Annotated in this window: 51 protein-coding genes, 1 tRNA gene and 1 pseudogene (1 of these 53 only partly in view); 37 read left to right on the forward strand and 16 right to left on the reverse strand. The window is 71.1% G+C overall.

Annotation, left to right across the window (positions count from 1 at the left end; all coding sequences use genetic code 11):
* Positions 1–692 precede the first annotated feature (692 nt).
* Together AB0C17_RS23850 and AB0C17_RS23855 are read left to right on the forward strand one after the other, a co-directional pair.
* Positions 693–1703, forward strand: coding sequence for a Replicase polyprotein 1ab (locus tag AB0C17_RS23850; RefSeq protein ID WP_357480590.1), 1011 nt, complete (start codon positions 693–695; stop codon positions 1701–1703).
* Entirely contained in the window at positions 1700–2770 is a 1071-nt protein-coding gene (locus AB0C17_RS23855) for an HAD-IIA family hydrolase (protein WP_357388288.1), read from the forward strand. Before AB0C17_RS23850 ends, AB0C17_RS23855 begins: the two co-directional genes overlap by 4 nt.
* Positions 2771–2782: 12 nt before the next feature.
* Here AB0C17_RS23855 and AB0C17_RS23860 read toward each other — a convergent pair whose 3' ends face one another.
* Positions 2783–3118 (reverse strand): SCP2 sterol-binding domain-containing protein, encoded by a 336-nt coding sequence (locus tag AB0C17_RS23860; RefSeq protein WP_357388290.1) that lies wholly within the window; start codon positions 3116–3118, stop codon positions 2783–2785.
* Between the two features lie 111 nt (positions 3119–3229).
* Here AB0C17_RS23860 and AB0C17_RS23865 point away from each other — a divergent pair, with 111 nt between their 5' ends.
* The 22 genes and pseudogenes from AB0C17_RS23865 to AB0C17_RS23970 all read left to right on the forward strand — a co-directional run bounded on the left by AB0C17_RS23865 (position 3230) and on the right by AB0C17_RS23970 (position 28130).
* Complete coding sequence (locus AB0C17_RS23865) at positions 3230–3889, forward strand: hypothetical protein (protein ID WP_357480567.1); 660 nt, start codon at positions 3230–3232, stop codon at positions 3887–3889.
* Positions 3886–4113, forward strand: a complete 228-nt coding sequence (locus AB0C17_RS23870) for a hypothetical protein (RefSeq protein ID WP_357388294.1) — start codon at positions 3886–3888, stop codon at positions 4111–4113. The genes AB0C17_RS23865 and AB0C17_RS23870 overlap by 4 nt, the downstream gene beginning before the upstream one ends.
* A 21-nt stretch (positions 4114–4134) precedes the next feature.
* On the forward strand, positions 4135–4983 hold the full coding sequence (locus tag AB0C17_RS23875; RefSeq protein WP_357388296.1) for a TlyA family RNA methyltransferase: 849 nt from the start codon (positions 4135–4137) through the stop codon (positions 4981–4983).
* Positions 4980–5864 (forward strand): NAD kinase, encoded by an 885-nt coding sequence (locus AB0C17_RS23880; RefSeq protein WP_013285580.1) that lies wholly within the window; start codon positions 4980–4982, stop codon positions 5862–5864. Before AB0C17_RS23875 ends, AB0C17_RS23880 begins: the two co-directional genes overlap by 4 nt.
* 531 nt (positions 5865–6395) lie before the next feature.
* Positions 6396–8153: a DNA repair protein RecN gene (gene recN / locus AB0C17_RS23885; RefSeq protein ID WP_357388298.1), complete on the forward strand. Its 1758-nt coding sequence runs from the start codon at positions 6396–6398 to the stop codon at positions 8151–8153.
* Positions 8154–8271: 118 nt separating this feature from the next.
* A complete protein-coding gene (steA, locus tag AB0C17_RS23890) occupies positions 8272–9450 on the forward strand; it encodes a putative cytokinetic ring protein SteA (protein WP_357388300.1) in 1179 nt (392 codons plus the stop codon).
* 28 nt (positions 9451–9478) lie between these two features.
* Entirely contained in the window at positions 9479–10420 is a 942-nt protein-coding gene (locus AB0C17_RS23895) for a copper transporter (RefSeq protein ID WP_357388302.1), read from the forward strand.
* A 60-nt stretch (positions 10421–10480) separates the two neighbouring features.
* On the forward strand, positions 10481–11344 hold the full coding sequence (locus AB0C17_RS23900) for a hypothetical protein (protein ID WP_357388304.1): 864 nt from the start codon (positions 10481–10483) through the stop codon (positions 11342–11344).
* A 1-nt stretch (position 11345) separates the two neighbouring features.
* Complete coding sequence (locus AB0C17_RS23905; RefSeq protein WP_357388306.1) at positions 11346–13043, forward strand: lipid II flippase MurJ; 1698 nt, start codon at positions 11346–11348, stop codon at positions 13041–13043.
* A complete protein-coding gene (locus AB0C17_RS23910; protein WP_357480570.1) occupies positions 13040–14173 on the forward strand; it encodes a glycosyltransferase family 4 protein in 1134 nt (377 codons plus the stop codon). Before AB0C17_RS23905 ends, AB0C17_RS23910 begins: the two co-directional genes overlap by 4 nt.
* Positions 14173–16530 carry a hypothetical protein gene (locus AB0C17_RS23915; protein WP_357388310.1) on the forward strand — a complete coding sequence of 786 codons (2358 nt, stop codon included), beginning with the start codon at positions 14173–14175 and terminating at the stop codon, positions 16528–16530. The genes AB0C17_RS23910 and AB0C17_RS23915 overlap by 1 nt, the downstream gene beginning before the upstream one ends.
* Before the next feature lie 223 nt (positions 16531–16753).
* The gene (locus AB0C17_RS23920) at positions 16754–18484 is read left to right on the forward strand and encodes a CTP synthase (protein WP_357472871.1); all 1731 of its coding nucleotides are present in this window, start codon (positions 16754–16756) and stop codon (positions 18482–18484) included.
* Positions 18481–19086, forward strand: coding sequence for an NUDIX hydrolase (locus AB0C17_RS23925; RefSeq protein WP_357388314.1), 606 nt, complete (start codon positions 18481–18483; stop codon positions 19084–19086). Before AB0C17_RS23920 ends, AB0C17_RS23925 begins: the two co-directional genes overlap by 4 nt.
* Positions 19087–19412: 326 nt before the next feature.
* Positions 19413–20528: an alanine dehydrogenase gene (gene ald, locus AB0C17_RS23930; protein WP_174537683.1), complete on the forward strand. Its 1116-nt coding sequence runs from the start codon at positions 19413–19415 to the stop codon at positions 20526–20528.
* Positions 20529–20539: 11 nt separating this feature from the next.
* Entirely contained in the window at positions 20540–21511 is a 972-nt protein-coding gene (locus AB0C17_RS23935; protein ID WP_357472875.1) for a tyrosine recombinase, read from the forward strand.
* A gap of 194 nt (positions 21512–21705) precedes the next feature.
* Positions 21706–22629, forward strand: a complete 924-nt coding sequence (locus tag AB0C17_RS23940) for an AAA family ATPase (protein WP_013285595.1) — start codon at positions 21706–21708, stop codon at positions 22627–22629.
* A gap of 41 nt (positions 22630–22670) precedes the next feature.
* A complete protein-coding gene (locus AB0C17_RS23945) occupies positions 22671–23756 on the forward strand; it encodes a ScpA family protein (protein ID WP_357388318.1) in 1086 nt (361 codons plus the stop codon).
* A gap of 538 nt (positions 23757–24294) precedes the next feature.
* Positions 24295–24894: pseudogene (gene scpB, locus AB0C17_RS23950) on the forward strand (SMC-Scp complex subunit ScpB); the annotation flags it as partial.
* On the forward strand, positions 24881–25651 hold the full coding sequence (locus tag AB0C17_RS23955; RefSeq protein WP_357388320.1) for a pseudouridine synthase: 771 nt from the start codon (positions 24881–24883) through the stop codon (positions 25649–25651). The pseudogene scpB and the gene AB0C17_RS23955, both read left to right, overlap by 14 nt.
* Before the next feature lie 169 nt (positions 25652–25820).
* A complete protein-coding gene (cmk, locus tag AB0C17_RS23960) occupies positions 25821–26501 on the forward strand; it encodes a (d)CMP kinase (RefSeq protein WP_357388322.1) in 681 nt (226 codons plus the stop codon).
* A 23-nt stretch (positions 26502–26524) separates the two neighbouring features.
* A complete protein-coding gene (gene der, locus AB0C17_RS23965) occupies positions 26525–27907 on the forward strand; it encodes a ribosome biogenesis GTPase Der (protein ID WP_357473010.1) in 1383 nt (460 codons plus the stop codon).
* A 149-nt stretch (positions 27908–28056) separates the two neighbouring features.
* Positions 28057–28130, forward strand: a tRNA-Pro gene (locus tag AB0C17_RS23970).
* A 114-nt stretch (positions 28131–28244) separates the two neighbouring features.
* On the opposite strand, the gene AB0C17_RS23975 is transcribed toward AB0C17_RS23970, so the two are convergent.
* Positions 28245–29426, reverse strand: coding sequence for a tyrosine-type recombinase/integrase (locus tag AB0C17_RS23975; RefSeq protein ID WP_357388324.1), 1182 nt, complete (start codon positions 29424–29426; stop codon positions 28245–28247).
* A 205-nt stretch (positions 29427–29631) separates the two neighbouring features.
* Here AB0C17_RS23975 and AB0C17_RS23980 point away from each other — a divergent pair, with 205 nt between their 5' ends.
* The gene (locus tag AB0C17_RS23980; protein ID WP_357388326.1) at positions 29632–29871 is read left to right on the forward strand and encodes a hypothetical protein; all 240 of its coding nucleotides are present in this window, start codon (positions 29632–29634) and stop codon (positions 29869–29871) included.
* A 2-nt stretch (positions 29872–29873) separates the two neighbouring features.
* Here the strand turns inward: AB0C17_RS23980 and AB0C17_RS23985 are convergent, their stop codons facing one another.
* The gene (locus AB0C17_RS23985) at positions 29874–30125 is read right to left on the reverse strand and encodes a helix-turn-helix domain-containing protein (RefSeq protein ID WP_209961227.1); all 252 of its coding nucleotides are present in this window, start codon (positions 30123–30125) and stop codon (positions 29874–29876) included.
* Positions 30126–30954: 829 nt separating this feature from the next.
* Between AB0C17_RS23985 and AB0C17_RS23990 the strand changes: the two genes are divergently transcribed.
* The 5 genes from AB0C17_RS23990 to AB0C17_RS24010 all read left to right on the forward strand — a co-directional run bounded on the left by AB0C17_RS23990 (position 30955) and on the right by AB0C17_RS24010 (position 37258).
* On the forward strand, positions 30955–33072 hold the full coding sequence (locus AB0C17_RS23990; protein ID WP_357388330.1) for a restriction endonuclease: 2118 nt from the start codon (positions 30955–30957) through the stop codon (positions 33070–33072).
* Between the two features lie 680 nt (positions 33073–33752).
* Positions 33753–34169 (forward strand): hypothetical protein, encoded by a 417-nt coding sequence (locus AB0C17_RS23995; protein WP_357388332.1) that lies wholly within the window; start codon positions 33753–33755, stop codon positions 34167–34169.
* The gene (locus AB0C17_RS24000) at positions 34166–35605 is read left to right on the forward strand and encodes a relaxase (RefSeq protein ID WP_357388334.1); all 1440 of its coding nucleotides are present in this window, start codon (positions 34166–34168) and stop codon (positions 35603–35605) included. The genes AB0C17_RS23995 and AB0C17_RS24000 overlap by 4 nt, the downstream gene beginning before the upstream one ends.
* Positions 35606–35624: 19 nt before the next feature.
* Positions 35625–36767 carry a hypothetical protein gene (locus tag AB0C17_RS24005; RefSeq protein WP_357388336.1) on the forward strand — a complete coding sequence of 381 codons (1143 nt, stop codon included), beginning with the start codon at positions 35625–35627 and terminating at the stop codon, positions 36765–36767.
* Complete coding sequence (locus AB0C17_RS24010; protein ID WP_357388337.1) at positions 36767–37258, forward strand: DUF4913 domain-containing protein; 492 nt, start codon at positions 36767–36769, stop codon at positions 37256–37258. The genes AB0C17_RS24005 and AB0C17_RS24010 overlap by 1 nt, the downstream gene beginning before the upstream one ends.
* A 224-nt stretch (positions 37259–37482) precedes the next feature.
* On the opposite strand, the gene AB0C17_RS24015 is transcribed toward AB0C17_RS24010, so the two are convergent.
* Entirely contained in the window at positions 37483–38019 is a 537-nt protein-coding gene (locus AB0C17_RS24015) for a hypothetical protein (protein WP_357388339.1), read from the reverse strand.
* A gap of 442 nt (positions 38020–38461) precedes the next feature.
* On the opposite strand from AB0C17_RS24015, the gene AB0C17_RS24020 reads away from it, so the two are divergent.
* The gene (locus AB0C17_RS24020) at positions 38462–39781 is read left to right on the forward strand and encodes a hypothetical protein (protein WP_357388341.1); all 1320 of its coding nucleotides are present in this window, start codon (positions 38462–38464) and stop codon (positions 39779–39781) included.
* Positions 39782–40111: 330 nt separating this feature from the next.
* Here AB0C17_RS24020 and AB0C17_RS24025 read toward each other — a convergent pair whose 3' ends face one another.
* The 7 genes from AB0C17_RS24025 to AB0C17_RS24055 form a co-directional block, all read right to left on the reverse strand.
* Positions 40112–41254: a toprim domain-containing protein gene (locus tag AB0C17_RS24025; RefSeq protein ID WP_357388343.1), complete on the reverse strand. Its 1143-nt coding sequence runs from the start codon at positions 41252–41254 to the stop codon at positions 40112–40114.
* Positions 41255–41275: 21 nt separating this feature from the next.
* Positions 41276–43117, reverse strand: a complete 1842-nt coding sequence (locus AB0C17_RS24030) for a TraM recognition domain-containing protein (RefSeq protein WP_357388345.1) — start codon at positions 43115–43117, stop codon at positions 41276–41278.
* Positions 43114–44541: a hypothetical protein gene (locus AB0C17_RS24035; RefSeq protein ID WP_357388347.1), complete on the reverse strand. Its 1428-nt coding sequence runs from the start codon at positions 44539–44541 to the stop codon at positions 43114–43116. Before AB0C17_RS24035 ends, AB0C17_RS24030 begins: the two co-directional genes overlap by 4 nt.
* Positions 44542–44563: 22 nt before the next feature.
* Complete coding sequence (locus tag AB0C17_RS24040; protein WP_357388349.1) at positions 44564–46054, reverse strand: SCO6880 family protein; 1491 nt, start codon at positions 46052–46054, stop codon at positions 44564–44566.
* Positions 46051–47385 carry a hypothetical protein gene (locus tag AB0C17_RS24045; protein ID WP_357388351.1) on the reverse strand — a complete coding sequence of 445 codons (1335 nt, stop codon included), beginning with the start codon at positions 47383–47385 and terminating at the stop codon, positions 46051–46053. The genes AB0C17_RS24040 and AB0C17_RS24045 overlap by 4 nt, the downstream gene beginning before the upstream one ends.
* A 91-nt stretch (positions 47386–47476) precedes the next feature.
* Complete coding sequence (locus AB0C17_RS24050) at positions 47477–48223, reverse strand: hypothetical protein (protein ID WP_357388353.1); 747 nt, start codon at positions 48221–48223, stop codon at positions 47477–47479.
* A gap of 3 nt (positions 48224–48226) precedes the next feature.
* Positions 48227–48427, reverse strand: coding sequence for a hypothetical protein (locus AB0C17_RS24055; RefSeq protein WP_227457385.1), 201 nt, complete (start codon positions 48425–48427; stop codon positions 48227–48229).
* 259 nt (positions 48428–48686) lie between these two features.
* Between AB0C17_RS24055 and AB0C17_RS24060 the strand changes: the two genes are divergently transcribed.
* Both AB0C17_RS24060 and AB0C17_RS24065 read left to right on the forward strand, forming a co-directional pair.
* Positions 48687–49268 carry a hypothetical protein gene (locus tag AB0C17_RS24060; RefSeq protein WP_357388355.1) on the forward strand — a complete coding sequence of 194 codons (582 nt, stop codon included), beginning with the start codon at positions 48687–48689 and terminating at the stop codon, positions 49266–49268.
* Positions 49269–49321: 53 nt separating this feature from the next.
* The gene (locus tag AB0C17_RS24065) at positions 49322–50323 is read left to right on the forward strand and encodes a C40 family peptidase (RefSeq protein ID WP_357388357.1); all 1002 of its coding nucleotides are present in this window, start codon (positions 49322–49324) and stop codon (positions 50321–50323) included.
* Between the two features lie 152 nt (positions 50324–50475).
* Here AB0C17_RS24065 and AB0C17_RS24070 read toward each other — a convergent pair whose 3' ends face one another.
* The 5 genes from AB0C17_RS24070 to AB0C17_RS24090 all read right to left on the reverse strand — a co-directional run bounded on the left by AB0C17_RS24070 (position 50476) and on the right by AB0C17_RS24090 (position 54747).
* Positions 50476–51297, reverse strand: a complete 822-nt coding sequence (locus AB0C17_RS24070) for a hypothetical protein (RefSeq protein ID WP_357480575.1) — start codon at positions 51295–51297, stop codon at positions 50476–50478.
* 225 nt (positions 51298–51522) lie between these two features.
* Entirely contained in the window at positions 51523–52410 is an 888-nt protein-coding gene (locus tag AB0C17_RS24075; protein WP_357388361.1) for an oxygenase MpaB family protein, read from the reverse strand.
* Positions 52407–53645, reverse strand: coding sequence for an MAB_1171c family putative transporter (locus tag AB0C17_RS24080; RefSeq protein ID WP_357388362.1), 1239 nt, complete (start codon positions 53643–53645; stop codon positions 52407–52409). Before AB0C17_RS24080 ends, AB0C17_RS24075 begins: the two co-directional genes overlap by 4 nt.
* Before the next feature lie 5 nt (positions 53646–53650).
* Positions 53651–54127, reverse strand: a complete 477-nt coding sequence (locus tag AB0C17_RS24085; RefSeq protein WP_315985954.1) for an ImmA/IrrE family metallo-endopeptidase — start codon at positions 54125–54127, stop codon at positions 53651–53653.
* A gap of 98 nt (positions 54128–54225) precedes the next feature.
* Positions 54226–54747: a hypothetical protein gene (locus tag AB0C17_RS24090; protein WP_357388366.1), complete on the reverse strand. Its 522-nt coding sequence runs from the start codon at positions 54745–54747 to the stop codon at positions 54226–54228.
* 402 nt (positions 54748–55149) lie between these two features.
* Between AB0C17_RS24090 and AB0C17_RS24095 the strand changes: the two genes are divergently transcribed.
* The 4 genes in view from AB0C17_RS24095 to AB0C17_RS24110 are tightly spaced (at most 56 nt apart) and all read left to right on the forward strand, a layout consistent with a single transcriptional unit that may run on beyond the window.
* Complete coding sequence (locus AB0C17_RS24095) at positions 55150–55734, forward strand: hypothetical protein (RefSeq protein ID WP_357480579.1); 585 nt, start codon at positions 55150–55152, stop codon at positions 55732–55734.
* The gene (locus AB0C17_RS24100; protein WP_357388370.1) at positions 55728–56597 is read left to right on the forward strand and encodes a hypothetical protein; all 870 of its coding nucleotides are present in this window, start codon (positions 55728–55730) and stop codon (positions 56595–56597) included. The genes AB0C17_RS24095 and AB0C17_RS24100 overlap by 7 nt, the downstream gene beginning before the upstream one ends.
* 56 nt (positions 56598–56653) lie before the next feature.
* Positions 56654–57274 (forward strand): SAF domain-containing protein, encoded by a 621-nt coding sequence (locus AB0C17_RS24105; protein ID WP_357388372.1) that lies wholly within the window; start codon positions 56654–56656, stop codon positions 57272–57274.
* A 1-nt stretch (position 57275) separates the two neighbouring features.
* Positions 57276–57671, forward strand: the start of a protein-coding gene (locus AB0C17_RS24110; protein ID WP_357388374.1) for a ParA family protein. 411 nt of this gene lie beyond the right edge of the window; the window shows 396 of its 807 coding nt (coding positions 1–396); it begins with the start codon at positions 57276–57278; its stop codon lies beyond the right edge, outside the window.

Raw genomic sequence — 57671 nt, forward strand, 5'->3', positions numbered from 1 at the left:
CGGACCGCCGTGAGGGTGGTGCCCGTGAGGGCGGCTTCCGGGGCGGTGACCGTCGCGAGAGCGGCGCCCGTGACGGTGGTTTCCGGGGCGGTGACCGCCGTGAGGGTGGTGCCCGTGAGGGCGGCTTCCGGGGCGGTGACCGTCGCGAGAGCGGCGCCCGTGACGGTGGTTTCCGGGGCGGTGACCGTCGCGAGGGTGGTGCCCGTGAGGGCGGCTTCCGGGGCGGCGACCGTCGCGAAGGCGGTTACCAGGGAGGCGACAACCGCCGGGAGAGCTACGCCGGCGGCGACCGTCGCGAGGGCGGTTACCAGGGAGGCGATCGCCGTGAGGGCGGCTTCCGTGGTGGCGACCGTGACGGTGGCTTCCGGCGCGACGATCGTCGCGACGACCGGCGGCCGGGCGGCTTCCGGGGCGAACGCGACGGTGAGCGCCGTGGCTACGGCGACCGGCCGGGTGGCGACGACCGCCGTGGCAACTACGGCCCGCAGCGGGAGCGCCGGGACGAGCGGGGCGAGGGGCGTACCGGCGAGGCGCCGGAGCTGCCGGACGACGTCGTCGCGAGCGACCTCGACTCGGCCGTGCGGGCGGAGCTGCTCTCCCTCGCCAAGCCGGTGGCGGAGACCGTCGCCCGGCACCTGGTCGCGACCGGTCTGCTGATCGACGAGGACCCGCAGCTGGCGCTGGCGCACGCCATGGCGGCCCGCCGGCTCGCCTCGCGGATCGCCGCCGTGCGGGAGGCCGTCGGACTGGCCGCGTACCACGCCGGTGAATGGCAGACCGCCATCGCCGAGCTGCGGACGTACCACCGGATGAGCGGGCTGCAGAGCCACCTGGCGGTGCTGGCCGACTGCGAGCGGGCGCTGGGCCGGCCGGAGCGGGCCATCGACCTGTTCCGCGGCGCCGACCGCGACAAGCTCGACCAGGCCGTCGCGATCGAGCTGCTGATCGTGGCTGCCGGGGCGCGTGGCGACCTCGGGCAGAAGGACGCCGCGGTGGCGATGCTCCAGGTCCGCGAGCTGACCGGCGACTCGACCGAGCCGTGGGCGGCGCGGCTGCGCTACGCGTACGCGGACGCCCTGCTGGCGGTGGGCCGGCGCGAGGAGGCGCGGGAGTGGTTCTCCCGGGCCGCCGACGTCGACTCCGAGGGTGAGACCGACGCCGCCGAGCGGCTGCTGGAGCTGGACGGCGTGGTCATCGAGGGCGACGACGAGCCGGAGGACGACGCGGACGCGTCCGAGCCGTCGGCCGGGGCCGCCCGCGACAATGACGACGACGAGGATGACCTCGACGACGACGACGACGATGACCTCGACGACGACGACGACGACGACGATGATGACGATGATGACGATGACGACGACCTCGACGACGACGAGGATGACGACGACCGGGATGACGACGCGCGGCTGAGCGAGGACGACTCCGCCTCGGGTGCGGGCGGGGACGCGGCGCGGGCCGGCTACCGGGACCGGGACGCCGGCGATCTGGACGACGACGAGCTGACCGACGCCGAGGCCGGCTCGCTCGCGGCCGGCACCACGGCGGCCACCGCCGAGGCACCGACCACGCCGGCCACGACCACGCCGGACACCGGCGTGACCGGCGACGGCCCGGCGGCCGACGTCGCCCCGGCGGACGAGGCCGGCCGGCCCGCGCCGAGTGACGCCACGGGCGGCGAGGGCGAGGCGGCGGAGCGCCGATGACCGGGTACGCCGGTGACACCGCCTCCGGCGCGGATCGGGGAGAACCCGACCGCGCCGGGGCGGGCGGTCGGCTGGTTGACGCGTACTCGCTCGTGGTCTTCGACCTCGACGGCGTGATCTACCTGATCGACCGGCCCATCCCCGGCGCGGTCGAGGCGGTCGGCCGGCTGCACGCCGAGGGGCGCGCGGTCGCGTACGCGACGAACAACGCCTCCCGCCGCTCCAGCGAGGTGGCCGACCTGCTCACCGGCATGGGCGTTCCGGCCGAGCCGGCGGAGGTGCTCACCTCCGCGGCCGCCACCGCCGAACTGCTCCGCGACCGGCTGCCCGAAGGTGCGCCAGTGCTCGTGGTCGGCGCGGAGGCGCTGCGCGCCGAGCTGCGCGCGGTGGGCCTGCGGCCGGTGTCCACTGCCGACGAGGAGCCCGCCGCGGTGGCACAGGGCTACGGCCCGCAGGTCGGCTGGTCCGACCTGGCCGAGGCGTCCCTCGCGGTACGCGCGGGCGCGCCCTGGTACGCCACGAACACCGACCGCACGCTGCCCAGCCCGCGCGGCCCGCTGCCGGGCAACGGCTCGCTCGTCGCGGTGCTGCGTACCGCGCTGGGCCGCGACCCCGACGTGGTGGTGGGCAAGCCGGAGCCGGCGCTGTTCACCACCGCCGCGCGGCGGGCCGGGGCCGGGCGCACCCTCGTGGTGGGCGACCGGCTGGACACCGACATCGAGGGCGCCCGCCGGGCCGGGCTGGACAGCCTGCTGGTGCTCACCGGTGTCAGCGACGCCGCCGAGTTGCTGGCCACGCCGCAGGAGCGTCGCCCCGCGTACGTCTCGTTCGACCTGGCGGGTCTGTTCGACCCGGCCGCTGTGGTGGCCGTGCCGGGCCCGGAGAACGCGGGCGGCTGGGCGGTGACGGAGTCCGGCGGGGATCTCGTGCTCGACGGCGCGGGACCGCCGCTGGCGGCCCTCGCCGCGCTGTGCGGGGTGGCCTGGTCGACGGCGGCCGGGCCGTGCGTGCGGGCGCAGTCCCCGGCGGCGGCCGAGGCGCTCGCCGCGTTCGGCCTCGACGGCTGAGGCGCCGGCCGCTCAGAGCAGCTTGCGGAGCTTCATCAGGTCGAACGGGTTCGCCTTGATCGAGACCCGGCGGGAGGCCACCGCCGACATCACGTCGAGCCGGCCGTGCACCAGCGCGACGAGGTCGTCGCTGCCGGTGGTCAGCGCGATCTTCGCCTTCGGGTCGTCGCCGTCGGCGAGGTCGACCAGCCGGCCACCCTCCAGCCGCCCGTGGAACGCGGTGCCGAGGTCGGTGATCCGGCAGGCCAGGGTGCGGTCCAGGTCGATGCGCCCCTGCGCCTCGGCGTTGCGGTCCAGCCGCGCGGCCAGGTCCTGCAACGCCTGCCGGCACTCGTCCACGCTGGCCACATCGTCTCCTCACCACGAACCACGCCGTTCCCGGCACCGTACCGCAATGGGACGTCCGGGGTCCCCGGTAGCGTGGCACCTGCACACCTCGCCCCGCGGAAGGACTCAGGCATGCAGGACGCGTGGCGCGCCTACCTCGAGCTGGCCATGGGCCTGACGGAGGCGCCCCGGAAGAAGGCACAGGACGCGGTCATGCGCGTCGTCGGCCAGGGCGGCGCGACCGCCGCCCAGATCCAGACGCTCGCCGAGGAACTGGTGGCGACCGGCCTGGCGAACCGGGAGTCGCTGACCAAGCTGGTCCGCTTCGAGGTGGACCGGGCACTGGGCGCGGTCGGGCTGGCCACCGCCGACGAGGTCGCCGAGCTGACCCGCCGGGTGCACGACCTGGAGCGGCAGTTGCGTGAGGCGCGCGGCCACCTCGGGCCGGGCGAGACGGCGCCCGCCACCCCGTCCGCCCCCGCCACCGCGCCGTCGGGGGCGGCTGCCTCTCCGCAGACCGGGCCCGCGCACGCTGAGTCGTCCGAGGCAGCACCGGCCGGGACCGAGCCGCCGGCGAAGACGGGCTCGCCCGCCGCGTCCTCCCCGGCGACGACGCCGACGAAGGCCCCCGCGACGACTCCGACGAAGGCGGTGGCGAAGAAGACGGTGGCCAAGAAGGCGATCGCGAAGAAGCCGCCGGCCACCGTGGCCCGTACCCCCGCCGACGATTCGCCCGCCGCGCCCGCCCGGCCGGCGAAGAAGGCCACCGGGCGCCGGGCGGCCGGGTCGTGACCGCGCCCCGGCCCGGCCCGCAGCCGGGCCCGCGGCCCGGGCCACCCCCGGGGGTACGGCCCGCGCCGGTCGAGGAGGTCGGCGAGGCCCGGCACCCGGCGGTCGACGCCGCGGTGCTCGGCATGGCCAACGCCGAGGCGCTCGCCCCGGCCGACCAGATCGCCCAGTACGAGGCGGCGTACGAGACGCTGCGCGAGACCCTCGCCACCATCGACCAGGCCTGAGCAGAGGCGGAGACACACCTGATGGCTCGTCGTACCCGGCTGGACGCCGAACTGGTCCGGCGCGGGCTGGCCCGCTCCCGGGAACAGGCCGCCGCGCTCGTGGAGGCCGGTCGCGTGCAGCTGCGCGGAGTGCAGGCGCGCAAGGCCGCCGCGATGGTCGACCCGGCCGATCCACTGCTGGTCACCGGCGAGGACCCGGCCGACGCATACGTCTCCCGGGGCGGCCACAAGCTGGCCGGCGCACTCGCCGCGTTCGCCCCCGGCGGGCTGACCGTCACCGGCCGGCGCTGCCTGGACGCCGGCGCGTCGACGGGCGGTTTCACCGACGTGCTGCTGCGCGGCGGCGCCGCCGAGGTGGTCGCCGTGGACGTCGGCTACGGGCAGCTCGCCTGGTCGCTGCGGACCGACGAGCGGGTCCGGGTGTTCGAGCGCACCAACGTGCGTACCCTCACGCCGGAGGCGATCGGCGGCCCGGTCGACCTGACGGTGGCCGACCTGTCGTTCATCTCACTGCGGCTGGTGCTGCCCGCGCTGGCCGCGTGCACCGGCCCCGGCGGTGATCTGGCGCTGATGGTCAAGCCGCAGTTCGAGGTCGGCAAGGAGCGCGTCGGCGCTGGCGGCGTGGTCCGTGATCCGGCGCTGCGGGCCGAGGCGGTGCTCGACGTGGCCGCGACGGCCGCCGGCCTCGGCCTCGGCCTGGCCGGCGTGGCGGCCAGCCCGCTGCCCGGCCCGAGCGGCAACGTCGAGTTCTTCGTATGGTTGCGCGGGGACGCGCCCGCCGCGGACCCGGAGCGGGTCCGCGCGGTGGTGGCCGCCGGCCCGCAGGGCGCCGCCGCGACGGCGGCCACGACCGAGGAGGTGTCCGGGTGAGCCGTACCGCGCTGCTGGTCACGCACACCGGCCGTCGACGCAGCACCGAGCACGCCCGCGCGGTGGCCGCCGACCTGATCGCCGCCGGTTTCGAGGTGCGGGTGGTGGCCGAGGAGGCCGACGACCTGGACCTGCCGGGCGTGGTGCCGGTGACCGGCCCGGAGGCCGCCGAGGGCGCCGAGATCGTGTTCGCGCTCGGCGGGGACGGCACGTTCCTGCGCGCCGCCGAGCTGGCCCGACCGGCCAAGGTGCCGCTGCTCGGCATCAACCTGGGCAAGGTCGGCTTCCTCGCCGAGGCGGAGATCGACGACCTGGACACCGCCGTACGCGACGTGGTCGACCGCAACTACACGGTGGACGAGCGGCTCACCCTCGACGTCACCGCCGAGTTCGAGGGCGGGCCGACAATCGAGTCGTGGGCGCTCAACGAGATCAGTGTGGAGAAGGGCGAGCGCGCCCAGATGCTGGAGCTGCTCGTGGACGTGGACGGCCGGCCGCTGTCCCGGTACGGCTGCGACGGCGTGATCTGCGCGACCCCGACCGGCTCGACCGCGTACGCGTTCTCCGGCGGCGGGCCGGTGGTCTGGCCCGAGGTGGAGGCGCTGCTGCTGGTGCCGATCAGCGCGCACGCGTTGTTCAGCCGCCCGCTGGTGACCGCGCCGACGTCGACGTTCGTCATCACCGTCGACCCGTTCACCACCCTGGCGGTGCTCTGCTGTGACGGCCGGCGCGTCTACGACCTGCCGCCCGGCGCCCGGGTCACGGTGCGCCGGGGCACGCTGCCGGTGCGCATCGTGCGGCTGCGGGCCCGCCCGTTCACCGACCGGCTGGTGGCCAAGTTCGACCTGCCCGTGCAGGGCTGGCGGGGCAACCGCCGCTGACCAGCGGCTCAGCGGAAATTCTCCGTTCGGCCCACCGGCCCCGGCGCTCGCGCGCGTTACGGTGGGCGTACGGGCCGCGAAGAGGTGAGTCCGGGCGCGGCGGTGAGGCCCGTCGTTTCCCGGATGCGGCCCGTCTGTCGCGGGCTCGGCCAGGGGGTGGTCGGGACCGCGACGGTCGGGACGCCGGAGCGTCGCAGCCGGCCCGCGGCGGGCGGACCGGCACGCCGAGTCCGGTCGGGTGTCGACCCCGGCCGGGCCGACAGGTCGCAGGGCCGCCGCCGGAGGAAGCGGCGGCACGCGAACTGGGCGACGCGGTCTCCGGCGTCCCGGCCCCACTCCGTCGTGCCCGTGTCGACCTGGCGCCGATGCGGCGTCCCGGTGACCCGGCGCCGGGCCGACAAGGACGACCTGGGCGCACTGTGGACGTCGCCGCGGGAGGCGCCGCATCGGCACGGGCTGAACCGTACGGGTGCCCGCGCCCCGCCCGGGCGGCTGGTCAACTGTCACACGGCGGGGCTACTGTCGGGTGCTGTGCTGGAAGAGCTGCGCATCACCGGACTGGGCGTCATCGAGGACACCACGCTGCCGCTGGCCGCGGGGATGAACGTCATCACCGGCGAGACCGGCGCCGGCAAGACCATGGTGGTGACCGGCCTCGGCCTGCTCTTCGGCGGCCGCGCCGACGCCGGCCGGGTGCGCGCCCAGCCGGGCCGCGCGGTCGTGGAGGGCCGGCTGCGGCTGGGCGGCCGGGTGGCCGAGTCGGTGCACGCCCGGATCCTCGACGCCGGTGGCGAGCCCGACGAGGACGGCGCGCTGCTGCTCAGCCGCACCGTCACCATCGAGGGCCGCTCGCGCGCGCACCTGGGCGGTCGCGCCATGCCGGTGGCCACGCTCGGCGAGGTCGGCGAGCAGGTGCTGGCCGTGCACGGCCAGTCCGACCAGCTGCGCCTGCTGCGCCCGGCCGAGCAGCGCGCCTCGCTCGACCGGTTCGCCGGGCCGGAGCACGAGAAGCTGCTCGACGCGCTGCGCGAGACGTACGCCAGGTGGCGCACAGTCGTCGATGACCTGGCCGACCGGCGGCGCAACGCCCGGGAGCGCAACCAGGAGGCCGACCTGCTGCGCCTGGGCCTGGACGAGATCACCCGGGTCGACCCGCAGCCGGGGGAGGACGAGGAGCTGAAGGCCGAGGCGCAGCGGCTGGAGCACGCCGAGGGGCTGCGCACCGCCGCGCAGGTGGCGCAGCAGTGCGTGGCCGGTGGCGTGGAGCCGGCCGACGAGACGCCGGACGCGAGCGCGCTGCTCGGCACCGCGCGGCGCACCCTCGAGGCGCAGGCCGGCACCGACCCGGCGCTGGGTGAGCTGGCGGCCCGGCTGGAGGAGGCGGCCACGCTCGTCACCGACGTGTCAGCGGAGCTGTCGGCCTATCTGGCCGCGCTGGACGCCGACCCGGCCCGCCTGCAGACCGTCTACGAGCGGCGGGCCGCGCTGCGCGGGCTGACCCGCAAGTACGCCGACGACGTCGACGGCGTGGTGGCGTGGGCCGAGCGGGCCCGGACCCGGCTGTCCGATCTGGACACCTCCGACGAGTTGCTGGACGAGCTGGACCGCGAGGCGACCCGGCTCGCCGGTGAGGTGGCCGACCTCGCCGGCCGGCTGTCGGCGTCCCGGCGGGAGGCAGCGGTCCGCTTCGCCGAGGAGGTGACCGTCGAGCTGGCCGGGCTGGCCATGCCGCACGCCCGCATCGAGGTGGCGGTGCTGCCGCGCCCGGCGGGCCGGTCCGAGCCGAGCCTGCCGGTCAACGGCGTCGAGACCGGCGTCGGCGCGGACGGCGCCGACGAGGTGGAGCTGCGGTTGCTGGCGCACCCGGGCGCACCGGCGCTGCCGTTGCAGAAGGGCGCCTCCGGCGGCGAGCTGTCCCGGGTGATGCTCGCCATCGAGGTGGTCTTCGCCGGTTCCGGTGGCCCGCCCACGCTGGTGTTCGACGAGGTCGACGCGGGGGTCGGCGGCCAGGCCGCGGTGGAGATCGGTCGCCGGCTGGCCCGGCTGGCCCGCAGCCACCAGGTGCTCGTGGTCACGCACCTGCCGCAGGTGGCCGCGTTCGCGGACCGGCACCTGGTGGTGGCCAAGGACACCGGGGGAGCGGTCACCACCAGCGGGGTGCGTGTGGTGGAGGACACCGAGCGCGCCCGCGAACTGGCCCGGATGCTCGCCGGTTTGCCGGACTCGGATCTGGGTATCGCCCACGCCGAGGAACTCCTGGCAGTGGCGGCCAAGGAAAGGCGTCCGTGATACCCCGATTGTGAGCGCAAGCACACCGGCGCGGGTCCCGGTGTGCTTCCCTGGGTAGGCGGCCCTGCTCAGGCATGTCGCGACAGCAAAACCTGCCTCACATGCCAGGATGGTCACGATGCGTCTACCCACACTGCGCCGGAGCCGGAACCCGGAGCCGGGCTCCATCGTCGGCACCGCGCGCCTGGACCGCCGGACGAAACGGCTGGTCGGGCGGCTGCGGCCCGGCGACATCGCGGTCATCGACCATGTCGACCTGGACCGGGTGGCGGCCGACTCGCTCGTCGCGGTGGGTGTGGCGGCGGTGCTGAACGCGAAGCCGTCGGTCTCCGGCCGCTATCCGAACCTCGGGCCCGAGGTGTTGGTCTCGGCCGGCATCCCGCTGCTGGACGATCTCGGCGAGGGCGTCTTCGAGCAGGTCCGCGAGGGCGACCGAATCCGCATCGAGGGCAACACCGTCTTCGCCGGCGAGGAGCCGGTCGCGCACGGCTCACTGCAGGACGCCGAGACCGTGGCCAAGTCGATGGCCGACGCCCGGGAGGGCCTGTCGGTGCAGTTGGAGGCGTTCGCCGCCAACACGATGGACTACCTGCGGCAGGAACGCGACCTGCTGCTCGACGGCGTCGGCGTGCCGGAGATCCAGACCCAGATCCAGGGCCGGCACTGCCTGATCGTGGTGCGCGGCTACGACTACAAGGCCGACCTGGACGTGCTGCGCCCGTACATCAGGGAGTTCAAGCCGGTGCTGATCGGCGTGGACGGCGGGGCCGACGCGCTGGTCGAGGCGGGCTACACGCCTGACATGATCATTGGGGACATGGACTCGGTCACCGACGACGTGCTGCGCTGCGGCGCCGAGGTGATCGTGCACGCCTACCCGGACGGGCGGGCGCCCGGTCTGGCCCGGGTCAACGGGCTCGGCGTGCCGGCGATCACCTTCCCGGCGGCGGCCACCAGCGAGGACCTGGCCATGCTGCTGGCCGATGAGAAGGGCGCCTCGCTCCTGGTGGCGGTGGGCACCCACGCCACCCTCGTCGAGTTCCTGGACAAGGGACGCGGCGGCATGGCGTCGACGTTCCTGACCCGGCTCAAGGTGGGCGGCAAGCTGGTCGACGCCAAGGGCGTCAGCCGGCTCTACCGGCAGAGCATCTCCGGGTCGTCGCTGCTGCTGCTGGTCCTGTCGGCGCTGGCCGCCATGGCCTCCGCCGTGGCGGTCTCCACCGTCGGGAAGGCGTATCTGGGCGTGGTCTCCGAATGGTGGGACAATTTCGTGTTCCAACTCGGCCAGCTCTTCTAGCCCTCCCGACGATCAAGAGGCTGCAAGCGTGATCAACTTTCGTTACCACGTGGTGTCCCTGACCGCGGTGTTCCTGGCACTGGCGATCGGCCTGGTGGTCGGCACGGCCGCCCTCAACGGGCCGGTCGCCGACTCGCTCCGGGAGCAGGTGAACGGCCTGCGTAAGGACAACTCGCTGATGCGCCAGTCGGTGAACAGCATGCAGAAGCAGTTGGAGACCGAGGAGGACTTCGCCGGCGAGATGGCCCAGCTCGTCCTGCCCGGCAAGCTGACCAGCCGCCGGGTGCTGGTGCTCACCCTGCCGACCGGCCGCGACCAGGCCGACGGCGTGGTGAAGATGCTCCAGACCGCCGGCGCCGACATCACCGGACGGATCAACGTCCAGGACAAGTTCGTCAACCCGGACAGCAACAACAACCTGCTGGAGCTGGCGGTCACCGCGGCCCGGCCGAACAGCGCGCCGACCGGCAACCTGCCCGGCAACGGGCACGGCGTGGAGACCTCCAGCGCGCTGCTGGCCAACGTGCTCGTCGACCGTCCGGCCGGAAGCCCGCCGGTCAGCGAGGCCGACCGGCGTGCCGTGCTGGAGCAGTACGCCACCGCCGGGTACCTCACCCCGGCGGACCGGATCTCCACCGCCGCCGAGGCGGTGGTGATGGTCACCGGCCAGCCGTACGTGGACAAGGACTCGGCGAAGAAGGACGAGTCGGTGGTGAAGATCGCCGAGCAGTTCGACCGGGCCGGCGCGCTGGTGGTGGCCGGCATGGGCTCGACCGGCGGGAACCTCGTCTCCGTGGTCCGCGGTGACCCGGTGCTGTCGCAGACCATCTCCACCGTCGACAACGCCAACACCGTGCAGGGTCAGCTCGCCACCAGCCTCGCCCTGGCGGAGCAGCTCACCGACAAGAAGACCGGCCAGTACGGCGTGGGCGACAACGCCGCCACCCGGGTGCCTACACTGCCCCGGTGACCGCTCCGGGCCGCCCGGTCCGTGCCGCGTCGCGTTCGAAGTCCGGATCGAGGAGGTCCCGTGAGACTGGGTCGGCTGCTGGCCGTGGGCGCGGGCGCACTGGCCGCCCGCTACGTGCTGCGCCAGACGCGCACGTCGCCGGGCGGGCCGGCGCTGGAACGCACCAACTACCGGGGCCGCACGGTGACCCTGGCCGCCGGTCCGGCCCTGGCCGTCGGCGCGGCCACCGGGGCCGCGCTGGGCGCCGGTAGCGCACCGGCCGGCGCCGCCGCGCTCGTCGCCGGGCTCGGCGCGGGCGCTGTCGGCCTCTACGACGACGTGGTCGGCGCCCGTCCCGAGCAGAAGGCCGCCAAGGGCTTCGCCGGGCACCTCGCCGCGCTGCGGGAGGGGCAGATCACCGCCGGGATGGTGAAGGTCGCCGGGGTGGGCGTGGCCGGGCTGGGCGCCGCGGCGCTGCTGGCCGCCGACCGCCGGGTCGCCGCGCACCCGCGCCGCCGCAGCGCCGGGGCGTTCGGCCGCGGGGTCGACGTGCTGCTCGGCGCCGGCGTGGTGGCCGGCACCGCCAACCTGGTCAACCTGCTCGACCTGCGGCCCGGCCGGGCGCTGAAGTCCGGCATGCTGCTCGGCGTGCCGCTGACCACCGGCCCGTACGGCGGCGTCGCGGCGGGCGCTGTCGGCGCCTCGGCGGCACTGGTCGGCGACGACCTCGGCGAGCGCGTCATGGTGGGCGACAGCGGCGCCAACGCCCTGGGCGCGCTGCTCGGGGTGAGCCTCGCCGCGCGTACCGGGCCACTGGGCCGGGCCGGGGTGCTGGCCGTGCTCGCCGCGCTCACCGCCGCCAGCGAGAAGGTCAGCTTCACCCAGGTGATCGCGTCCACGCCCGGGCTGCGGCATCTCGACGAGCTGGGCCGGCTCTCGGACTGACGTGACGAAACCGGCTCCTCTCGCCGCCGCCGGCCGGGTCGCCGGGGCGGCCGCCCTCATCGCCGTCCTCACCGTGTTCAGCCGGCTCGCCGGCTTCGGCCGGACCGCCGTGTTCACCTGGACGCTGTCCACCAGCGACCTCGGCGGCGCCTACGTGGTGGCGAACTACGTCCCGAACTTCATTTTCGAGATCGTCGCCGGTGGCGCGCTCGCCAGTCTCGTCGTACCGCTGCTGGCCGGCGCGGTCGAGGCGGGTGACCGGCGGGCGGTGGCCGCCACGACGGGCGCGCTGCTGACCTGGACCTTGACCCTGCTGGTTCCGCTGGCCGTGCTGGTGGCGGTGTTCGCCGATCCGCTGCCGGGCCTGATCGGCAACGGTCTCAGCACGGCCCAGCAGGAGTCCGGGGCGCGGATGCTGCGCGTGTTCGCGCCGCAGCTGCCGCTGTACGGCGTGGGCATCGTGCTGACCGGCGTGCTCCAGGCGCACCGCCGCTTCGCCTGGCCGGTGATCGCGCCGCTGCTGTCCAGCGTCACTGTCATCGCCGTCTACCTCGGCTTCACCGCCACCGAGGGGCGGCTGGCCACGATCGGCGAGGCCGGGCGCGGCGGCGAGTTCCTGCTGTCCGCCGGCACCACGCTCGGCGTGGTGGTGCTCTCGCTGTCGCTGCTGATCCCGCTGCGCCGGCTGCGGCTGCGGATCCGGCCGGGCTACCGGTTCCCGGCCGACGCACGGGCCCGGGTCGGCGGTCTGGCGGTCGCCGGGGTGGTCACCGTGACCGCGCAGCAGATCGCGCTGGTGGTCGCGCTCAACCAGGTCACCTACGGCCGGACCGCCGACGTCGGCGTCTACAACCTGGCCCAGACCGTCTACTTCCTGCCCTGGGCGGTGCTGGCGGTGCCGCTGGCGGTGGCCGCGTACCCGACGCTCGTGGCGGCCCGGGCCACCGGCGACGAGCGTGCCTACCGGGAGACGCTGGCCCCGGCGGTACGCGGCGTCGTGCTGCTCAGCCTGCTCGGCGCCGCCGCGCTGGTCGGCACCGCCATTCCGGTCGGGCACTTCTTCTTCGCCGACCCGCTCGACGCGCGTACCGCGGCGGCCGCGATCGCCGGGTTCGCGCCCGGCCTCGTCGGCTACGGCCTGTTCGCGGTCCTCACCCGCGCCCTGTACGCGCGCGGCGAGACGCGCCGGGCCACGGTCGCCACCGCGCTCGGCTGGCTCAGCGTGCCCGCGCTCGCCGTCCTCGCCGCCCAGGCGCTCCCGCTCGCCGACCGGGTGCTCGCGGTGACGCTGGCGAGCTCCGCCGGGATGCTGCTGCTCGGCGTGCTGCTGCTCGTCGCGGTCCGGCGGGCCGCCGGTGGCGGGGCGCTCGCCGGTGCGGGCCGGGCCGGCGCCGCCGGGCTGCTCGCCGCCGTCGTCGCGGCGGCCGGCGGGACGGCCGTCGCGGCGGGACTCGCCGGGCTCGGCGACGGCACCCCGACGACACCGCGGGCGCTCGCGCAGGGCATGCTGTCCGGGGTCGTGGTCGGTGTCCTGTTCCTGGCCGTCGCCTGGCTGACCGACGCCCGCGACCTGCGGCCGCTGCTCGCGGCCGTGACCCGCCGGCTACGCCGGCGACGCCCGGCCGGCGGGGACGACGGCCCGCCGGCGCAGCAGCACCCCGGCGAGCGGGGTGACGGAAGGGAGACCGTTTCCTCATGACGGACGCCTCGCCGGCACCGCGCTGGCCCGGGTCGGTGGCCCTGGTGCTCGCCTCCAGCACCGGCGGGGTCGGGCAGCACGTGCGCTCGGTCAGCCGGGGGCTGACCGAGGCCGGCGCGTCCGTGCTGGTCTGCGGCCCGGCCGCCACCGAGGAACAGTTCGACTTCACCGCCGCCGGGGCCCGGTTCGCGCCGGTGGAGATCCCGGCCAGCCCCACGCCGGGCGACGCGCGCGCGGTCACCGCGCTGCGCCGGGCGCTCGCGGACACACCTGTCGACGTGGTGCACGCGCACGGGCTGCGCGCCGGCCTGGTCGCCGCGCTCGCCCGCCCCGCCGCGCCGCTGGTCGTCACCTGGCACAACGCGGTCCTCGCCGGTGGCCTGCGCGGCGCGGTGTCCCGGCTGGTCGAGCGGGTCGTCGCCCGGTCCGTGCGGGTCGCCCTGGGCGCCTCCGCCGACCTGGTCGACCGCGCCGCCGCGCTCGGCGCCGCCGACGCCCGCCTGGCCCCGGTCGCCGCGCCGGTGCTGCCCGCGCCGCGTCGCCGCCGCACCGCGGTACGCGCCGAGTTCGGCGTCGCCGCCGACCGTGAGCTGATCCTGTCAGTGGGTCGACTGCACCCGCAGAAGCGGTACGACGTGCTGATCGACGCCGCCGCCCGCTGGCGCACCCGCACCCCCGCCCCGCTCGTGGTGATCGCCGGCAGCGGTCCGGCGTACCTGCCGCTGGCCGCCCGGATCTCGGCCGCCCGCGCGCCGGTGACGCTGCTCGGGCACCGCACCGACGTGGCGGACCTGCTGGCCGGCGCCGACCTCGCCGTGGTGACCAGCGACTGGGAGGCCCGACAGTTGTTCGCGCAGGAGGCGCTGCGGGCGGGCGTGCCGCTCGTCGCGACCGCCGTCGGCGGGCTGCCGGACCTGGTCGGCGACGCCGCCGTGCTGGTGCCGCCCGGTGACGTGGACGCCGTCGACGCGGCGGTGCGCGACCTGCTCGACGACCCCGTACGCCGGGCCGAACTGGGTCGCCGTGGGGTGGTGCGGGCCGCTACCTGGCCCACCGAGGCGGACACCGTGGCCGCGCTCGCCGGCCTCTACGCCGAGCTGACGCCCCAGCTGTCGACCGGGAACCGCTGATGCTGCGCAGACTGACCCCGGTCCTGCTGACCCTGATCGTGGTGGCGCTGGGCATCACCGCGCTCTCCGCCCGTCCGGACGACGGCGCGTCCCGGCCCGGCGCCGACTTCGTGGTGCTCGTCGGCGCGGCGGGCCTGCGGTGGGACGACGTCGACCCGGAGAACACGCCGACGCTGTGGCGGATGGCCGAGCAGGGCGCGATCGGGTCGCTCTCGGTGCGCTCCGCGCACCGTCCCACCTGCCCGGTCGACGGGTGGCTCACGCTCGGCGCGGGGAACTACGCGGCGTGGCCCGGCGCCCGCCCGGGTGGCGGCTGCCCGGCCACCTCGGTCACCGTCGAGCGGCCCGACGGCATCGGCGCGAACCTGCCCGACCAGGCCGGCGCGGTGGCGCACAACCAGGACCAGCTCTCCTGGGGCGCCACGCCCGGCGCGCTGGCCGAGTCGGTGCGCTGCTCGGTGGCGGTCGGGCCGGGCGCCGCGGTGGCCGCCGCCCGCCCGTTCGGGCGGGTCGACAGGTACGCCCCCACGCTGCCCGAGGACCCGGCGGAACTGCTCGGCTCCTGCGTGCTGAGCATCGTCGACATCGGCACCGTCGACGACGACGACCGAGCCGTACGGGCCGTTCAGGCGCGGCAGGCCGACGCCCGGCTGGCCCGGGTGCTGGCCGCCCGGCCACCGCGCTCGCTGGTGCTCGTCGCGGGCGTGTCCGACACCGACTACCCGGCGCGGCTGCACGTGGCGGTCGCCGACGGCCCCGGCTGGGAGGGTGGCTGGCTGACCTCGCCGAGCACCGCCCGGTCCGGCTACCTGCAACTGATCGACCTGGCCCCGACGGTGCTCGCGGTGCTCGACAAGCCGATGCCGGACCGGGCGTTCCTCGGCCGGCCGGCGGTGACCGTCGACGACCGGCCGGACGACCTGCGGGCCGCGATCGAGGCGCCCGCCGACGCGGACCGGGAGGCCGCCGCCCAGCGCCGCGTCGCCGGCTGGTTCTTCACGCTGCTCGCCGCCGCCCAGCTCGCCCTCGCGGTGGCGGTGCTGCCGCTGCTGCGCCGGGCCCGCCGGCACGCCGGACCGCACGGGCCGGAACCGGTGTCCCGGCGGATCGTCGCAGTGGTGGAGCTGCTGCTGATCGCGGTCGCGCTGGCAGTGCCCGCGGCGCTGCTCGCCGACGCCGTGCCCTGGTGGCGGGGGGACCACGCCGGCCTGTGGTACGCGTCGGTGACCGCGCTGCTCATCGTCGGCGGCACGGCCCTGGTCCGGTTCACTCCCGGCCACGAGCGCACGCTCGGCCCGCTCGGCGCCGTCGCCGGGCTGGCCACGCTCGTCGTGGGTGTGGACGTGCTCACCGGCTCCCGGTTGCAGCTCAACGGCGTGGTCGGCTACTCGGCGCTGGAGGGCGGCCGGTACGCCGGTCTCGGCACCGTCGGGCTGGGCGTGTTCATCGCCGGGGCGCTGCTGAGCGGCGGCTGGCTCGCCCAGCGGTTCCGCAAGGGCTGGCGGCCGATGGTGATGGTGACCGTCGGCGGCCTGGCCGTCGTGATAGTGGGCAGCCCGTACCTGGGCGCCGACTCGATCGGGGCCATCGCGCTCACCGCCGGGGTGAGCGTCGCGGCCGCCATCTGCACCGGCGGCTGGCTCACCGTGAGCCGGCTGGCCTGGGCGACGATGGCCGCGCTCGCGGTCACCGTCGGCTTCGCCCTGGTCGACCTCGGTCGCCCGGCGGCCGAGCGGGGCAGCCTGGGCCGGTTCCTTGCCGCGCTCGGCGACGGCACCGGCGGGCTCACCGTGCACCGGTCCGGCAGCTCCAACTTCCAGACGCTGGTGAACAGCCCGCTGACAGTGCTGGCCCTGGCCGGGGCCGCGCTGGTCTGGCTAGCGCTGCTGCAGCCGTGGGGCGGGCTGATGCGGCTGTTCGGCATCTACCCGGCGATCCGGGCGGCGATGGCCGGCACCGGCGTGGCCGTCGGGCTGGGCGGCGTACTCGGCGGGCGGGCGCTGGACGTGGCCGGCGCGGCGGCGGCGCTCGTGGTGCCGATGGCGGCCCTCGCCGCGCTGCGGGTGCTGGACCACTCCACCGACCGTACGGTGCCCGACAGCGGGCGTCCCGGCGGGGAGACGGGCGCGGTCCCACCGGGCGGCGGGCCGGGCGGTGGCGGCGCGGCCGGTGACGGTTCCGGCGGCGACCGGGCGGCTGCCGACGGCGCGGCCGGGGCGGGCGACGGCCCGGGGGAGACCGGGAAGCCGGCCGGGCGGGACTCCGCAGGCGAGGAGGCGCCGGAGGGCCCACGTGCCGCCGGTGCGCGGATCCCCGCACAGCCGGCCCCGGCGTCCACCGAGATCCCCGCCGGCTGAACCGGACCGTCCGGGCCGCCGTGCCGGGTCGCCGCGCCGGGCCGGAGAGGGCCGTCGCGCCGGGCCGGAGAGGGTCGCCACCGGCCCCACGTGCGCCGACAGCGGGTGCGACGCCGGCTCACGGTCCGGATGGTGTTACCGTGGAATCCCGTGGATCGCGTGATCACTCTGCTGATCGGCACGGCGGTTCGCACGACCGCTACGGACGACACGGGAGCAGGCGTTGGCCCCTACAGCACGGACGACCAGGCACATTTTCGTCACCGGGGGCGTCGCCTCCTCGCTGGGTAAGGGCCTCACCGCCTCCAGCCTCGGCAGTCTGCTGACCGCGCGCGGACTGCGCGTGGTGATGCAGAAGCTCGACCCGTACCTGAACGTCGACCCCGGCACGATGAACCCGTTCCAGCACGGCGAGGTCTTCGTCACCGAGGACGGCGCCGAGACCGACCTCGACGTCGGCCACTACGAGCGGTTCCTCGACCGGGACCTCTCCGGCAAGGCGAACGTCACCACCGGCCAGATCTACTCGGCGGTGATCGCCAAGGAGCGGCGCGGGGAATACCTCGGCGACACGGTGCAGGTCATCCCGCACATCACCAACGAGATCAAGGCCCGCATCCGCGGCATGGCCGACCCGGACGCCGACGGCCAGGTGCCCGACGTGGTGATCACCGAGGTCGGCGGCACCGTCGGCGACATCGAGTCGCTGCCGTTCCTGGAGTCGATCCGGCAGATCCGCCACGACCTGGGCCGGGACAACTGCTTCTACCTGCACGTGTCGCTGGTGCCGTACCTGGCGCCGTCGGGCGAGCTGAAGACCAAGCCGACCCAGCACTCGGTGGCGCAGCTGCGCAGCATCGGCATCCAGCCCGACGCGCTGGTGCTGCGCTGCGACCGGGAGATCCCGGAGAAGGTCAAGGAGAAGCTGTCGCTGTACTGCGACGTCGACCGGGAGGCGGTCACCGCCGCGCCGGACGCGCCGAGCATCTACGACATCCCCAAGGTGCTGCACCGCGAGGGCCTCGACGCGTACGTGGTGCGCCGGCTCGGCCTGTCGTTCCGCGACGTCGACTGGACCCGCTGGGACGACCTGCTGGAGCGGGTGCACCAGCCCCGGCACACGATCACCGTGGCGCTGGTCGGCAAGTACGTCGACCTGCCCGACGCGTACCTGTCGGTGAGCGAGGCGATCCGGGCGGCCGGGTTCGGCCACCGCGCCCGGGTGCAGCTCAAGTGGGTGCCCAGCGACGACTGCGTGACCCCGGCCGGTGCCGCCGCCGCGCTGTCCGGCGTCGACGGCATCGTGATCCCCGGCGGCTTCGGCGTGCGCGGCATCGAGGGCAAGGTCGGCACCGCCCGGTACGCGCGGGAGAACGGCGTCCCGCTGCTCGGCCTCTGCCTCGGCCTGCAGTGCATGACCATCGAGGTGGCCCGGCACCTGGCCAACCTCGACGGGGCGAACTCGCTGGAGTTCGACGAGGAGGCAGTGCACCCGGTCATCGCCACCATGGCCGACCAGGAGGACATCGTCGCCGGGCGCGGCGACCTGGGCGGCACCATGCGGCTCGGGGCGTACCCGGCGAAGCTGGCCGAGGGCTCGATCGTCGCCGAGGCGTACGGCAGCACCGAGGTCAGCGAGCGGCACCGGCACCGGTACGAGGTGAACAACGCCTACCGCGACCAGCTCGCGAAGGCCGGCCTGAACATCTCCGGCACCTCGCCGGACGGGCGGCTGGTCGAGTTCGTCGAGCTGGACCGCACCCTGCACCCGTTCTTCGTGGCCACCCAGGCGCACCCGGAGCTGAAGAGCCGCCCCACCCGGCCGCATCCGCTGTTCGCCGCGTTCGTCGGCGCCGCCGTGGCGTACTCGCAGGCCGACCAGCTGCCGGTGGACCTGGACGGCGCGTCGAAGAAGACCGGCCGCGGCGGCGGCGCGAAGGCGTCCGGGAAGTGAGCGGCGTCGAGCACCGCTATGAGGTGACCGGCCGCCGGGAGATCTGGTCCGGCCGGATCTTCTCCGTGGTCAGCGACGACGTCACCATGCCCGGCGGCGGCAGCGCGACCCGTGACTACGTGCGGCACGTCGGCGCGGTCGCCGTGGTGGCGCTCGACGACGCCGGTCAGGTGGTGCTGATCCGCCAGTACCGGCACCCGGTCGGCCGGCACCTGTGGGAGCTGCCCGCCGGTCTGATGGACGTCGGCGGCGAGGACCTGGCCGCCGCCGCGCTGCGGGAGCTGGGCGAGGAGGCGGACCTCACCGCGGGGCGCGTCGACGTGCTCGTCGACCTGCACAGCTCGCCCGGCTTCACCGACGAGGTGGTCCGGGTCTTCCTGGCCCGCGACCTGGCCGACGTGCCGGCCGAGCAGCGGCACCACCGCCACGACGAGGAGGCCGACCTCCAGGTGGTGCGCGTGGACCTGGACGAGGCGGTGCGGATGGTCCTGGCCGGCGAGATCACCAACGCCTCCTGCGTGGCCGGACTGCTCGCCGCCGCCCGCGCCCGCGAGACCGGCTTCACCGAGCTGCGCCGCCCGGAGGCGCCGCTGCCGCGCTGACCGGCGACGACGCGAAGGGCCGCCCGGCGTACCGCGCCGGGCGGCCCTTCGCGGTAGTTCACGTCCGTCCGGCGTCGCCGCGGCGCCGGTGCGAAGATGACATCGAACTCTGTCCCGTCGGCGGGTGACGTCTCCACCGGGCGGCCCGAGGGGTTGCCTGACAGACCGTCAGGACCAGCGGCCACCGGATGTCACAGTGTCGCGGCCGGTGGACCTTCCACGGGCCTAGACTGCCGCCGGCGGGACCGGCAGACCGCGCCGGCAACGGAGCCGGCGCGGCGCCGCGCAGTCGGGGGTGAACCGCCCCGGAGGAAGGTGTCTGCATCGTGAAGGTCGGAATCCCCCGCGAGGTCAAGAACCACGAGTACCGGGTGGCGATCACACCCGCGGGCGTCAACGAGTTCACCCGCCACGGCCACGAGGTCTTCGTGGAGGCAGGCGCGGGCGTCGGCTCCAGCATCACCGACGACGAGTTCGCCGCCGCCGGCGCGAAGATCCTGGCCACCGCCGACGAGGTGTGGGACACCGCCGAGCTTGTCCTCAAGGTCAAGGAGCCGATCGCCGAGGAGTACCACCGGATGCGCGAGGGGCAGGTGCTGTTCACCTACCTGCACCTGGCCGCGTCCCGCGAGTGCACCGACGCGCTGGTCGACCGCAAGGTCACCGGCATCGCGTACGAGACGGTCGAGCTGCCCGACCGGTCGCTGCCGCTGCTGGCCCCGATGTCCGAGGTGGCCGGCCGGCTCGCCCCGCAGGTGGGCGCCTTCTACATGATGCGCACCGGCGGCGGGCGGGGCGTGCTGCCCGGCGGCGTCTCCGGCGTGTACGCGGCGAAGACCGTGGTCATCGGCGCGGGCGTGTCCGGCCTGAACGCCGCCGCCATCGCGCTCGGCCTGCAGTCCGAGGTGCTGCTGCTGGACAAGAACGTGGCCCGGCTGCGCCAGGCCGACGCCATCTACCGGGGCCACCTGCAGACCGTCGCCTCCAACGCGTACGAGATCGAACGGGCCGTGCTCGACGCGGACCTGGTCATCGGCGCGGTGCTGGTGCCCGGCGCGAAGGCCCCGAAGCTCATCTCCAACGAGCTGGTCTCCCGGATGAAGCCGGGCAGTGTGCTCGTCGACATCGCCATCGACCAGGGCGGCTGCTTCGAGGACTCGCGCCCGACCACGCACGCCGACCCGGTCTACAAGGTCCACGACTCGATCTTCTACTGCGTGGCGAACATGCCGGGCGCGGTGCCGAACACCAGCACCTACGCGCTGACGAACGTCACCCTGCCGTACGCCCTCGAACTGGCCAACCAGGGCTGGCAGCAGGCGCTGCGCAACGACCCGGCGCTGGCGCTGGGCCTGAACACCCACGCCGGCAAGGTCGTCTACGGGCCGGTCGCCGAGGCGCACGGCATGGACGTGCTGCCGCTGGACGAGGTGCTGAGCTGACCGACGCCGCGGTGCGCAGGGCCGGCGCGGAACCCGCGCCGGCCCTGCGCCGTGCGGTCCGGGCCTACCTGGACCACCTCACCGTCGAACGCGGGCTGTCCGCGAACACGCTCGCCTCGTACCGCCGGGATCTGGACCGCTACCTGGCCACCCTGGCCGCGGCCGGGGTGACCGACCTGGCCGCCGCCGGGCCCGCGCAGGTCGAGGCCCACCTGGCCCGGCTGCGCGCGGGCGACGACGACCACCCGCCGCTCGCCGTCTCGTCCGCCGCCCGCGCCGCCAGCGCGGTACGCGGCCTGCACCGCTTCGCGCTGCGCGAGGGACTCGCCGGCGCCGACCCCAGCCGCGACGTCCGGCCGCCCGCACCGCCGCGCCGGCTGCCCCGGGCGCTGCCGGTCGACGCGGTCCTGCGGCTGCTGGAGGCCGCCGGCCTGCCCGGCGCCACCGGCGACGCCGCCGCCCGCGCGCTGCGCGACCGGGCACTGCTGGAATTCCTGTACGGCACCGGCGCGCGCATCTCCGAGGCGGTCGGCGCGGCGGTCGACGACCTCGACCTGGACGCCGGCACCGTGCTGCTGCGCGGCAAGGGCGGCCGGACCCGGCTGGTCCCGGTCGGCGGGTACGCGGCCGACGCGCTGCGCGCCTGGCTGGTCCGGGGCCGCCCGGCGCTGCTCGCCGCCGGGCGTGGCACCCACGCGGTCTTCGTCAACGCCCGTGGTGGCCCGCTCACCCGGCAGGGCGCCTGGGCGGTGCTGCGCTCCGCTGCCACCCGCGCCGGCCTGCCCGTCGACGGGCGCGACGCGGTCTCCCCGCACACGCTGCGCCACTCGTACGCCACCCACCTGCTCGACGGCGGCGCCGACGTGCGCGTGGTGCAGGAACTGCTCGGCCACGCCTCGGTGACCACCACCCAGGTCTACACGCTGGTGACCGTGGAGCGGCTGCGCGAGGTGTACGCGACAGCGCATCCGCGCGCCCGCTGAGCGCCGACGCGACCGGCCCTGGCTGACGGGCGGCCGACACGCCGACCCGCTACCGAACGCGCTGCTGGCCGGTGGCGTACAGTCGGCATCGGCGCGGGCCTCCAGGTACGACGGACCGGGGGTGCGCAGCGGCGCCGCGAGGGACGTCGGACGGCTCCGACGCCGGGTGGTCGTCGGGAGGGGGCAACGAGGACATGGCAGGCAACGGTGACCGTGCCGAGACCTGGACGTCGGAGCTCCGTGAGCAGCAGGCGACGCTCGGTGCCGATCTCGGCCCCGCCGACCCGGCCGCGTACACCATGCGCAAGCCGATCCCCGAACCCATGCCGACCGACCGGCACGGCCCGGCGCGGATCATCGCGATGGCCAACCAGAAGGGCGGCGTCGGCAAGACCACGACGACCATCAACCTGGGCGCGGCCCTGGCCGAGTACGGCCGCAAGGTGCTCCTCGTCGACTTCGACCCGCAGGGCGCCCTCTCCGTCGGGCTGGGCGTCAACCCGCACAACCTGGACCTGTCGGTCTACAACCTGCTGATGCAGGACGACGTCACCGCCGAGGACGTCCTGATCAAGACCGACGTGGCCGGCCTGCACCTGCTGCCCGCCAACATCGACCTCTCCGCCGCCGAGATCCAGCTGGTGAACGAGGTCGCCCGGGAGATGGCCCTGGCGCGGGTGCTGCGCACCATCCGCAAGGAGTACGACTTCATCCTGATCGACTGCCAGCCCTCGCTGGGCCTGCTGGCGATCAACGCGCTCACCGTCGCGCACGGCGTGCTCATCCCGCTGGAGTGCGAGTTCTTCAGCCTGCGCGGTGTGGCGCTGCTGCTGGACACCATCGACAAGGTGCGCGAGCGGCTCAACTTCGACCTGGAACTCGAAGGCATCCTCGCCACCATGTACGACAGCCGCACCACCCACTGCCGGCAGGTGCTGCAGCGGGTGGTCGAGGCGTTCGGCGACAAGGTCTACCAGACCGTCATCACCAAGACGGTGAAGTTCCCCGAGTCCACGGTGGCCGGCGCCCCGATCACCACCCTCGACCCGGCCTCCTCCGGCGCGCGCAACTACCGGCAGCTGGCCCGGGAGGTCATCGCCGCCCAGGCGGACCGGTAGGGCGTACGCCGGCTGCCCGCCGCGTCGTCTACGGTTTCCCGGTGACCGCACCGCCCCTCGACCCGCCGCACGGCCCCGGTGACGCCGCCGTCGCCGCGGAGCTGGCCGCCGAGGTCGACGGTGTGGTGCCCGACAGCCCGGAGACCAGTGGCTTCACTGTCCGGCTGGACAACTTCACCGGCCCGTTCGACCTGCTGCTCCAGCTGATCAGCAAGCACAAGCTGGACGTCACCGAGGTCGCCCTGCACAAGGTCACCGACGAGTTCATCGCGTACCTGCGCGCCATGGGCGACCAGTGGGACCTGGACGAGACAAGCGAGTTCCTGCTCGTCGCCGCCACCCTGCTGGACCTGAAGGCGGCCCGGCTGCTGCCCTCGGCCGAGGTCGAGGACGAGGAGGACCTGGCGCTGCTGGAGGCGCGGGACCTGTTGTTCGCCCGGCTGTTGCAGTACAAGGCGTACAAGGAGGCCGCCGCGCACATCGCCGAGCTGGAGGCGGTCGGCGGCCGGCGCTACCCGCGGGCGGTCACCCTCGAACCGCGGTACGCCGAGGCGCTGCCCGACCTGGTGCTCGGCATCGGCCCGGAGCGGCTGCGCAAGCTGGCGGTCAAGGCGATGAGCCCGAAACCGGTGCCCGAGGTGTCCATCGCGCACGTGCACATGGTCCGGGTCAGCGTCCGGGAACACGCCGGCATCATCGCCGACCGGCTGCGCCGAGCCGGGGTCGCCACGTTCTCGCTGCTCTGCGCCGACTGCGAGATGACGCTCGAAGTGGTGGCCCGGTTCCTGGCGCTGCTGGAGCTGTACCGGCAGGGCCTGGTGGCGTTCGTGCAGGAGCAGGCGCTGGAGGAGCTGACGGTCCGCTGGACCGGCCCGGCCGACGGTGACGCCGAGCTGACAGTCGACGAGTACGCCGGCACCCCCGAGCCCACGACCACGTCCGTCCCCGCCGCGCCGGCCGACGACGCTGCTGCTCCGGCCGACGATGCTCCGGCCGGCGCCGTCGTGACTGGCGATGCTGCCGTGACTGGCGATGCCGCCGTGCCGGGCGGCGTCGCAGCGCCTACGGCATCCGAGCCCGCCGTGCCCACCGAGGCGGCGGACGAACCCGCACCGACGCAGGAGTGAACGGATGAGCGACCAGGAACGCCGCGACTCCCTGGCCGACCAGGCCGCCGCCTGGGTGCCCCCGTGGGAGCGCCCCACCCCGCCCAAGCCCGCCCCGGACGACACCGTCCCGGCCGACACCCACCCCTCGAAACCCGACATCACGGACACCGCATCGAAGCCGTCCACAGATCTTGGAAGCGAGGGGCCCTCAGAGGGGCCGATTCCTTCCAAGATCGCCGCTGCGGTCCCGGCCGTGCCGGATCTTGGTACGGGGGCGCCCTCTGAGGGGCGGGACCGTACCAAGATCTCGGGGGCGAGCGGGGCGAGCGGGGCGAGCGGGGCGAGCGGGGCGGGCGGGGCGGGCGGGGCGGGCGGGGCGAGCGGGGCGGGCGGGACGGCGACCGGGTCCGGGGGCGGTGCGGCGGGCGCTGAGGGGTCCGACGACGATCGCCCGTCGCCTGCGGTCGGCGATCGGCCAGTGGCCGCCCTCGGCGACGACGCCGGGCGGGACGCGGCGCGGCAGGAGGGCGGGGGAGCGGGTGCTGAGGGCGTACCCCCGAAGCGGGGACGGCGGCGAGCCGTGCCGGAACCGCCGCCCGCACCCGTCCTGGACGACGCGGAGCTGCGCGGCGCCCTGGAGGCGATCCTGCTCGTGGTGGACCAGCCGGTCAGCGAGCTGACCCTGGCCGAGGTCCTCGAACAGGCCCCGGAGCGGGTCGGCGCGATGCTCGACGAGATCGCCGCCGGGTACACCGCGGCCGGGCACGGGTTCGACCTGCGCCGGGCGGCGGGTGGCTGGCGTCTCTACACCCGCCCGGAATACGCGACGTACGTGGAACGGTTCGTGCTGGACGGGCAGTCCGTGCGGCTGACCCAGGCCGCGCTGGAGACCCTGGCCGTGGTCGCCTACCGCCAGCCGGTGACCCGTTCCCGCATCTCGGCCATCCGGGGTGTCAACTGCGACGGGGTCCTCCGTACCCTGGTGGGTCGCGGCCTGGTCGAGGAGTGCGGCACCGAAGCGGACAGCGGCGCCTACCTCTACCGGACCACCACCATGTTCCTGGAGAAGCTGGGGCTGAACTCGGTGGACGACCTGCCGCCGCTCGCCCCGTTCCTTCCCGACGACGTAGAAGAGCTTGCCGATGCGACGCGATGACCGTGCCCCGAAGCCCGACGCCCCCGTGTACGAGGGCGCCGAGCGCCTGCAGAAGGTGCTCGCCGCCGCGGGGGTGGGTTCCCGGCGCGCCTGTGAAGACCTGATCTTCCGGCGCCGGGTGACAGTGAACGGGCGGGTGGCGCAGCTCGGCGACAAGGCCGACCCGGCCCGCGACGTGATCGTCGTCGACGGGGAGCGGCTCCAGGCCGACGTCCGCCTGGTCTACGTGGCGATGAACAAGCCGCGCGGGGTGGTCACCACCATGGCTGACGAGAAGGGCCGCACCGAGCTCGCCGACTTCATCGGCGCGCGGCTGGAGCAGCGGGTCTACCACGTCGGGCGGCTCGACGCCGACAGCGAGGGCCTGCTCCTGCTCACGAACGACGGCACCCTCGCCCACAAGCTCATGCACCCGTCGTACGAGGTGCTCAAGACCTACCTCGCCGAGGTCGCCGGGCCGATCCCGCGCAACCTGAGCAAGCGGCTCACCGCCGGCGTCGAGCTGGAGGACGGGCCGGTGAAGGTCCACGGGTTCAAGGTGGTCGACACGCTCGGTAAAACCGCCCAGGTGGAGCTGACCCTGCACGAGGGGCGCAAGCACATCGTCCGGCGCCTGATGGCCGAGGTGGGACACCCGGTGTCCCGTCTGATCCGTACCTCGATCGGTCCGATCAAGCTCGGCGACCTGCGCACCGGGCGGCTGCGGCGGCTGACGAACGCGGAGGTCGCCGCCCTGTTCAAGGCGGTGGGTGACTGACCCGCCGATCGGGGTACCGCTCCCGGTAGGCTTCGACGCGGTCCGCGGCCGGCACACGCTTGCCCGGCGGGACGCCCGCGCGGCGCGGGCATGATTGACGACAGAACCATCCGCTCAACGGCGCCCGGGAATCGGGCGACCCGCGAGGTACGGGCTGAGGAGGACAACGGTGGAGGAAAACGTACCGGCCGGGCGATGTGTGGTCGCTGTGGACGGGCCGTCCGGTTCGGGGAAGTCCACCGTGTCGCGGCGACTGGCCACGGGCCTGGGCGCCCGCTACCTCGACACCGGCGCCATGTACCGGGCGCTGACCTGGGCGGTCCTGCGCTCCGGGGTGGAACTCACCGACACCGAGTCGGTGGCGAAGGTCGCCGCCGAGGCCGACCTCCGCATCGGCACCGACCCCCAGGGGTACGCCGTGACAGTCGACGGCACCGACGTGTCCACAGCCATCCGCGGCGCCGAGGTGACTCAGGCGGTGTCCGCGGTCGCCGCCGTCGCCGCCGTACGCGAGCTGCTGGTGGACCGGCAGCGGCGGGTGATCGCCGACGCGGGCCGGATCGTGGTCGAAGGCCGGGACATCGGCTCGGTGGTCGCGCCGGACGCGGACCTGAAGGTGTACCTGACCGCCTCCGAGGCGGCGCGCGCGAAGCGCCGCAGCGCCGAGGACGCCGCCGACGTCGCGGCGACCGCCGCCGACCTGGCCCGCCGGGACCGGCTCGACTCGACCCGCACGGTCAACCCGTTGCAGCAGGCCCCCGACGCGGTGGTGCTGGACACCACCGAGCTGGGCATCGACGAGGTAGTGGCACGTCTGCGCGACATGCTCACCGAGCGGGGTGTGGCGTGAGTGACAATGATTTCGGTAGCTGGGTGGAGCTGCGCGAGCCGGAGGCCGACTCCGGTGAGCCGACCGGCCCGCAGCCCGTGGTGGCAGTGGTCGGCCGTCCGAACGTCGGCAAGTCCACGCTGGTCAACCGCATCATCGGCCGCCGGCAGGCGGTCGTGGAGGACATCCCCGGCGTGACCCGGGACCGGGTGCCCTACGACGCGCAGTGGAACGGCCGGGCGTTCACGGTGGTGGACACCGGCGGCTGGGAGCCCGACGCCAAGGACCGGGCCGCGGCCATCGCCGCGCAGGCCGAGACCGCTGTGGCGACCGCCGACGTGGTGCTGTTCGTGGTGGACGCCATGGTCGGCGCGACCGACGTGGACGAGGCAGCGGTGAAGATGCTGCGCCGCAGCGCCAAGCCGGTGATCCTCATCGCGAACAAGGCCGACAACGCCACCATCGAGATGGAGGCGACCTCGCTGTGGTCGCTCGGCCTCGGTGAGCCGTTCCCGATCTCGGCACTGCACGGCCGGGGCTCCGGCGACCTGCTCGACGCGATCATGGACGCGCTGCCCGAGGCGCCGAAGATCGTGGAGGACCGGCCGCGCGGCCCCCGCCGGGTGGCGCTGGTGGGCCGCCCCAACGTCGGCAAGTCCAGCCTGCTCAACCGCTTCTCCGGCGAGGAGCGCGCGGTGGTCGACTCGGTCGCCGGCACCACAGTCGACCCGGTCGACAGCCTGGTCGAGATCGGCGGCGAGACCTGGCAGCTGGTCGACACCGCCGGCCTGCGCAAGCGGGTCGGCAAGGCCAGCGGCACCGAGTACTACGCCAGCCTGCGTACCGCCTCGGCGATCGAGGCGGCCGAGGTCGCCGTGGTGCTGCTCGACTCCAGCGAGGTGATCAGCGAGCAGGACCAGCGGATCCTCACCATGGTCGTCGAGTCCGGCCGGGCGCTGGTCATCGCGTTCAACAAGTGGGACCTGGTCGACGGCGACCGCCGCTACTACCTGGACAAGGAGATCGACCGGGAGCTGCGGCGCATCCCCTGGGCGATCCGGCTGAACCTGTCCGCGAAGACCGGCCGCGCGGTCGACAAGCTCGCGCCCGCGCTGCACAAGGCGCTGGCGAGCTGGGAGACGCGCATCCCCACCGCGCAGCTCAACCAGTGGCTCACCGCGCTGGTCCAGGCCACCCCGCACCCGGTACGCGGCGGACGCGCGCCGCGCATCCTGTTCGCCACCCAGGCCGGGGCGGCGCCGCCGCGCTTCGTGCTGTTCACCACCGGGCCGCTGGACGCCGGCTACCAGCGCTTCGTGGAGCGCAAGCTCCGCGAGGAGTTCGGCTTCGAGGGCAGCCCGATCGAGATCTCGGTACGCCCGCGCAAGAAGCTCGGCCCCGGAGGCCGGGGCAAGGCCCACGGCTGACGCTTCGGGCGCCGCCGTTTTGCCGCGCCACACCCTCCTAGGATGCTCTAGGGGGTGTGGCGCGCGGCGCGGGAGGGGCCTCTGCGCGCGGTGCGAAGATCCTGCGCTAAGCTGTACCGGCTGCCGCGGGGGAGACCTGGCGGGGGCATCGGGACGTGGCGCAGCTTGGTAGCGCACTTGACTGGGGGTCAAGGGGTCGTCGGTTCGAATCCGGCCGTCCCGACAGCAAAAGAGCAGGTCAGGGCCTTGATTCACTTTGGTGGGTCGAGGCCTTCTTGCTGTTTCGTCTCACAATTCATCACGTACGCGCGTACTGCTGAATTTCGTGTCACGGGAGTCACCCGAACAGGCCCGATTCCAGGTGCTCGGCGGCGACCTTGAGGTGGCTGTTGTCCGGGTGGACGTAGACCCGCTTGGCCAGCGTGCCGCCGTCCGCGTGACCGGCCCAGGCCGCCAGCACGACGTCGGGCACCCCGGCGCCGGCGAGGTAGGTCAGGCAGGCGTGGCGGGCATCGTAGGGCCGGACCTTCCGCACGCCGACCTTCTCCATCAGCTTGTAGACCCGGCGGCGCAGCCAGTCGGTGCGTTGGGGGCGGCCGAGCTCGTCGACCAGGACGTAGCCGCTGTCGACGTATGCCTCGCCCGTCTGCAGTCGTTCCTTCTTCTGCAGGGTCTGGAAGTCCTTCAGCGCCTTCGCGACCGTGGCCGGCATCGGTAGCCCGCGCTTGCCGGCCGCGGACTTGGCCTCCTTTTCCTCGACCTCGCCGTCAACGAGCGTCCGGGTGTTGTCGCCGGCGGCGATCGTCCCGGCCTCGAAGTCGACATCGGACCACCGCAGCCCGCACACCTCAGCGGGCCGCAGACCCATGAGCGACAGCAGGCAGGGAGCATGCAGACGCTCGCCGGCGATGCCGGCCAGGAACGCCTTCACCTCGTCCTGGGTCCAGGGCTTGTGCCTCGCCTTCTCCTCAGCGGCGGCCTTCGCCGCTGCCCGGGGGATGGTCACGAATGCCGCGACGTTCCGCACCACGAGCTGACGGCGAACCGCGACGTTCAACGCGGTCCGGAGTCGGCCGAGGGTCAGGCGGACTGACCGGACGCCCAACCCCGTTCCCGGCTTGCCGCCCCGGCGCCGTCCCTCCGTGAGCATCCAGTCGATCAGCGCCTCGATGTCGGCCTCGGTGAGGTCCTGGAGCGCCTTGATGCCGAGGCGGGCGCGGACAGGCAGGAGCGCGTCGCGGTAGTTCGCGGTGGTGGCCTTCTCGACATCGCGAGTGGCGGACGCCAGCCACTCGTCGAGGAACTCATCGACGGTGATCCTGCCGGGCTTGACGTACGTGCCGCGGTCGGTCTCGTGCTTGATCCGGGCGTACTCCGCCTTGGCCTCCTTCCTGGTGTCGAACGTGTAGGTGCGTTGGTCGCGACGTCCGTCCGGCTTGCGCCCGACGTCGAGGACGAACCGGTAGCGGGTCTTGCCGCTGCGAAGGGTGACCTTCTTGATCGGGTCCGAGGCGCTCACGTGCGTCCTGTTCCTTCCATGAGGGATGGGCTGCCGCCCTGGTCTCGTGCGTGAAGCTACCGCGCACTTGACCCGATGGTACCTAGAAGAGGTACCTATTCGCGGTCCCGTCGGACTCGTGAGTTGGTGATTGGTGATAGGCGGTGTGGGATGTGGCAACCTCGACTCGTCACCTAGCCGTTCTGACAGTTCGAGGAGTTGAGGCATGCCGCGACAGCGTCCTGTCGCCGAGAACCTGCCGCCGCTGCCGACGCGGGAAAGGCGGGATCAGCAGGTCAAGATCCGCCTCACACCCTCGGAGATGGAGAGGCTGACGGCGATGCGGCCTGATCTCACGCCGTCCGGCATTCTCGCGCTGCTCGTCGACGACGTGCTCGCCGGGCGGTACCGGCCGGCGTGGGCGGCCGCTGCGCCCGACGAGGCCGGCCATCAGCGAGAGACGTAGACTCAGGTGTCCGTTCGCACTAGAGGATCCTCGCGGCCGGACTGCTGCCGTTCGATGCCAACGAGCCTAAGCAGGTCCGCCGTACGTACGCGGTAGGTGGTTCCGATCCGAAGCACCGGGCAGGGGAAGGCGCCGCTCTTCGCCAGTTCATAAGCCTTCGTGCGGCCCACGCCGAGAGCGCGAGCGGCGGTCGCGAGATCGACCATCGCCGGTAGTTGGAGTAGCTCGTCCCGGTTGAGAGTGCTGACGGTCATCACCCTGCTCCTTAGGTCGAGGGGAGCGGACGCCTGGGCGTCCGGCTGGAGAGGCATGGTCTGACATGCCTCGACACGACCATCCGGTTCGGGCGTTGCTTGTGGCGCTACCTCTCCTTCGGCTGCCCAAGTCGGAGCGTCGGTAGCGCCTCGTTCATCCGGCACCGGCTACCGCTGAAGGCGCTGACGGCACCGCAACCAGCGGGATCGCAGATCTGCGGGGCGGAAGTTCGGTGTGCCAGGCGCCCTCGGGTGTTTGCGCGGGGAGAAGTTGCTCAGGATCAGGCAGAGTCGTTGGTCGGGCAGCGGCAGTGCGGGGTCTTGAGGAAGCTGTGAGACTCGCGCCAGCGTTTGCTGTCCCGGATGTGGTAGCGCCGTTTTCCTGGCCAGGTCCAGTGCGGCGATCATGTGTCGCAGGCCCCGGTCGCGTTGTGTCGTTGGCCCGCAGCCGGACCTGGCGTCCCTGATGTCGCCAGTCCCGGCGGGGTCGCAGGTTCAGCGGCTCGAACTTGTCCACACGCAGGACCCGCCCATCGGCGGATGGATGGCCGTAGAGGTCGGAGATTCGGCGCATCTTCGACATGAAGTCGGGGTGGTCGACGCTGATCCCCGCGACGTGGCCCGGCAGCGATGAGGCGATCGCGCGGCTAGAGACGCGACCAGCAGGAGAACGGTTGGCCGAGGAACAGGGGGTCTGATGCCTCCCGGGCGCCCTGATAGCCCGGGTGCAACGCGACCGTCGTGGATGCGTGCTCGTGCAATCGTGAATGAGCCAGAGAACTCCGCAATGATATTGATTACTTTTTTAAAAACTTTTACTATGGCGACCATGGCGCAGAGTGACACCTTCGGCCGTCCCCAAGATCTTGCCGAACAGAGGGCGCTCTGGCGCAAGCAGGCCAGCGCGATCCCAGGGCTGCTCGGCGGTAAGGCCGTGTGGCTTCGGCTGGTCCTTGAGCTCGTTAAGCAGGTTGGCGAAGGTCGCGCGGTCGGCCTTGACATGAAGCCGGAGTTGTCGTTTGACATCGAGAGCGTCGAACGACGTCAAGGCGGCGCAGCTCCCAGGATGGAGCCCGCGACATGGCGGGCCTACTACGGCTTCCTTCGCGGCCTCCAGCTCGTCGGAAACGCCGCGGACGAGCTTCACCTAACCGCGACCGGCTTGCAGCTTCAGTCCGATCCGACGCCTGCACGTCTGGCGACGATCCTGGCCGACCGCATCAGGCTGTTCGCGGAGGTACTATCGCTGATCGCCGTGGAGCCGCTAACCGTCGACGAGGTTGATGAGCGTATTCGAGCGCGATATAAGCAGTCTTGGAAAAGCAAGGGGAACACTCGTATCCGGATGGACTGGCAGGAGGTTCTCGGCCTGATCGAGGCAGTCGGCAACCGGCGGTGGGGCATCACGCCAGCTGGGCGGACTGTGCTCGTAGGTCGTGTGCTGGTAGGGCCGGAGGCTTTCCGTGCAGCAGCTGTTAGCGTGGCCGAGCTTCCTGAGGCTCCGGCCGAGATTGCTGCTCTTCTGGAGGAATTCTCGACGTCGGCGCGCACGCATGAGTCGCGCAACACCTACAACATTTGGGTGCCGAGTCCGCCGTCGAATCCCAATAAGGTCGAAAATCTCAGAACCATCATGAACGCGACCCTGGGGCGGATCGAACGAAGAGAGCTCTTTTCGTTCATTAGCGAGACGTTCGACCTGAGGCGCAGCAGCGTGGAGTCGATGCTGCCGTTCTTGCGGGCGTCAGGTCTTCTCATCGAGGTGGGTCGCGGGGTTTTTGAGGCCACGCCAGCGGCGAGAGCATGGGTCGAGTCGGGTGAGGACGTAAACTTCTTACGAATCTTGCACGCCCACATGCGATTCGTCGGTGAGATGATCCGTGCGGTGGAAAATGACGTCACTCGAAATGAGATGTACTCTGAAGCTGCCCAATTCGGGTTGAACATTGATAAGTGCCGCTGGATTGCTAGCTTCCTGCTCAACACCGGACTAATCGAGGAGCCGCGCTACGGGAGTCTCCGGGCCACGCCGCGAGGGGCCGCGCTGGCGGCTGAGTTGCCTTTAGCCGACGTGCCGAGCACTCCGCATGGGCGTTCAGCTCAGACGCAGGACACTCGACGGGTGCCGGATGGAACTCAGCCGCTTCAGGTGAAGCAGGACCTAGCCCGCCTCTCCAGGGACCCTCTGGCCGGAGGCGAAGGTGCCGGCCGGGCTTTTGAGAAAGCCATCTGTGACTCTTTTCTCGCTATGGGGTTCGAGGCTCGCGCGATCGGCAGATCTGGCGACACGGACATCCTTGTCCGATGGCGTAACGGCGACGGTTCACAAGCGACGGCGATCATCGAAGCGAAGGCGCGATCGTCCGGCCATGTTACCCACACCGACGTGAGCGATGTAGCGATCGAAACGCACAAAGGGCGCCAGCATGCCAGTTTCATCGCAATCGTTGGTCCCGGCTTCAGCGGTGACACCATTAAGAACATGGCGTCGCAGAAGAAGTGGGTGCTGCTAGACGCCGACCGGTTGGGAACGCTCGCGGAGGCCTCGATCGCCTTGGGGCTTCGGCCGTACGAAATAGGCCAGTTGTTCCTCGTTCCGAACGGACTTTCGGATCTCGACGATTTGATCGCGGACCGCCGGCGGGAGTTGCAAATCGTGTCGTTCCTGCTTGCCAAGCTCGCTGAGGAGGAGAGAGAGGCGGGCGAGGCGATTTCTGCCCGAGATATTTCTCGGGACGGGCGAAGAACGGAACTCCGTCCGAGTGTAGAAGAGATCGTCAATGCGATTGACGTCATGTCAGGCTTGCACGCTGGTGCCCTGCGGCTGGTCGATCCAGCCGACGACCCAAGATTCGCGACGTACGTTCTCGGCGATGCTCTAGCGGGAGCGAGGCGCCTCCGCGCGCTAGCCGACGCCATCGAGTGCCGACCCAGCGAAGCCCAGTAGGCCCTGGTACGCCTGTGAGTCCAGCTCGATGAAGGTGAGACCTCAGGCCGATCCCGACAAGCGAACGCCCGCGAGTGAGCCGCGAGCCGCATAACGGCTCCGGCCGGCACCGCTCGGCCGTTGAGATGACTAGTGCGGCGGCGTCGCCCTTGCTCTGCTGTCGGAGCAAGATATGGCCATTGCTTATCGATCTGCGACCGTGCGCGGTCGCAGATCGGCAATGGAGGCAGGCCCGCACACCCCGCGCCGGCCCCGTGCAGACGTTCGGTTGAGTGCGGCCAGGTAGGTGCGGACGATCGGGACCAGTCTCCGGCCCACGCCCAGGCGTAGCTTGACGAACGGCGGTGGGGTGGAATCGCAGGACTACACCTGCTACCGCGCCGCTTCCGCTCCTCGCCGCTGCGCGGCTGCGGTGCGGGTCGGCTTGCTCTCGAATGACTACCGCAGCGCCCGCCGGCGACCGCAACGACGCCAGCAGGTCGGCAGGCGCAAGCTTGGCCGTCCCAGACCAGCGCGGCAGACCGCGCCCGAGCTGGCCTATACCGAGGGCAGTCGGTGGGTACGCGGACGGACCCCACTCAGGCATACGTGGCCGAGACCTCGTACGCCGACAGCCCAGCGGCGCTGGTAGCCCCGGACGCTCACTTGCCGGCAGCGCCCGGGGCGCACAGTGGCGGGTGATGGAAAACGATCAGCCCGCCCCACCCCGGAAGGCCCGGCACCGTGCCCACCAGCGGCCGGCCCGCCCGCACGCGATGCTGCTCCGACTATCGGACGAGGAAAAGGCTGCGATCGACGCGGCAGCCGCAGCCGCAGACCTGACCCCCACGGGATACGCGGCCAAGGCGGCCGTCGCCGCCACGACCGCCGGCCAAGCTCCCAGCGACGCGATCGGTGACCTGCGAGGCCTGCAGCATGAGCTGTTCGCTGCCCGCCGCGCCGTGGCGATGTTTGGCAACAACGTCAACCAGGCCGCCGCGGCCTTCCACGCCACCGGCCAGCTACCGGACTGGACAACCGACGCCGTCCGCCTTTGTGCCGCAGCGGTGGCTCGGCTCGACGAGATGATCTCCATGATCCACCGGAGACTGCGGTGATCACCCGCGTGCACCGACGCGGCTCGCGGGTCGGCGGACTGCTGCGCTACCTGTGGGGCCCGGGCAAGGCGGAGGAGCACACCAATCCCCACCTGGTGGCCGCCTGGGACGGCGCGGGTCCGCTGACGGACCTGGAGCCCAAGGCCACTGCCGGCGGCAGGCGGGATTTCCGGGCGCTGACGGCGTTGCTCGAGCAGCCGGTCCGGGCGGGCTACCGGCCGCCGAACAAGTTCGTGTGGCACGCCAGCATGCGGCTGGCGCCCGAGGACCGGCACCGCACCATCAGTGACTCGACGTGGGCAGGCATGGCGGTGCAGATGCTCACCGAAGTCGGGATCGCCACTACCGCGACTGATCCGGGCCTGCGGTGGATCGCCATGCGGCACGCCGATGACCACGTACATATCGTCGCCACGCTGGTGCGCGAGGACGGGCGGACCAACTGGATGCGCAACGACTACCCGCGCTGCGTCAAGGCCACCTACAACGTCGCTCGCCGCTACAACCTGCACCGCCAGGTCCCGCCGGCGGACCGGACCGCCCACCGCCGTCCCCACCCGGTCGAGGTCAGCAAGGCCCGCCGCACCGGCCGCGCCCAGACGCCCCGCGACGAGCTGCGCCGGCGCGTACGCAGAGCCGTGGCCGCAGCCGGCTCCGAGGAGGAATTCTTCACCCGGCTCCGCGAAGCAGGAGTGCTGGTCCGACTCCGACACAGCAGCACCGACGCCCAGCAGATCACCGGGTACGCGGTGGCGCTACCCGGCGCCCGGACCGCCGGCGGACAACCGGTCTACTTCGGCGGAGGCCAGCTGGCGCCCGACATGACCCTGCCCAAGCTGCGGCTGCGCTGGGGCACCCCGACGCCGCAGCAGACGGCACCAACGGTCGGCCGCAGCGAACGTGTCGAGGCGATGCGCCAGGCCGCCAAGGTCGCCACCGCAGCCGCCGACGACATCCGCCGCGCCGCCCGTACCGAACCGGGCCGGGCGCAGGCCACCGCGGTCGCCGCGGCAGATGTGCTCACCAGCTTGGCGTACGCGATGGAGGGTGACCGGCGCGGGCCGCTGCACCGAGCCGCCGAGGTCTTCGACCGGGCGGCCCGCGACCTGTACGGGCGGGCCCGTCGGCCCACCGGCCGCAGCCAGGAGATGCGCGCCATGTCGCGGCTGGTAGCGCTGATGGGCCGCATAACCGGCGACGACGACGCCATCGCCGCGCTCGCGCTGGTGATGGACCTGGCCCGCCTCGCTGACACCCTCGAGCAGCTACGCACGGCACAGCAGCGCCTGCACCAGGCCGAGGCGGCGCGAGCCGCGGCCGATGCGCTGCGGCTGGTAGCGGGTGGCCGGCAACCGGCGGTAGCGCTGCCGCTCACTGCCACGCCCACCTCCGAACCGACAGTGGGAGGCGGCCGACGCGTGACGCGCGGCCGCTGAGCAGGCAAGGGAGGTGCACGTGCCGCACCCGCAGCAACACGAGGACCCGATGGCCGAGACCCGCCAACAGTTCCTGCAAGGGCTGGCCACGATGGCAACCGTCGGCGAGGCCGGCGCCCGCTGGGCCGCCGTCGGCATCCAGAACAAGGCCGCCGACCGCGAACGCCAAGCCCACCGCGACCAGGCCGCCGCGGCAGCCCGCCGCGAAGCCGACCGACTGGCCGCCAAGGTACGCGTGGACCGCGAACGGATGGCGGGATCGCTTGACGGTGGCTGGCTGGTCAACAAGGCCACCTTCGCCGAGGCCGCCGCCGTCTGGCGTACCGCGACGCTCCACTCCGGCAGCGACCCGGTCGCCCGCCGCTTTACGGAATTCGCCGAGCAACGACTGCGCCAGTTCCGCCCCGACCTGATGGACGCCTACGAACGCCACAGGCAGGCCGGAACCCCGATCCCCGAAGCCATGCGCGCCGCCGCCCGGGAGGTGTGGGAGAGCGATGCCCGTACCGGTCATCGCCACGGTGGGGCCCGCGCTCACGGCGGCACCCCCGACCGGCCGGGGATCACGCCTGACGGGCCGGTCGCGCTGCCGCCGGGCGGTCGTGGGGTCGTCGACGACTTCGACGCTGCTGTCCGGCAGGAGGCGATCAGACTGGCTGAGCACGTACGGCCCGAAGCCCTCGACGAGCTACAACGCCAATGGCGTGCCACGGGCAAACTCCCCGCAGGCGAACCCGTACAACTCCTTCGTGACCTTGCAGCGGAGATGAGTCAGGCCGTTAGAGCCCGCGAGGCTACCGGGCGGCCGGTTGAGGCGATCCGCCTGGCCCGCAGCCACGTGGAGGATGCCCTGGGTCGCGACCTGCAGAGCCGAGCGGCTATCGAGCGTGGTGAGGGGGTCCGCGACGGCGGGACAGTTGATGACCCCCGCACTCCGGCAGGCGAGCATGTAGTCCAGCAGTCGGCGATCGTGCTCCACGACGACGCTGCTGATCACTCCGTCGTCACCTCAGCTGCGTTCCATCATGTTGACACGCTTGCGATACCGGCCTGGGCGCAGGCCTTCCCGAACCTTCGCGTGGCCCAGGTCAACCTGGCGGTCGCCAGGAAGCAGCCCGCGGCAGCGGTCACCGCGGTGCCGATGCGCGGCAGGACACGATGATGCCGATCCGCACGGACGCGGCTATTCAGCTCGACGAACTGGCCGCTGAGGTCGCGAGGCTAGCGGCACAGGTCGCCAACCTGCAGCAGACTCAGACCGAGCGCGCCCACGCTGGCGACGGGGATGATCAGCTGCCGCTGTACTCGACCGTCGAGGCTTGGGTGACCACGTACCTGCTGCCGACCTTTCCGCGTCCGGTCGGCGAGGTCGGCATGACTCGCTGGCACTGGTGCGAGCAGTGGTGGCGCCACGACGAAGCAGTGACCCGGCTGACGGCTCTCTGGTACGGCTGGGAACAGGCCCGCCTGCAGATGACCGGCATGCTGCCTTGGCTGCGAGAGCTCGACCACCAACTGCCCATCCTCTACGGTGACGACGGCCCGTTCCGCAACTGCACCCCAGGCGGCGAACTCGGGAAGCACCAGCACCGCTCGTCGCCTGGGGTGCCGGCTCAGCCCGCACCCGAGGATTGGTGGAGGTGGTGGGACTGACGCTGCCCTGGGCGTTGCAGTCGTCACCCCTAGACCGCGGCCAAGCCGAAGTGATCGACGAAACCGTGATTCACCGGCTGCGGCCGACACAGCACTCCGCGACGCGCGTCGGCGGCATGAGCGGATTCGCAATGAGCACGCTCGGCGTCCGAAGCGGTGGCTCCGGCCAGCCAATCTTGGGGCGACGAAGCTCCCGCGGCAGCGGAGGTCGCCTGGGCAGACAGCTAATTGGTGGTCACGTGCAGGAGAGCTGCTTGCTCTTTCTTTAGTGCGGCGAACGCCTCGTGAACATGTGCAACGAAATTTGCCCCTGGATGCCTAATCAACGCGGCCTCCTTGACATGTCCGTCTTCGCCTTCTATCACGATTTCTTGAGCGGCGACGTGCGCGCAGAAATCTCGAAAAACTTGCGGAACTTCGACCCCAATTAGAAGGTCGGCGTGTTCGATAATCAAGTCGCGCATCCGCCGATTTGCTGGTTGAAGAGCATGGTCTCTCCATCGTCGCCAGACATCTGTCCCCCCTTCGGGAGTCCTTTCGCTCTGTGCTGGTAGCAGCCCTTCCGATCGCATTGCAGTCCAGATTCGTTCATTCACATCGACCAGCGCGTTCAGAGGGCCGTAAAGATCTCGAAGTTGACTGTTGATTCGTGACAATTTGGCTTGCCTACGCTCTTGTCGGAATTGTCCTATTTGGTTGAGCGTGAATACAAGTACGGCCACCAGTACGCTCGCGCTGGCAGCAATGACGGCAGCAGTCATAGCTCAATCTTCCCGCACGGACGCCAGCAAGGCCAGCCTCTCGCAGGCTGACCAGCTGGTGCGGCACCCCGTCGGCCCGGAAGCCAGCCAGCGCCACACCGACGATACCGAACATGTCGGCCATCGAGACGATCCGGATGAGCACCAAGGTCAGGGTTCGATGCAACCTCGACCCAGGCGACGTGGTGAGTCCGGGCGGGCTGATCTAGCAGTCTGCCGTGAGAAGTGTCAGCATGGCGACTTCCAGGAGGCGGCGGGAAGATTAAGTTTGTGACTGCAGGTGGTTGTGGCTGCAGGCAGGTGGCGAATCCGTCCCCATGCTCGCTCATTCGCAAATCTCTCGACCGATACCTTGAGGTCGAACTCTAGATCCGGAGGGAGTGCGTTGACCGGAACTAACCGGTTGCTAATCGCCTTTACGCGCGTAATCTTGACTCTTTGCATGTTTCCGCACTCGGTGTCAGTGGTCGGGTTTTTTGCTATTCCGGCTGTGGCGTTAACCCAAGCTGAGGCGACGCCGATCCGTGCCGCCGCATTTCTAGCTGCCTTGACACTTCCTTTGCTGCTGTCATTTAGGTTTCAAATATTTATTGCTGTCAGGATTCATCGACTTGATGTTCTCCTTGAGGCGAGTTCCCGCAGGCGCACGGGCTGCGTACGCGCAGCGCTGCTCCAACGCCAAAGGGTCCGTCGCAGCATTGCCGCTATCCTTCGTTGCGCCAGCTTGCTGTCAATTCCGGCAATCGTCGTCTCTGCATCTGTGTTCAGCAAGAGACTAGAGGGTGCCGAGCTGGAGAAGGTATCCATGACGGCAATTATGGCCATTTTGTTCTTCTGCGGCTTCTCATTACCAATAATATCCGGCAAGCTGCATACATTGAGTCGCCGCCTGGCGGCTGAGGTGCCGGAGCCTTCCTCGACTGCGGGTCTTGATGGCTTCGTATTGTATCTCCGGCCTTTTCGAAATGATCGGATTGGCGCAAGGATTATCAACGCCTCTTTGTACGACCACTGGCGCGCGTTGCGCAGGTATACCGAGGAGGAGATTCTATGCTTTTTGCTCGGCAGGGCGTTCGGTGATGTCGTGGCGATGGGGTCGCCGTCGGATAGGCTGCCCGCCGCCGGTGCAAAGCGCATTTACGTACCGGACAGGTTGTGGCGGGCCGAGGTTACAAGCCTGATAACCCGGGCAGTGATTGTAGTGGTCAACATTGCAGAAGGGAAGCAAACCCTATGGGAAATAAAGAAAGCGCGGGAACGCCTGGATGTCACCCGGATACTTCTCTTGGCACCACTTAGAACGTTTAGCGAGCAGTATATTGACGAGCTCTGTAGTTGTTTTGAGGATGCACCGTACTTCCGAACACTTCTGAAGTTGCACAACAATCGAACATCGCACGACTGGCCGGGACTTCATACTTCTAGTGCCTACATTACTGCTTTTTGGTTTGATGGCAGGGGGGCAGTGCATCAGGGTCTCGCAGACTGGAATCGGTTTCAGCGGCCAGATGATCATGAGCTACTTTCGGCATTCGGTCTAACGAACTTTTTCTTAGCGCACGGTCGCCCCGGGTGGGCATATTTTTTCGGCTTTGGCTGCTGCCGTAAAAGACTTGATCAACCACACGGCGAAAAGACTCGTTGCCGCATTCCTAAAACTGAATGCCCCGGGGTGGTCAACAAAATTTCCACGCCCTCAGGTGCGCGGCCATCTTGTTGTCCAGCTTGCTTGAGGGCTCGAGAAAAAGGAGCGATGTCCTAACCGTGCTACATTATGCGACACTCGCAACCTTGTTGGCGAAAGGGTCCTGGCGGTGGCGCAACGACAAAAACGGTGCTCATTCTTTACTGGCGCGTAGGCACCCAATCTTGGCCGCAGCGGCTTCATGTTGCGTGGACTCTAGATGTCGCGATCTTTGCGAGCCTACGCCAAGCGGCCGAACATGATCTCCCGCCCGACTCCGAGGCGGTTCGAGGTCCGTGAGTACGACGCTGACCGCGGCCTCGCCGTCGCGTGCGGATGCGCTGATTCCGGAAAAGGGGGTTTGGAGTGCGGTTTGGTGGAACGTCGGCTGATCGCCCGCCAGCTCGATCAGCTGCCTGCTGTCCAATCGCAAACGGTCAGGCTGAGGTGTTGTAGTTCGTCTTCCAGATGCCCGATCGCGGCAAGCGTAACGGTGTCGACCGCGGCCCCGGTGTTCGCGACGATGCGTCGGGCCACCCGGATCGCCTCATCCGGGCTCCCCGCTTCGAACAAGAGCGGCACCAGCAGGCGCACCGCAGCGCATCTGCCGTCGATGTCCTCCAGCAGTCGGGGATGCCGCTCAACGAGCCGGGCGAGCCGGTGGTCGACCACCGCGTCGAGCATCGGCCGCGCCCGCCTCCGCAACGCGGCCCGCAACTGAGCCCGACCATTCGGCTGGCACAGTAGGTCCGCCGGATCAGCGCCCGCACGAAACTCCGCCACAGACAAGGGCCCGTGCGGACGCCGCTGCCGAAGCAGCTGCCAAGCCCGATCCACCGCACCCCGGCCGGCCGGGTCCGCGTCAAACGCCGCCACCATCCCCTCCGCCGCACCGGGCAGCTCCCGCAGGCTCGCGGCCTGAATGGAGGTCAGCGCAGTGCCGCATGGCGCGACAGCCGCAGCTCCGGACCGGCGAGACCGGGAGTAGGACAGCCACACCGCGAGAACGTCGGCGGGCCCTTCGACCAGGACCGGCGTCCACCGTGCCGCCAGGCGCTCCTGCTGCTCCGCAACACCGAAAAGCAGCCGTCCCTTGTCGTAGATCGCCGTCTCAGGACTATTCATGTACTTCGGAACGCCAGAGCCGGCCCCGGGCCCGGCACGACCGAGGAACCCCACGGCATGCCCGGCCAGGTCGCGCACGGGGAACATGATCCGGTCCCGGAACACGTCGACGAGCCGGTCCGGGTCCGCCCGTGTACGGGTCGACAGGCCGGCGCCGACCAGCTCCTCCGTCGTGAAGCCAACAGCGCGCAGGTGACGCGTCAGCGAACTCCAGCCGGGCGGGGCGTATCCGACCCGCCACGGCCACTCCCGCTGCGCAACGACACCGAGGCCACGTCCGGTGAGATAGGCGCGAGGGCCGTCGGCGTGTTCGAGCTGGGCGCGGTAGTAGCTCCCCGCGGCCTCGACGGCCGCCACCAGCCGCGCGGGATCGAGACCGGTGCCGCGGACCGGGAATGTCGGAGGACTGATGCGAGGTGCGCCCATAGCCAACCTCCGATGTCCAAGCTAGCTTCGGTCGGTCTGTCCCCGCCAGGAGCGCTGCGCCATGCGGTCCCGGCGTGCGGCGCGGGTGCGCTGGGCGTGGCGGGTCATCTCAGCGGTGGAGGCGGCAACAGCGGCGGTGAGTCGCTCGGCGTTCGACTCGTCGTACCAGGGCAGCAGATTGAGCATGGCGACCTCGACGCCGGTGGCGAACAGCAGCGCCGACCCCTTCGGCAGCGCCCGGATCTGCGCGGGGTCGAGGATCCGCTGCCGGCGAACCGAGGTCTGGTACGAGGTGCGGCCCTGTCCGTCGCGGCTGCGGGAGGCGACGGTGATGTCGTGTTCGCCGACGAGTCGGGACAGGTCCTCGGCGAACCGGGCGTCGTCGATTCCCGCGCCGACCAGCTTGACCGTTGCCGCTGACCAGAGCGCGTCCATGCCGTGCTCGCCCCAGACTCGGGTGCCTTGGCGGTAGGACTGCAGGATGGTGAGCGGGATGATGCCGCGGCTACCGAAGTGGCTGTACAGCTCCGGCAGATCCCTGATTTTGCAGATGTTCGCGGCCTCGTCGAGGCAGGCGACCAGCGGCGGGTCGAGCCGGCCTCCGTGCGCTTCGGCGACGGTGACCGCAGCGCGCAGCACCTGATCGGTGAGGCCGGCAACGAGCGGCGCCGCGGCCCCCGCGCCGTCCTTGGACAGCAGGTAGAGCGTGTCGGTGCTCTCGACGAGCGCTTCGACGTCCAGCGCCGGCAGCGGCCGGTCGGGCGGGGTGACCCAGGCCATGATGGTCGGGTTGGCGAGGCAGGCTGCGGCAGTGCGGGCGGTTTCGTAGAGCCCTTCGCGTGTTTCGGGTGCGCCTGCTTGTCGGCCGGACATGGCTCGGGCGGAGGCGCCGAAGCCGTGGCTTTTCAGGATGTTGGCCGGCTCGCGGGAGGTGGAGTCCGACAGCCACGCCTGTACCGAGGTGAGGGTGCGGCCTTCGATCGCGGCGGCGAGGATCAGGGAGGTGAGCAGGTCCAGCGCGCCCTGGATCCAGAAGTCGTCGCTGCCGTGGGAGTTGCGTACCTGTTGGACGAAGTGGTTGGCCAGCCGGTGGGCGTCCTCGACGTCTTCCACTGCGGCGAGGGGGTTCCACCACCAGCTCTGCGGTACGTGGGCGATGGACTGCGGGTCGAACACCCACACCGTTCCGTGCTCGGCCCGGGCGCTGGCGGTGGTGGCCCAGAGGTCGGGTTTGTTGCTGGTGGCGAGGGCCGCCCCTGGCGCGGTGAGGATGGACTGCACGGCCAGGGCGGTTGTCTTTCCGGCGCGGGGTGCCATCACCGCGAGGACGACGTCTTCCCAGGAGGAGTAGAGGCGAGGACCCGAGCCGCGCCGGCGCCTATGGGCGCCGAGCACGACACCGGCCGCCTCGGCCGAGATCTCCTTCACTGGTACGCCGGCCAGGCAGGGTCGCAGGCGGCGCGCCTTGGTGGCGACCGCCGGCAACGTCATCGCGCGTACCTCGGCGGCGCCACCCAGCGACGGCAGCGGATCCTCCGCGTCGGGCCTGCGCCCCTGCCACCACACCGCCGCAACGGTGACCACGCCGACCAGCACCAGCAGCAACACCGCGTAGACGAAACTGACCGCGGTGGGCGAGACCCCGGGCCACAGCGCGGCCCAGTCGGCATGCAGCAGGTGTTCCAGGTACGCGGACCCGAAGCCGGGACCACCGGCGGGATGCCCGGTCACGGCAGCGGCGATCCGCCCCGCCAACCAGGACAGCCACATCAGCGCGATCACCGCCCACGCCAGGCCGAGCAGCATGAGCGGGGTGAGCGGGCCGCCGGCGGTGCCGCGGGGCTCGACCGGTCGGGTGCTCATGGCTGCACCTGCCGGATCGCCGCGTCGGTGTCGTAGAGCTCCCACTCCTCGCCGACGAGGGTCAGCGACACCGGCAGCCCGTTGCGCTCACCGGTCTTGATCAGGTATTTGCCCCGGCCGGGATGCACGGAGCCGACGAACCACGCTTCCGGTGCGGCCCATGACGCCACCAGTTCGCGCTCGGGCCCGGATAGCTTGATGACGTCGTTGACGCGGTTCAGCTCACGCGGCGGCAGTCCGGCGAGGATCTTGATGGCGGAGCGTTCGATGAAGCCTTGCGCCTTGGCGCGGTCCTCGGGTGTGGGTAAGGCGTCGAGGTCGGCGAGGGAGTGGGTGACCATCACGCTGGCCATGCCGCGTTGCCGGTTGAGCCGGGTGAGCGCGTCGGCGTGCTCGACCAGTCCGGACGCACCCCGCAGCGCCCGCCACAGCTCGTCCATCACACCGAGGTACTGGCGGCGTGGTGCCAGGCCCTGGTCTGCGAGCACGGAGGCGGCGTCGACCATGCCGAAGCCGTACGCCCAGGTGCACAGCATCGCCGCGGCGACGAGCTGGTCGCCGGCGGCGGCGACCTGGGAGATGTCGACGCTGACGGCCGGTGCGTCCAGGTCCAGCGGCCTGGTGGTCGGACCGTCGAAGACCCCGCGCAAGCTGCCTTCGCACAGCAGCGCCAACGTGGGTACCAGCTGGTCGACGCGGCGGCGGTACTCGCCGTCGGTGCGTGCCCGGGCCGCGGCCCGCAGCTCGTCGGCGCCGGCTTCGACCAGGCCGAGCACGTCGGGCACCGTCGGGTCGTGGTCGAGACGATCAGCGAGTACGTCGATCGCGCGGCCGAGGATGATCTCCTCGGTGTTGTTGAGCGCCTGTCCGCGTACGAGGGCGCACAGTGCCAGCAGTAGGGACATGCGCCGGCCGCGAATCTCCAGCCGCAGTTGCCGTGCGTCGGCGGTGCCCATGCGGGCGAGTGCGCTGCCCAGCGGGCCGGAGTCCAGCGGGTTGAGCCGGTCCAGGCCGCGTCCGACCCGGATGACCTGGCCGCCGAGGTGCTCGACGAGCCGGGTGTAGTCGGGTTTGGTGTCGCCGAGGATCAGCGCGCTGGTGCCGAACCCGGTCATGCCGGTGATGAGCCGTTTGACCACGGTGGACTTCCCGACGCCGGGCTGGCCGAGGACGAACACCCCCGGGTTGGTGATGAGGCCTTCGCGGAGCCATTCGAGGGGGTCGAGGCAGACGACCTCGCCCCACAACATGTGTCGTCCGATGGGCACGCCGATGGTGGGTGCTCCGGATCCGGCGACGAAGGGGAACAGGCCGCACAGCTGGACGGTGGTGCCCTGGTACTCCATGCCGGGAGCGATGTGGCTCGCCCGACCGGCGCCGGGCGCGCGTACACCCCAGGCAGGGGCGGTAACGGTGCTCGTCATCGAGTTTCTCCTGGTGGTGAGGTCAGTGGGGCCAGTGGCGGGCCAGCTGCGGTGGGCACACGCCGCAGGGCAGGGTGGTGGCGAAGCCGACGGCCTGGCTGGCGCGCAGCCGCCGTAGCCGGATCTTGGCCACGTCGGCGCGGGACTCGACGTCGGCTACGGCCCGCCCCAGATCCTCGGCGGAGACCACGGTGGTGGTGACGAACAGCGACATCAGCCCCACCCCGGAGCCGGTCGCCTCCTCGCGTGCGGTCTGCAGGGCCCGTTCCCGGTCGGCGTGGTCGCGGGCGGACTCGTCGCGCTTCTGCGCCCGGTGGTACGCCGCCCGGAACGCCGCGGCGTTGACCTCGCTCTCGACGATCCGCGCGGCCTCCCCGGCGGGGAAGGGCCGGTAGAGCAGCGACACCCGCTTCGGGTACGGGCCGGGGGCGAGTAGCCGGGCGAGGACGTCGGCGTGCACGTGCTGACGTGGCGCCTCGTGCCACGCCCACGACACGGACGTTCCGGAGTCGTGGACGTACCGGTCGAGGTGCTCCTCGGCCATCACGGGTCCGGCGCTGTCCCAGTCCACCCACCGGCCCAGATCGAGCCCGGGCGTCGCCGCAAGCCGCGCGATGTCGCCGCGGGCGGCCGGGTCGAACGCCGTACGCACGATGGCCGAGATGGTGTCGGCGCTGGCGCGGTCGAGCACGGTCAGGCCGCAGCTGCCCAGGGAGTCCTGCAGACCCGGCAGGGTGCGGCTGATCTCGTCCAGGGCCTCGTCGAGGTTCTTGGGCTTGCTGGGGGAGGAGCCGGGCTTGAACGTCACCGACACCCGGGTCTCCACGTCGGCGGCGGCCGCCGGGGACACCTCCACCAGCCGTTGCAGCACCCGCCTGGCCGAGGCCGGCCCGTGCGGCACGATCCGCCGGCTGACGTGGTCGGCCAGCCGGGATCCGGGGTCCGGCGCGGTGTCCACGGTGACCGCGACGTGGTCGACGATCGGCAGGTAGCCCAGGTTCGCCAGCCATCCGCCCCAGTTGGCCACCCATGCCGCGCTGGCGTCCGGGTCGGCCAGCCAGGTGGAGGTGGCCGCGCAGCGCAGCGTCACCGTCATGGTTCCCAGCCGCCGGTTGTAGACCACCGCGTACCCGCCGCCGCTCTCGTCGGCAACGGTCAGCAAGGTGGTGGGCGCGAGCACGCCCGGCAGCTGCCAGGCATGCTCACCGGCCACCATTACCCCGGAGCGGTACGAGGTGTAGCCGCGACTGCTGCCGACCAGCCACCGCAGCCGCTGGGCGAGCCCGGCCGACAGCGGCACTCCGTCCCACCGCAGCACCAGCAGCGCTACCAGCAGCGCACACGGGCCGGCGGTAACGGCCACCGCCCGCAGGCCGAGCGAGCCGGAGACGATCAGCGCGGTGATCGCCGCGAGGACCGTGAACGTCTGCATCGGCCCGAGCCCGAACAGACCCATGCCGCGAGCGCGCCGCCAGCCGCCGTACGTGCGTACCTGTGCCTGATCGGTGCTCACGAAGGCGAGCTCCCGTCCTGCATCGCGGAGCTGGCGGCGTTCGCGCCGGCCCTTGCTACCGCGGTCCCGGCCTGAGCGGCCAGCACGGTGCCGATGACCACGGGCGCCGCCGGCCCGGTTGCCGCTCCCGCCGCCCCGGCTCCGGCCATCCCCCCGGTAGCTGCGCTACCACTGGCGGTAGCGGTAGTGCCGCTACTGGCCAGCCCTGTGGCTGCGGACGTTGCCGGCCCGGTCGAGCTGCCGGTGACGGTGCCGTTCATGACCTTCGGCGCGCTACCGCTCGTACCTCCGGAGCCACTCGTGGGTGCGGGTGCCGAGGGGACCGTTGCCGCCCCGCTCGGACCGCTGCCTCCACCGCTACCAGGTCCCCACGAGTCGAGGTAGCGGGCGTGGTCGCCGGCGTTGTGGCCACCGACCGCACCGCGCACCGACGATGTGGCGTGCAGGCCGGCTGCCATGCCGGCGCCGGCCATGCCCAGGCCACCGCCTGCGGACGCGACGCCACCGGTGAAGGTCGTGAAGAACTTCATCAGCGCGGGTAGGGCGATCACCGACAAGGCGAGCATGCCGAGGCCCATCAGCCAGTCGCGCCCGTTGCCGCGCATCATCACGAACGAGGTGGCGTATACCGACACGGCTGCCGGCTTGTACAGCGCGAGCGCCAGCGACCAGCCGAGGGTCTTGTGCAGCCACTGGCTCGTGCCCCGGGTGACGGACCCGGCCGCGGCCAGTTGCAGCAGTCCAGCCAGGATGACCACCGAGCCTTCCCGGAAGACCATCAGGATGGTCTGCACAACGGCGGCGAGGATGACGACGATGCCGACGAGGATCATCACGAACGGCGCGACCGCCGCGCCGGGGAGCAACACCCCGCCGAGCGCCGTGGTCATCGCCTCGTTGGGTGGCTTGTTGGACTCCTTGAAGATCGCCTCGTTGAGTAGCCACATGGAATAGCTGTCCCCGGCCTTGAGGACCAGGTGGGTGCCGGCGACGCCGATGCTGCCCCACAGCGCGGTGTTCCAGACTCCCCGTACGGCCTGCAGGAGCGGCTCGCCCCGGCGGCTGACGACGATGGTGATGCCCTGCCAGACCAGGCCGCCGACCAGGACCAGGATCGTCATCGGCAGCATGAATCCGCGGAGCTGTTGCGCCGGGCCGCCGGCGGAGTTGCACTGGGCCATCCAGTCGGAGGCCCATCGCCCTGGATCCGAGCCGGTGGTCGGGCACAGGTTGTTCGACGGGATCAACGTCCAGCTGGTCAGCAGGACGGCGACCCACTCGATCCCCTCCCGGACTGCGTTGGCCAGACCGTCGAGGATCCCGTTGACCATCGAGTCGCGGACCGAGGCGCCCGGGTTGACACCGCCGACAATGACGCCGGAGCAGGTGGCGGGCAGGAACGGATTGCAGAGCGGCATCAGGTCACCCACCTACGGTGAAGCGAAGGAACGTCGCGGTATCGGCGTCCGACGCCGTCATCACGGTCTGCTCGAACGTCCCGCCGGCGGGCGCCAGCAGCGCCCAGTCGGAGCCGGTCCAGCGCACGCGCACCTCGGCGACCACCAGCAGGGGTACGCCGTTGGCGGCCGGCGCCTCAGTCAGCAGCCGTACGGCCGCCTCGTCATCGTGGTAGCTGACGATGCGGTAGCCCTGGAGGATGGCGGTCAAGCGTCCGAGAGGCTGTCCGCTCAGTTGTGCGCGGAGCTCGTCGTACGCCTGCGCGACCTGGACCCGCATCGCGGCCGCATGCGGCCCGACCACCTGGTCGCGCAGCGTCGGTCCGAAGACGGCCGGGCCGACCTGCGGGTTGATGCGTACGACGATGTGCACGGCGGCGAGCAGCGCACCGACCTGGTCGTGCGCGAACCCGCGAGCCTGCCCTCCATCGGTGATGCGAGGGCCGGAGCGGCTCGACACGGGCACCGAGACACCGGCGACGTCGAACCACTCGAGATCGGTGAGCCTCTGCGTCTCGCTACCGGGGGTCGCGCCGGTGACGGCGAAGGTCGACGTCGCGCGACCCGGGGGTGAGTCGGCAGGCCGGCTCGGGGTCGTGGTGGCGACAACGGCGACGGCCACGGCAGCGCTGAGTGCCACCGCGGTCAGGCAGATGGTGGTGAGCCGGCGGCGCGTGGCGCGGCGGGCACGGTCGATGACGTCGTAGGTCATGGCTCAGCCCGGGATAACCGTGCCGACTACGACCGCGGCGACCGCCCCGCACGTCAACCCCGCCAGCACCCACGGGATGCCGGCGGCGCCGTCGGCAGCGAATGCCGACCGGTTGCGTCGACCGACGGCCATCATGATCCCGCAGATGAGCAGGCCACCGACGCCGGCCACGATGAGGATCCACTTCATCCAGCCGATGAACATGTTGCCGGCGCTCTCCAGACCCGGGGGAGGGAGAGGAGCCGGAGTCGGAGCGGCCAACAGCTCGGCCGCGGCGCCGGCGAGGTGGTGAGCAAGCACAGCAATCTCCTGACGGTCAGGACACCCGGGCGGGCGTCTGCCACGGACGCTGGCTAGGAGCTGCTGACGGCAGAGTTGATGCCGGAGTGGCCTTCTCCGCTACCGCTGCTGCTTGCAGCCGACGGCAGCGGTAACGGCCCCGACGGCCCGACAGGGTCGTGCCATGAATGCGCCACAACGAGTCGCGGCGGAAGTGATCATGGCGCTGGCCGTTACCGGCTGCCCTGCCAAGACCGAGCCGACACCGCCCGAACCGAGCGCTGGCGGCTCGTCCGTTCCCAGGCCGACCATCGTGGCGGTCCCGGTGCCGCCGCCCACACAGCCCGGCTTCTGGTATGTAGACCCGGGCCAGGTGTGCCAACGGTTCGTAATGTCCCTCTACAGCGCCGACACCCGCCGCGACGCGCGACCGGGCGACGCCTATCGGCGGGCCATGCGATTCGCCAGCGGCACCCTGGTCGGCCAGAGCGCCGCAGCCGACCATGACGGCCGTTGGACGATCTGGACCGCTCACCGCGCCTACATCCAGGCCCTCGTGACGCCCTTCGCCGACGTGCCACCGGCCACCGAGGGCGGGATCACCGCTCGGCGGGCCTGCCAGGTGAATGCGACCCAGGTGGGAGAACGTGGCTGGCGCGGTCGGACCGAACACAGCGTCGTCTACTGCGCCCTGCGCCGCGGCGGCGCTGTCGGTCCAGGCTGGCGAGTCACCAGCTACGAGATCCGCCTGGCCGGCCTGCGATGACCCGCCGTTGGCTGATCGTTGTGGGCGGACTCGTCGCTGTTGTGCTGGCGTCGATGGCGCTGGTCGTAATGGTCCCGGTCTCGATCCTGAGCGCAGACCCCGCAATGGCCTGCACCATCAGCCCACCCAGCACCTCGCCCGATGCGACAGCCACGGCGCCGGTCTTGCCCGAGCAGGGCTCGTGGACCTCCGAGCAGGTCGCCAATGCCGCCGCCATCGTCGCCGTCGGCGCTGAGCTGAATGTGCCGCGCTACGGCTGGGAAATCGCCGTCGCCACCGCGATGCAGGAATCCACCCTGCGTAACCTCGGCCACCTCGGCGCGGACAACGACCACGACTCACTCGGCCTGTTCCAGCAGCGTCCCAGCCAGGGCTGGGGGACACCCGAGCAGATCCTGAATCCGCAATACGCCAGCCGGAAGTTCTACGAGCGCCTGCTCGACATCGACGGCTGGCAGACCATGCCCCTCCCCCAGGCGGCGCAAGCGGTGCAGCGTTCGGCGTTCCCTGATGCGTACGCGAGATGGCAGACGGAGGCCGAGCAGCTCGTCGCGGTGACCAGCGACGGCTTGGGCATCGGCTGTACCAGTGACGGCGGTGACGGGATGCCGCCGATGGACGACGAGGGTCTTCCCGAGGGCTTCATACTGCCGGCGGACCCGCAACTCCGGGCCGTTGTCGCGTTCGCGCTGGCCCAGCGAGGCAAGCCATACGTCTGGGGCGCCGAAGGGCCCGACAGCTACGACTGCTCGGGCCTGATGATGGCTGCCTGGGCCAAGGGCGGTGTCCGGATCCCTCGGGTGACCGCGGACCAGGTGCACACTGGCCTCGCTGTCTCGTCGCTGGCGGCGATGCAGCCCGGTGATCTGATCTTCATCCCGGGCTCCGACGGCACGATGTCCCGGCCGGGCCATGTCGGGATGTACATCGGCGCTGACCGGAGCGGTCGGCAGTATCTCGTTCAGGCACCGAAGACCGGCGACGTCGTGAAGGTGATTGCCGTCAGCGGCTGGAGCCGACAGGTCGCTGCCATCCGCAGGCCGCTACAACAGTAGTGCCTTCTGCCGCCAGCGTGTGCCACTCAATTCAATCGACGACGTGGATTCGTTGTTCTACTTGAGATGGTGATTCGGTCGGCCTCCATGCCGAAGGGTGGAGACTGCTGCCCGGCGTCGTCTCGCATCGCGGAGTTGCAGGCTGGTGGCGATCACTTATTGAGGTTGAATGGATCTAGCCCTTGCACCCATCTTGCAGTTACAGGGTTCCAGTCCCATTCCTTGCCATATTCGGCTGTGAACTGACCACTCTCGTCGGACAGCCATCGAAAAGGCTGCTGTTGGCTGCCCCACCTAATAGTTTCTGGCTTGTTGTTCACGATGGCCTCGACTACGAGGCGTCCTTCGTAAAGGAAGCCATCCATTGATTTGACCATAACCGCCGCGTTCGAAAAACCTGCATCTCCCTGTCCTAGCGTGAGGGAGCCCGGCGGCATCTCTGTGACCTCGTCGCTCTCGAACGGCTGAAAGGTCGTGCGCTGGGCGGCGGTGTCGACGTAGACATTAACTCCGGCATTCGAGCCGCCGCCGTAGAGGCATTTGATTGTCGTGCCCGGCGTCGCCGGTGTCCGCTTGAATATCTCTACTCTGACATCCTTAACCACCACCAAATCGTCGTGGCCAGCCGTCATTCCGATCTCGAAAATGGGGCTCGTCATGTAAATCCGAGAATCGCTCGCTAGCCACTCTCGCCATTCGTCACAATGCCCTTGAGTGGCTTCGACTGGGTAGGCTGGCGGCACCGGAAGCTGATCCGGTGGGCCAGCAAAAAAGGCCGTGATAATCTTGTGACTTTCCAGGGTGACGTTACCGAAAGATCTGGCTTTCGGCGGGCAGACGATAGTGTTGCCAGTGCCTTGTCCGATGCAGTTATCGTTGCCAGTGATCTCCTGATTTTGCACCACTGTGCTATTGGATGGCGCAGTGGATTGTTTGTCCGTGTTGCATGCCGCTGCTATGCCGATGACGCTCACGATCACGCCAGCTAAGCCGACCAAGGCGCCAACTCCTTGCCACCATCCCCGGCTCAGGTTAAGCCGCGAGCTCTTCCTGAGGGATGCCCCGGCCTCAGCCATCTCGGCCGATTCGATGCCGTCTGGTGGGGGAACGCTCTGAGACAAGCCGCCACACTCCAAGTTACTTCGCCTGTGCAGAGGGTTTCAGGATTGTCTTGGTTCTACATCGACCGAAGGTGCCGCTCAAGAGGCCTGATCATCGGTGGGTGTAGTCCAACGAAACGTGGGGTGGACTGGGCCAAGTTGCCCGATCTCATACCCGTTGGGATAGCTCTTGGTCGCGATTCCATTGGTGAAGAGCCCTTCCGCTCGAGGCTTGCCAAGCCAGCGCTGGAGCCAGGAGCGCCCCTTCAGTGCGACGGCTAGGCCAACCCTGACTGGCCAGGAGGGTGCAGCTACCTGGATTGCCTCCCGCAGGCGTACGTCGTACATCGCACTGACCAGCTCGTCGCCCAGCGGCGCGAGAAGCCGGGGGATCCGGCCAAGCAGCAGCGACCGGGTCGCGCGCTCGATCGCTGCAGCGTCGTCGTTGGGCGTCAGGTGAGCAGCGTCGTACGCGTCGAACCAGACCTCGAGTTCCTCGTAGGAGTCGGGGATGTCGCTGATCCCCATCCGCCGGCCCAACTCCCGGTAGAACAGGAAGGTCGCCCGCCGCTCGTGGCAGCAAGGCCGACGCCAGCCGTACCGTTCGAGCCACCGCGTCGGAATGACCACCAGGCAGCCGAGCACGTACAGGTAGTCCTCGTTTGGGATGTTGTACGGGCGGTGGATCTGGTTGACCCGGCGCAGCGCCTCCCGACCACGCGGCTGGTCGAAGCCGTTGAGCACCATCTCGTACATCAGCAGGCCGGTGTCGTCGATGCGCTTCTGCGTGCGCTCGGTCAGCTCGCCGGTGGCGGTGTGCACCGCGGCGATGGCCGGGATGGAGAACGACCGGTTGAACGCGAGGTTCAGCCCCAGCTTCATGTCCCAGGGGAACTCCAGCCGCAGCATGGTCTGGTAAATCTCCAGCCAGTCGCGCTCGGGGTCCAGCGTGCGGATGCGGGCCAGGTTGGCGTAGCGCTTTCTCATCGTGCTGCATCTCCAACCCGGGGGTTCGCGGCATCCTGGGCGGCCGCGAGCCGGGCCGCGACGAGCGTCCGGGCCACCACGGGGGATCGGGTGTAGGCAGTGGTGACCTGCGCCAGCCATCCGATCTCGCCGGCGTAGCCGCCTTCCGGGCGGTACAGCTGGTCGGCCGGCTGGGGGACTGCAGCCATGAGCCCGGCCCGGTGCCGACGTAGGGCGCAGGCAAGGTGGGCTGCCTCGACGTTGGCTCGCTGCTCGTCAGCACTCATGCCGGCCTGCTCGGCGAACTGCTCGGCCAGCTCCGTCACCTTGACGTCCATGTACGGGCGAAGGGCCAGGCGGCTGTCGCGGATCTCGGCCACCCGGCGGGTCAGGGCGTAGTCGATGTCGCGGACGGCGCCGAGCGGACGCCGCAGGCTGGGGTCGAGTTCGAGCTCCGGCAGGGCGGCGACGAGGTCCCGCCACAGCGGTTCGAGCTGGCGGTACGAGCGGTAGTCGTCCCAGCGTCGGGTGATGGTGAAGATCGGGCCCCATGCCGGCATGGTGAGACCGATCATCATGAGCAGCGCGCCGATGGTGACAAGGACGGCGGCGATCTCCCGTTCGCCAGCTGGTTGGTGGCCGAACCAGTAGGCGATGAGGTAGACGATCTTGTTGGTGCTGTAGAGCAGCGCGAAGGCGGCGCCGACGGCGGTGAGGCGGAGACCACGACGCAGCCACGGCCGCCCGCAGATGCGAGCGAATCGCCAGCACAGCCGGGCGATGTCGGTGCAGTAGGCGAAGAAGCCGACCAGCATGAAGATCAGCAGATAGGCGGTAACGGCCGGGTCTCTGGCGTACTCGACGGTCAGGAGCACCGGCTTGTCGTAGGTGAGCGTGTAGGTGAACAGGGCGACCATGGCGAGGAAGGCGCTGCCGGTGACCCATACCCAGATCCGGCTGCGGGCTGCTGCCTTCGCCGGCGGTAGGGACAGGTGAAGGAGCATGTTCTCGGCGCTCGCGGCGATCGTCATGGCACAGCCGTGGGACATCACCTTGGCTAGGTTCGGTAGCCCGGACGCGTCGTCGATGCCGGCCGCGATGGGTGGGATGGCGAGCGTGATGCCGGCGGCGAAGGCGCCGAGCGCCACGCAGATCGCGCCGCGGACCTGACTCGGCTGCCGTCGCTGGAGCCGCAGCATGTAACCGAAGGCGAACCAGCCGGCGACCGCGCACACGGCGTACAGGATGGTGTCCATCTCGTCTACCAGTCGGGGTGTTCCAGAGAGTGCCGGAGTCGGCCGTACAACTCGGTGTGCCGGCTGTCCAGCGGCGAGTCGGGCTCGACGACGCGGCCGGCGCGTGCCCGGCGCAGCAGCAGTGAGCCGATCATCTCGGCCTCGCGTTCCTCGGCGGCTGCGTAGTTGCTCCGGCCGAGGCTGCGCTGGACCAGTTGCGGGTCCAGGTCGGGCAGGAGCAGTCGGGAGGCTTCCGGGTCCAGGATCTCGGTCGTCTGGTGGCCGGCGAGCAGATGCCCCAGCTCGTGACCGATGATCAGCAGTTGATGCAGGGGAGAGGTGTCCTGCTCGAAGAAGATGGCGTCGAAGTCGCCGGTCGGTACGCACATGCCGCAGACCGTGAGGGCGGGGAGCCGGATCGGCACCAGATGGATGGGTCTGCCACGCCGCTCTCCGAGCAGGTCGCACAGCCGCTGGATGTCGAACGGCTTCGGTATCTCCACCTCCGCGGCTATCTGCTCGCAGCGTTTGCGTAGACGGTGCAAGTTCACGTCAGGGTTCCCCCGCTCATCGGCGTACTGCCACCGAAGGATCAACACGGCTATCTGCGATCGTCTGGCGCGGTGTTGGTCTCGTCCGGGCTGGCCGCTTCGGCGACGGCGCGCAATCGGGCGACCATCTGCTCGATGAGCTGCGTGTCCCGCGCGGACAATCCGTTGTCGGCGAGTACCTGGCGCAGCGCCACCTGCTTGACGTCCATCCGACGCAGCTCGCTGAGCAGCGTGATCTGTTCCTGTATGCGTCGTGCCGCCGCGTCGTCGACGAAGTAGCCGGAGCTCACACCAAAGGCGGCAGCCAGGGCGCGTACGTGGGAGGTGCGAGGATCGCTGGCCACGCCGCGCCGCAACTCTCCGATGTAGGCCGCGCTGATCGAGACACCAGTCGAGGCGGCATTCGCGTTGATCTTGTCGGCGATCTCCTTGTTGGTGTACCGGCGGCCGGGCTCGTCGGACTCGCCGAGTTCCTCCGGGGCCGGCCGGATCCGGTCGAACAGGTACTCCAGCCGGGCGGCCAGTGTGTCGAGGGATGGCAGCTGCTGCCCCACATGCCGATCGTCGACCATGACTCATCACCCTCCAGCGACTAAACGACAGTGTCGCAGATGCAAGCGCCAACAAAACAGATGTTGACACATGCACGGAACGTGAGCGTATGCTCGCTCCTGTTTGGAGCAACGGACGTTGAGTGGCGATGCAATCTGCTCAACACCCGTTGCGTTGGCTGGTCAGGGTTGTGATCGGCCAACTCGCCAGGGGGAGGTTCATCGATGTCGGGAAGCCGGCCTTGCCCGACGCCGATGCTCGGAGGGGGACGCTGGGCTGCTCGGGCCGGTCAACGATCCGGACCGGGCACCCCAGAGTCAGTCGCCGCGCTCGCGGCAACGAGCCGCTTCTCCGCATCTGCCGGCAGCGTAGCCGCGACAGGAGCCCGAGCCGCGCGTCCGTCACCAACGGGAGGCATCACGTTGACCGCAACGGTAAGCAGGATCCGGCGGGCTGACGTCCGCGTTACCGCCTGGCTCGCCGTCATCGTCGCCGGCGTTGCTGGCTGCGGTAACGACAAGCCGGACGCGACGCCGAGCCCCACGACGTCATCGTCGTCTGCAGCGCCCTCTTCGACGGCCGGCGCCGAGAACACCGCAGCCAGCGCGGCCGCGTTGGCGGCCTACCGGAACTACGTTCGGGCCTACGTCACCGCGTCGAACAAGGGTGACTACAACGCCAAGCTCGACAGGTTCGTGGCCGACCCGGCGTTGCCGACCGTGCGCCAGGACCTGCTGATCAAGTTCCAGCAGGGACTCATCACGGAAGGCGAACCGTCCTCGACGCCCACCGTACGCAGTGTCGACACGAGCCGCCGTCCCTTCACCGCCGAGATCGAGGACTGCTTCGACACCGGCACGTGGGACGTGGTCTCCAAGAAGACCGGCAGATCGGTACGCACCGACGGTCAGGCCACGAGGTACGTGGTGACCGCCAAGGCGGAGCTGTTCGACGACGGTCAGTGGCGCATCCGGGAGGTCAACGCCCAACGGGAACGGCCATGCTGATCCGGAGGCTCGTGGCGCTGCTCCTGGCGGTCGGCGCCGGCGCGCTGCTGGCGCCCGACGTCGCACACGCCGACTACGAGCACTGCGACGCGCTGGGCAACTGCTACTGGGTGGTGGAGAAGCCGGGCACCGGAGGCGGCGGTAACGACGGCGGTGGTGACAGCGGCGGCGCCGGGCAGGGCTGCCGCTACGAGGGACGGACCGTGCCGTGCGTGGTCGACAGTTTCGGGGTGTGGGACGGGTCCTGCTACGTCAGGCGGGTTCCGCCACCATCCGGCGGTCGGACCGATGGCTACTGGAGCATCCGCACCTGTGGCGTCTACGGCGGCATCGCCTCGCAGACGACGGCCTGGTCGCCGGAGCCGCCCGCCGGCATCCTGCCCAGCTACCAGGAGCTGGCGCAGCGAGCCATCGCCCAGATGAACCTCGACGGTCCCGACATCGGGATCGCCCCGCGCATCGACGGCGCCGGCCTCGTCGGGCTGCCGATCTGGCTCTGGAACCGGGTGAGCCCGAGCACCTGGGGACCCGTTACCCGTACGGCCGCAGTGCCGGGACGGTCGGTTACCGCGACCGCGCGGGCGCAGATGGTCGTGTGGGACATGGGCGACGGGCAGTCCGTCACCTGCACCAAGCCCGGCACCCCGTACCAGCCCTCGTTCGGCAACAGGCGGTCGCCGGACTGTGGATACGACGGCTACCGCCAGCCCAGCAGCACCTTCGCGGGCGGCCGCTACACCGTCACGGCCACAACGACGTGGCTCGTCACCTGGAGCGGCGGCGGCAGCACCGGCTCCCAGTCCATCGACCTGTCCTCCAGCACCACGATCGACATCGACGAACTGCAGGTGATCACGTCATGACCAGTGCGCCGCCCAAGGCTGGCCGCACCGCCTCGCCGGTCAATGCCCCTTACGCCGTGCCCCGCGTCGCGCCGCAGCGTCGTTGGCGTCCGGCGCTGGTCTGGCTGGCCGTGGCGCTGGTCGCCGCCGGCGGGCTGATCGCGGTCGCCGTGCTGCGCAAGGTCGGCACCACAGCGGAGTACCTGGCGGTGAGCGCCACCGTGGAGGTCGGCTCGACCATCGAGCGGTCCGATCTCAGCACCGTACGGATCACCGTCGACCCGACGCTCAAGCCGATCGAGGCGAGCGCCGCCGACCAGATCGTCGGCAAGTTCGCGGCCGTCGCGCTGGTGCCCGGCACCCTGTTGACGCGGGCCCAGCTCACCGACCGAGCTGTACCTGGGGAGGGCAAGCAGCTGGTGGGCCTCAGTCTGCCGCCGGAGCGCCTGCCCGCCGATCGCGTCAAGCCCGGCGCCGCGGTGCTGCTCGTCGTGACCGCTGACAGCGGCCCAGTCCCGAACCAGCAGCCGAACGCCACCGCGCCGATCAGCATCAACGCCACTGTCGTGGACGTGCACGCCGGCATCAGGGAAGGCACGACGCTGCTCAACGTCGCCGTGGCCGAACGCGACGGGCCGCTCGTCGCCTCACGCGCGGCGGCCGGTCGGATCGTCGTCGCCCTGACCACGGGGGGCTGACGTGGCGATCATCGCGATGGTTTCGGCTAAGGGCTCGCCCGGCGTCACCACCACGGCACTCGCCTGCACGCTTGCCTGGAGAGAACGCACGGTGCTGGCCGAGTGTGATCCCGCCGGCGGCAGCGTCCTCAGCGGCTACCTGTCCCGCCTCGAGATCCCACCCGTCGGGCTACTGCCGCTTGCCGCGGCTGCCCTCCGCGACCAGCTCGCCGAGACGTTCGCCGACCAGCTCGTCGACCTCGACGCACGGGATCCGGGCCGACGACTCCTCCTGCCCGGCATCAACGACGCGGTCCAGGCCGGAACGCTGCGGCCCACCTGGGAGATGCTGGGCGAGTACTTCGCCGGTCTGGAGCGCAGTGACCCCGGCTATGACGTCATCGCCGACTGCGGGCGG

This window comes from Micromonospora sp. NPDC048887 (assembly GCF_040649715.1).
Classification (GTDB): domain Bacteria; phylum Actinomycetota; class Actinomycetes; order Mycobacteriales; family Micromonosporaceae; genus Micromonospora.

Excerpts from the sequence above, each read along its gene's own strand:
- AB0C17_RS23850 (WP_357480590.1), top strand. The coding sequence starts at position 693 with ATGGCGGCCCGCCGGCTCGCCTCGCGGATCGCCGCCGTGCGGGAGGCC.
- AB0C17_RS23855 (WP_357388288.1), top strand. The coding sequence starts at position 1,700 with ATGACCGGGTACGCCGGTGACACCGCCTCCGGCGCGGATCGGGGAGAA.
- AB0C17_RS23865 (WP_357480567.1), top strand. The coding sequence starts at position 3,230 with ATGCAGGACGCGTGGCGCGCCTACCTCGAGCTGGCCATGGGCCTGACG.
- AB0C17_RS23875 (WP_357388296.1), top strand. The coding sequence starts at position 4,135 with ATGGCTCGTCGTACCCGGCTGGACGCCGAACTGGTCCGGCGCGGGCTG.
- steA (WP_357388300.1), top strand. The coding sequence starts at position 8,272 with ATGCGTCTACCCACACTGCGCCGGAGCCGGAACCCGGAGCCGGGCTCC.
- AB0C17_RS23910 (WP_357480570.1), top strand. The coding sequence starts at position 13,040 with ATGACGGACGCCTCGCCGGCACCGCGCTGGCCCGGGTCGGTGGCCCTG.
- AB0C17_RS23915 (WP_357388310.1), top strand. The coding sequence starts at position 14,173 with ATGCTGCGCAGACTGACCCCGGTCCTGCTGACCCTGATCGTGGTGGCG.
- AB0C17_RS23940 (WP_013285595.1), top strand. The coding sequence starts at position 21,706 with ATGGCAGGCAACGGTGACCGTGCCGAGACCTGGACGTCGGAGCTCCGT.
- AB0C17_RS23955 (WP_357388320.1), top strand. The coding sequence starts at position 24,881 with ATGCGACGCGATGACCGTGCCCCGAAGCCCGACGCCCCCGTGTACGAG.
- AB0C17_RS23980 (WP_357388326.1), top strand. The coding sequence starts at position 29,632 with ATGCCGCGACAGCGTCCTGTCGCCGAGAACCTGCCGCCGCTGCCGACG.
- AB0C17_RS23985 (WP_209961227.1), bottom strand. The coding sequence starts at position 30,125 with ATGACCGTCAGCACTCTCAACCGGGACGAGCTACTCCAACTACCGGCG.
- AB0C17_RS23990 (WP_357388330.1), top strand. The coding sequence starts at position 30,955 with ATGGCGCAGAGTGACACCTTCGGCCGTCCCCAAGATCTTGCCGAACAG.
- AB0C17_RS23995 (WP_357388332.1), top strand. The coding sequence starts at position 33,753 with ATGGAAAACGATCAGCCCGCCCCACCCCGGAAGGCCCGGCACCGTGCC.
- AB0C17_RS24010 (WP_357388337.1), top strand. The coding sequence starts at position 36,767 with ATGCCGATCCGCACGGACGCGGCTATTCAGCTCGACGAACTGGCCGCT.
- AB0C17_RS24015 (WP_357388339.1), bottom strand. The coding sequence starts at position 38,019 with ATGACTGCTGCCGTCATTGCTGCCAGCGCGAGCGTACTGGTGGCCGTA.
- AB0C17_RS24020 (WP_357388341.1), top strand. The coding sequence starts at position 38,462 with ATGTTTCCGCACTCGGTGTCAGTGGTCGGGTTTTTTGCTATTCCGGCT.
- AB0C17_RS24025 (WP_357388343.1), bottom strand. The coding sequence starts at position 41,254 with ATGGGCGCACCTCGCATCAGTCCTCCGACATTCCCGGTCCGCGGCACC.
- AB0C17_RS24030 (WP_357388345.1), bottom strand. The coding sequence starts at position 43,117 with ATGAGCACCCGACCGGTCGAGCCCCGCGGCACCGCCGGCGGCCCGCTC.
- AB0C17_RS24035 (WP_357388347.1), bottom strand. The coding sequence starts at position 44,541 with ATGACGAGCACCGTTACCGCCCCTGCCTGGGGTGTACGCGCGCCCGGC.
- AB0C17_RS24045 (WP_357388351.1), bottom strand. The coding sequence starts at position 47,385 with ATGGTCAACGGGATCCTCGACGGTCTGGCCAACGCAGTCCGGGAGGGG.
- AB0C17_RS24050 (WP_357388353.1), bottom strand. The coding sequence starts at position 48,223 with ATGACCTACGACGTCATCGACCGTGCCCGCCGCGCCACGCGCCGCCGG.
- AB0C17_RS24055 (WP_227457385.1), bottom strand. The coding sequence starts at position 48,427 with ATGTTCATCGGCTGGATGAAGTGGATCCTCATCGTGGCCGGCGTCGGT.
- AB0C17_RS24060 (WP_357388355.1), top strand. The coding sequence starts at position 48,687 with ATGAATGCGCCACAACGAGTCGCGGCGGAAGTGATCATGGCGCTGGCC.
- AB0C17_RS24065 (WP_357388357.1), top strand. The coding sequence starts at position 49,322 with ATGGCGCTGGTCGTAATGGTCCCGGTCTCGATCCTGAGCGCAGACCCC.
- AB0C17_RS24075 (WP_357388361.1), bottom strand. The coding sequence starts at position 52,410 with ATGAGAAAGCGCTACGCCAACCTGGCCCGCATCCGCACGCTGGACCCC.
- AB0C17_RS24080 (WP_357388362.1), bottom strand. The coding sequence starts at position 53,645 with ATGGACACCATCCTGTACGCCGTGTGCGCGGTCGCCGGCTGGTTCGCC.
- AB0C17_RS24090 (WP_357388366.1), bottom strand. The coding sequence starts at position 54,747 with ATGGTCGACGATCGGCATGTGGGGCAGCAGCTGCCATCCCTCGACACA.
- AB0C17_RS24100 (WP_357388370.1), top strand. The coding sequence starts at position 55,728 with ATGCTGATCCGGAGGCTCGTGGCGCTGCTCCTGGCGGTCGGCGCCGGC.